Raw genomic sequence first — 43,390 nt, forward strand, 5'->3', positions numbered from 1 at the left:
TGATAAATTGTTAAAGAGCGGACTCGGTAACTAGCGTTAGACGCCTTGTTCCGTGTCAGTGGTTGCGCATTATAGGGAAATGATTTTATCCCGCAAGGGCTTTTATTAATTAATTTAAAAAAAAGCACTCAACCGAACAAATAACAAACAAACAGGGCGTTTAAAGTGATTTAAGTCACTTTAAACGCCCTATGGTTTATATTTACATTAACCACTCAACAGCGAACTGGCTTTCATGTGGTAAAAGTTTATCAATGATAGCTCGGTACTTTAATGGTACTGTTTCATGGGTCTTTACTGAGTCTTTAAGTAAGTTGAAAGGCTCAATCGAAGTTTTAAAACCATTTTTCCGGAAACAGAACTCATTTAAAACGGCAAGCAAGTAGGTAGCACTTGGTTTAATATCGCTATCTCGAAGTCGCTGTAAGGTTGTCGCTATCGTATTCGCTTTATCGATATCTAAACCTTTAACTCCTGACTTTAGCAATTTGGCTAAAAGCTTAACAAATTCTGCTCTGCTTCTATTGCTCTTTGAAAAGCTATGTAATGCCATAACATCCATTGCTTGTTGAGTATCCCCGACAAGTAATGCAAGCTCTGCCTCTTCTATATAAGCTTCGTCAATACTTTTAGATGTTAAAGAGTCTGCTGTGGTAACGATCTGTTCCACTACCGAATCAAAATCACCACTTTCCAAAGCTGCGGCAACATCTATCCATTGTTTGCGAATAAAGTGATAATTATTACCACCAGATGCTCCTACAATTAAACTGTTATCCAGTTTCAAGGGTACTATTTTCAAACCATGTTTTTTGGCAAGCTGAATTTCATTGGCGACTTCTTCAGAGCCCTCAAGTTTCAACTCTTTATTTCCGATAGCATGTTTAGAGGCTAACAACACAAACAGTTCGCTTTGCTCTATACCTTGCTCAATATTTTCAGCGTAATTATCTCCACCAAGTATTTTATCTGGTGCAAACCATACATCGTGGCCAGCAAGCTTAATACCTTCAACAATTTTATTTGCTGCATCATTATCTTTAGTGCTGTAACTAACAAATATTTTTTTCATCTGATTTTACTTCTTCTATTAATGATAATCTTGGTTAATTAAGCCACTCTAGCTTCACTTTTCTTAGCTTCAATTTGAGTTTTAATATTACTGTATGTTAAATCTGCAAGATTATCTTTTGAAATGTTAGATACACTTTCATCAGAGTTATAATTATCAACAACCACTTGTTGCTTTTGTACATAATTAACAAGTTGCTCTTGTGCCCTAGATAGTTGGTTAACTAATTCATCGTTTTTATCTTCTTTCGCAGTTTGAAGATCTATTTCAAACTGGGTATCTATCTCAGCTTCTTCCTGTTCTAGTAATGTTCGAACAAGCTCTAAAGAAGCTTCATCATCCACTTCTTCTATTACTTCGGCTTCATCTTCATTAGAGACCAATTCGCTGGATAGTGCATTTACACTTTCTTCTTTAAGAATGACTAAACTAATGTTCTTACCACTATTTAACGAAAGCGTAATTTCAGTATTTGATAGATCCTGTTTAAACAATTTACTTTCTACATTGGTGCGAATAACAGTACTGATGTCTGTATAGAAAAGAGATAAGCCAGTTTCCCCTTCTCTTATGAATTTATCTGCAATAAAATCATAATATGTATAAAAAACATTAACTTGTTCTTTTGTTAAAAAGATAAATTGAATAACTCTGACAGCACTAACTAAGTTTCCATGGCCATCAAAATGAACGCAAACTTCATTTTGTCTATTAATTTTCTTTGGCTTACCAGTTTGGATAATCGACCAATCCTGAAAAACAGCGCCTCCATCTCTATGAATAAGTTCACTTTCATCAAGTTTTAGTTTTTGTAATGCTATTTGTTGAATTTCATTATTTATTTTATTTTCTATCAAGGTGTGTACATCCGCGCTGGCAAACAAACGAGGGTTCTTATTCACAGGAACAGTTTCAAGCATACTAGTTCGATGATTTTTAATTGTGTTGATTAGCTTTTCAAAGTTTTCCATCATTACATTGATAAGCTGCAAGTTACCGGTATTCTCCAGCTGTTTTGCTTTTTGGCTTCTATTACGCCCAAACCAAGACAGTGTCATTAGTAATAAAAAGCCACTTATGCCCGCTAATGCAATTTGGATATGTTGTGCACTTTCACTAATATTCCCACTGTTTATTGTAAAAGTCCCAGCATCGTTTGGGGAAACCATACCTAGTATTGAGTTAACAGCAGAGTCAGTATGAGTAATTAACGTCGAAGGTTCGAGCATGGCATAACTGTAATAACTTATTAAGCCCATTAATATTGTAGGTATCGCAAAAAAGAATGCTGCAAACTTGGCAAACTTTCGTTTACTCGTGTGTTTTTTTATTTTTAATTCTGCCTGCTCTTTTTGCTTCGTTAGATTTTCTTCTGCGCTTCTTGCTGTATCAATTTGCTGTCGTAAAGCCATTTTTATACTGCGGATATTCGGGCGGAAAAAGAAGTCCCAAATAGTTCTTTGATCAGAACCCTGCTTTAATTTTAAGCCTTGCCTCTGCTGTTCGACAGTACCGCCTTTTTCTAATCTAGGAAAGCCGCTATTTTCATTTGGCTTATCTATTTTTTCTTTATCTGAATTTTCTTTATCTGGATCAATGTTGTACCAATTAAAGCTATTTGTTATTTGTGGATAATCATCACTTGAACGATGCTGATACAGCCAGACATTAGTTTCGAAATTAGCTACTGCAAGGTCATCAAAATGTTCAGCAATAACTTTATCACTTGCATGTTTTTCTACTAGTTCCCCTGACTGAGTCCAAATTTGCAAAACATTTGATTGGTCTTTAATTAGCAACTGGCCATTCTCAAGTTCAATAAATCCATTGCTTACTGAAAAATTAAATTTAAATTTACAAATCGGCTTGCCATCTGATGACCAAATAACTGGATTACCTTTCATTGGCCTTACTAGCCAATTACCAGATTTTAATTGACCATAGAATCGAATCTCTTCTTTAAGGCCTTTTAATTCAACGCGTAGATCACCTTTAAGCGACCAAAGCTGAGTATCATTACCAACATTTATAATTAATGTGTGCTCAATCCCTTTAAGAAATTTAATATCGTCAACTGATTTAATATGCACATCTAATGTCGCAATACACTTGTAGGTTTTTAAATCCCAATATTTTACGGTGCCATCATCACTCACACTCAATAAGTTACCATTGACAAGTTCAAGTAAACCAGTGATGCGACCTTCGTGGCCGTTAAGTTGTTTAATTAAACGTCCATCTCTGCTTTGGGCAATGTATATAGTATGTGCATCATCTACGGTTAGAAAGTGGGATACATTCTTTTGGTTAACCAACCCCATTAAGCCAATGATGCTACCAATATGGCTATTGATTTCTTTCTTTGCATCTTCTTCTTGGCAAAACCAAGTTAAATTACCTTCGCTATCCCACTCTAAATGATAACGACCAAAAGCTAATTTCACTTGTTTGTGTTTTTTTAATTCGTCTATTGTTCGGGTTTTATACTTTTGGATTTCTTGAGTCATTCTTCTTGTTCCCAATTGAATATATTCTTCTGTGTTATTTGTTTTGTATTATTTCTTTTGCTTTAAATCAGTACTTGATTCTGCATTTGACCAACTGACATGTTCAAACATTGCTTCTTTCGCTAAGTCTTGCAACATAACAGATTTCGCTTGAGACATTTGGCCAGTAAATAAAGACTGAGCTCGGCAATAAAGTTCGTATAAACTTTGATAGCCCTTGGCCGTTTCTTCATAACCACAAAGTTCATTCCATAAAGCAAATAAGCCACTTGTCATTAAACTGTATTGTAGAGTTAACATTAACCAGTTGTTTGATTCATTGAACAAATTTACTTTCAGTACTTGTTGACTAATCATTGATAATAAGAGCAGTGCTCCTAAAATAATTGATACTCTAAAACAGGTTTTTGCTGCCTGTGAAAATAACCTGCTGGCGTATAAAGGACGTTTATACAAAATGTCATTTAATGAGCTTGCGTTAAGCTGTAATTTAGAATTTAAAAACAGGCGCTGATCTTCTAACCAACCGACATTAATTTCATCCATAGTAGCGACTTCATTTTGGCGCCACCAATCCAGTTCAGCAACTGAAATAGCATGATTAAATAATGGATAAAAACTGCGAAAGCGTCTCGGAATAATTGAAGTTGCAGCCGGAGTTATATTAGAAAGATTTAAAAAGCCTCTGATCCTGATGCCTTCAGCGACTCCGCGAGCTAATTGATATTTCCATTTTAAGTTTCGTTTAGCTGCGAATGTTACAATTAGCGAACAAGCAACAATAGCCAATAATGTGACAGATATGATTGTTGAACCCGTAATTGAATTAACGAAATTACCCGCGATTTCATAACAAGCAAAACCAGGTATTGCGAATATAAAAAACCACTTAACGAGACTGCGATAACTCGTTTGAGCTTTAAGAGCGATGTTGTCGGCAGCTTCGAAGATTGGCTGAGACACAGATAAACCTGATTTATGTGGTGACTTATAGGTAGGTTCAGTTATTTCTGACAGTTTGTTAGCACTAAACTCATTAAAATACTTCAGCTCATTAACTAACGTATTGAATTCTTTTGAAATAAAGCAAGTCAACTCACTTTGCTGACCATTTTGTTCATAATGATAGGAATATAATTTACCAATGGGAGGTTCATAATTAATCAATACCTGATCATCTGCACTTAGGGTATCAATTATTACACTTTGATTTTCATTCTGAACGGAAGTGTTTTTTAAGCGTACTGTAGGCAAATGGTGCACAAGTCCGGCCGTCTGACCGTCAAACTCTGATATTGCTTGTAGTGCTGAGTGTTCCGTACCTGATGGCCATTGGATATCAAAGCCCAACTTGTATCGGACCACGTCAGCAGTACCGCCTGTGCCTTGTGCTTTTTTTCCATCCCACAATGCAACTAATACATTGCAATACTTTGCAATAAAAAGACCTTGATTAAGATATAAACTATTCCTAAGGCTACCATAGTTAACATCATTTACAGCCTGATGCATTTCGTCATCAGTTAAAGCATGTTTTACTTCTATCAGCTCGTTATAAGGCTGTCTTAACTCATTTACAAGAAAGTTGAATTGCTCAATCGATATTAAGCTATTATCAGACTCAAACTCGAAATCCTGTTTGAAATTTTCCAGCGGCATAGGTAAACAACCAATGACACGAATAGCATCATTACCTAGCTCAGTCTGTAGCTCTAAAGCTACTTCAATGGCGAGTAAGTCTGCGCCTTCCGCCAGTCCGGTTAAAATCCAGATTGGAGTAGTAATTTCATTTGAAGCGTTATGATGTGATGTTGGATTTAGATGATTAAACCAATGCAATATCACCGAGCGAACTTGTTCTTTTATATTTTTATTACAATCTATGGATTCATCCGCATGAAATATATCTCGATGCCCACTGAAGCCAATAATAAATGGTAAATTTGATAATAAATGGCGACGACTTAAAGCCATGCTAGTTCTCATATCCCTATTAAACATAGGAAGATGTTACACTTACACCATCAATATTTAAACCGCCCACTTCAAAAAAATCAACAAATCACCCAAAAAAAACACAAAGAAACAAGGGCTTTTACAAGTTGGTTTAAGTGTTATTTTGTATAAATGATGCTACATCCGCAATGCTATCTACAACTACTGTCGCAAGCTCAATTCCTGCTTCATCGACAACTTTGCCGCTTCGTACCAATATAGCGGTATTAATACCAGCAGCTTTTGCAGCGCGAATATCGTCAGCTTTATCACCAACCATAATAGAGTTAGCCATATCAATTTTTAAAAACTTTGCTGCATCTAATAACATGCCAGGTTTAGGCTTACGACAATCACAATCTTGTTTGTAATCCCCTATGCCTTTAACTGGATGATGTGGACAATAGTAGATACCATCTAAATCGACACCTTTATCTGCAAAGTTCCAATCCATCCATTCTGTTAAATGGTGAAAATCATCTTCTGAATACATTCCACGCGCAATACCAGACTGATTAGTGACAACAACGATCTTGTAGCCCATTTCTTTAAATGCTAAACAAGCTTCGAAAACGCCCTCTATATACTCAAAGTCATCGACAAGGTGAACATATCCCTTATCAACATTAATGACTCCGTCACGATCTAAAAAAACGGCTTTATCCACGATACCACTCCAAAATTCTTTATTATTGCGATTATCCCATTACTGAGAAAATTATGCACTTGTATTATAAAAGGAACATTTTTTACTGTTGTACTTTATAATGCGTGCAGTAAAGGTTACCCTTCCGTAGATATTTTGTGACACTTATATAAGAAGTAATGAGTCAAATAAAACCAATAATTCATAAAACACGCACTCAGGCGGTTGTTGAAGTACTTAGAGAACGCATTTTGTCTGGTTATATAAAAGCAGGCGAACCTCTAAGACAATCAGCTATTGCTGAGCAGCTCAATGTAAGCCGTATTCCGGTACGTGAAGCATTAGTTCAACTAGAAGCCGAGGGCTTAGTTAAATTTGAAGCGCATAAAGGTGCAACTGCGACTGAACTTTCTGTAGAGCAAGTCACAGAATTATTTGAATTAAGGGTTATGATTGAAACAGACTTACTTGCAAAGGCTATTCCTAACTTGCAAGAAGAAGACTTCGATAAAGCTAACAAAGTACTAGCTCAATTAGAGTCGGCATTAAAGTTACAAGACTCCGTGGCAACATGGAGCGAACTCAATACTCAGTTTCATACCTGTTTATACGAAGCCGCGAACAAACCACATACACTCGAAGTCGTCCATGGATTGAACACTAATTGCGATCGTTATATTCGTTTGCAGCTATTATTAACCGGTGGGATCCCAACTGCGGAAAAACAACACCGCGAATTATTCGAGTTATGCAAAAACAAAGATATCGATAAAGCGACCCAGCTTTTGCGAGAGCATATTTTACATGCCGCAAAAGCGATAAAAAAATTAGTTATTCAACAAATCGATGAATAACACTATTTTAGTGTCGTTTTAAAAACAATTTAATTTTTATTTGAGAGATAAACACATGCAGTATGCTCATATTACCGGGTGGGGAAAATGTGTCCCACCAGCAAAGTTGACCAATGACGACTTAGCCACCTTTATGGAAACGTCAGATGAGTGGATTAAAACTCGTACTGGCATCAGTGAAAGACATATCAGTCATGTGAACACATCTGAACTTGCCACTGTTGCTGCGCAAAATGCATTATTAGCTGCAGGCATTGATGGTAGTGAATTAGATTTAATCATTCTTGCTACTGCAAGTCCTGATACGCTTATTCCAAATATTGCTTCTACTGTCCAAGCTAATGTTGGCGCAACCTGTGGCGCATTTGATATCAATGCTGCATGTAGTGGTTTCTTATATGCCCTTGGTATGGGTAGCTCTATGATAAAAAGCGGCCAAAACAAGAAAATTTTGGTGATTGGCGCTGAACGCTTATCTTTTTATTTAGATTGGTCTCGACGTGAAACTGCAGTCTTATTTGGTGACGGCGCAGGCGCGGTTGTGATTGAAGCAAGTAATGAACCTGGTGGCGTATTAGGCTATGAGCTGAATAATGACCCAGCTGCACGTGACATTTTGTCTTCGGGTTTCGGTACTCAGATGGATCGATTTGACTCATCTTCTTTAGATTTCTTTATTAATTTAAATGGTCAAGAAGTCTTTAAGCGTGCTATTCACGGCATGGGCGGACTCAGTACTAAGGTGCTGGAAAACTGCAACATGAGCAAAGAAGATGTTGACCTTGTGATTCCACATCAAGCTAACGAACGTATTATTGATACCTTAATTAGCCGCATGAAAATTCCAAAAGAAAAAGCTTTTGTTAACATCGCTAATTATGGCAACACATCTGCAGCGACGATTCCAATCGCGATTTGTGATGCATTAGAACAAGGTCGAATGACCTCTGGTCAAACAATTTTATCTTGTGCATTTGGCGCTGGACTTACATCAGCTGCGTTACTACTAAAATGGGGCGATCGCACAACCCCAATCAATGCGCCAACAGCTGAGCTTCCACCATGTGAAGTGTCGGCATTAGAGTTGATTAAACCTGCTGTGGATTTCTTTACTAATCGTAAGTAGTCGCTACAGCGGTTTTCAATAATAAGAAACCAGCTTAATGCTGGTTTTTTTATACCCAAAAACCTTCAACTTCTTATTAGAAAATGCACTCATATTGATATAAATTCTGCAGCAGAAAGCGTATTAATGTCGCCAATGGAATTAACTTGTGCAACAAACAATTCAGCACAAGCCAATGCATCTGTCAGTGCATCATGTCCTGAATATGTCGGTAAACCATAGCGCTGCCTACAGGCATCTAAACGCAAACTCCCCTCTTTCAATACATCATGTTGACGCAGTAATCGCTGTTTCTCTAGTGCCAGCGTATCGATAAAAGGAAGCTTTATAGCTCTACCGTTGGTTTTATATAAATGGGATTGTAAAAAACCAATATCCATGGGCGCATGGTGTGCCACGAGTAAATGTCCTTTGGTTTTCTCAACAAACCATTCCATGGCTTGGGTTAATGTTAACGCGCTAGATAAATGATGATCAACAATACCGTGTACCGCAGCACTTTGACCGACACTGCCGTCAATATTAATCATGATCTGCTGCGCTTTGGCTAATGGAATCGATAATGGCATTGAGCTTGGCTCAATGGGAACGATACCAATACTGATGATTTGGTCTTGTTGAGGATCGAGTCCTGTCATTTCAAGATCGATAGCCATTAATGGTGCTGATGTTATTGGCTTATTAATCACACTCAAGTAAGCCTGTTGGTATTCAGATAACAGATCACTTTGGCCAAACATTTCATAATACAATCGCGCTTTTAGCCATAATTCGTTCACAGATTAATAGCTCCGCATAAATTTCATTCGCAAACCAGATTGCGCGTCATGAACCACTTTAAAGGCATCCCGTAGTTGGTGCCGTATAAGCGAAGACATCTGTTGAGGCTTTAAGTAATTCGTCACATCTTGCTGACTGGTATATTGTTCGCCCTGATTAGCAAGGCGCATATGTGCAATAAATTCATGCGCATCTGCAAGGTTTAACGCATCTTTACGATTAATAATATTCGCGTCCATCAAAGCCCGAATACGCTTTGGGGTATTCACTTCAGTTATCCCAGCGCTTAATGCATACACGCGAGCAATATCATTAATTAACGCTACGCCTTTATGCTTTAAGTCCATCCCTTTTACTTCACTACCATCACGCTCAAGTACGAATTTTCTAAAGAACCCTAATGGCGGCGATTCAACCAGAGAGTTACCCGCCATTCCAGCAAGGAAAATGTCATTATCTTTAGTGCGCTCAAGCACATGGTTTTGTAATTGCTCGAATAAGTTTTGAGGGCCATACACCGCACGCATATCAAAAAAGATACTTGCATGCATCAATGCCTTAGGCTCAGGTGCATTTAACCAACTTTCGAAATGACGCTGCCATTTATCAAGTGATAATCGCCATTTCGGATTTTGCGCCATAATATCGCCTGGGCAATAAATATAGCCACACTTATCAAGACCTTCACACACAGCATGGGATAAAGCATTGAAATAACCTTTAGCATGTTCATCGGGTTCATGAGCAAGCAGTAAACCATTATCTTGGTCGCTACATGCTGCTTGATCTTGTCTTCCTTGAGAACCAAAAGCTAACCAACAAAAAGCCATTGGCGCTGCTCCTAGTATTTGTTGATTTAGAATGATCAAACGTCGAGTTAACGCATCCGTTACCGACGTTAATACTCGGCCAACTTCTTCAGCCCTTGCATCCGCACTGATCAGGTTTTGCAGTAATACTGGGATTTGTTTACTGACATTAATCAAACTATCAATATCTTGCTGTCTTTCAATTTCCCCAATGAGCAATAAAGGTTGCGAGCTTTGGCCACGCAGAATATCGGTACTGGTCAGCATCCCAACTGCAGGCGCTTCAGTGTTATCATCAATGGGGGTTTCAGCCATGATAGGTAAATGGTGTATTCCATGCTCACTCATTAAAAGCATCGCTTCAAACACTAATGCGTTTGCCGATAGCCTTTTAGGATTAGTTGTCATTGCTTGATGCACTGCTAAACTGCCATCGAAACCTTCAGCTAATACACGGTTACGTAAATCTCTATCAGTTAAAATGCCAATTAATTTATGATTATCTATCACTAGTACTGATGACACTCTTGCCAGACGCATTTTTTTAGCCGCATCACTTACACTGGCATGGCAATCAATCGTTAAGGGATCAACTGACATCAGGCTATTAACCCGATTGGTAGTGGTTAAGTCTTTGGCTTTAAACCTCGCTTGGTGACGCATTCTTTTTGCAAATGCACGATTAAAAAACCGATCAAAGACTCTGCTTTCACTTCTTAAATAATTGAATGTGTCTGGATCAAGGTGATAAACAAGACTATCTTCTAGGATTTGCACCTGATTACTGACTTTTTCACCTGACAACAATGATGGAAAGCCAAAGTAATCACCTTCGCCTAACCTATCAAGCAATTCCCCCTGCTCATCTCTGACTTCAAACGCACCACTTCTGACAATGTATAATTGCGGGTGACTTTCATCTAAAGGTACGACTTTGCTCGTTTTACTGTAATAGCCGATGGTTAATTGCTGGCAACACCTGACTAAACTTGAATCGGAGAGTGAATCAAATGGCACTAATGCGGAAATAAACTGTTGTATTGGTTGAAGCTCGCTATCATCTTTCATATTAGCCTCATCAGAAAACTCAATTTGTCAGGGTATTGATAGACCTTGTTATATTGAACTATACGGAATTGTTTAATTGAGCACTATTCGACTTAAGGTTAGTGATAAGGTTAGAGATAACGAGTGCGATGTTATGAATAATCATCAAGTTTTCAAAAACAAAAAGAGCGCCGAGGCGCTCTTTTTAATGAGTGAGTATTATCAACTCATGCATCATGATTAATGATCTTGTGCTTCACCTGATCCTTTAGGGAAACGAATAGATTCAACCATTGCAACCACATCATCAGGAATTTTCTTAGTCACTTTAGTCACTGCAAATGCAACACCAAAGTTAATGAACATACCGACCAAACCAAAACCTTCTGGTGAGATACCTAAGAACCAGTTATCGCTAACGTTGGCACTTGGATTAACAAACTTAAAGTAAATAATATAAGCCGCGGTACAAAATAGACCAGACAACATACCGGCAATCGCGCCTTCTTTATTCACTGTTTTAGAGAAGATACCCATGATAATCGCTGGGAACAGTGATGATGCAGCAAGACCGAATGCAATCGCCACCACCGCAGCCACAAATCCTGGAGGATTAATCCCAAAATAACCCGCCATTACAACACCTAAACCTGCGGCAATACGGGCGTATTTCAGCTCCTCTTTATCAGAAATATCTGGCATTAAATTCTTCTTCAATAAATCATGTGAGACTGAAGTTGAAATAACCAATAACAAACCTGCTGAAGTTGAAAGTGCTGCCGCTAAACCACCCGCTGCAACCAGTGCAATAACCCATGCTGGTAAAGAGGCAATCTCAGGCGTCGCTAGTACCATGATATCGCGGTCAATCTTCATTTCATTGGCATCGCCATTGGTGTAATAGATGTTACCGTCACCGTTTTTATCATCCCAAGTAATTAAACCTGTTTTTTCCCAGTTCTTAATCCACTCAGGCGCAGCCTCATAAGATACACCTGTAGAGTCTGGTCCATTAATGGTTTCAATCATATTTACACGAGAGAAAGCCGCTAGAGCAGGAACAGTAGTATACATAATAGCAATAAAGACTAATGCCCAACCCGCTGATACACGTGCATCTTTCACACGAGGTACAGTAAAGAAGCGAACAATAACGTGAGGCAAACCAGCCGTACCAAACATTAATGCACCCGTGATAAAGAACACATCAATCATGCTCTTTGAGCCTTCGGTATACTGGGCAAATCCAAGCTCTGCCGACAATCCGTCGAGCTTATCAAGTAAGTACACCCCCGTGCCATTACCTGCGGCATCCACCATTTCAGCACCAAAGCCGATTTGTGGTAAAATATGACCTGTCATCATCACTGAGATGAAAATTGCTGGCACCATGAAGGCGAAAATCAACACACAATATTGAGCAACCTGCGTGTAGGTAATTCCTTTCATGCCGCCTAATACCGCATAGAAGAACACCACAGCCATACCAATATATACGCCGGTTTCTACATCTACCTCTAAGAAGCGGGAGAACACCACACCTACGCCACGCATTTGACCTGCAATATAAGTAAAACAGATAAAGATGGCACACATGACAGCAACTGTACGTGCAGCTTGTGAGTAGTAACGGTCACCGATAAAGTCTGGCACAGTAAACTTACCAAACTTACGAAGATAAGGAGCCATACATAGCGCTAGCAGAACATAACCCCCCGTCCAACCCATTAAATAAACTGAGCCGTCATAACCTGTAAAAGACACAATACCTGCAAGCGAGATAAATGATGCCGCTGACATCCAATCGGCTGCCGTTGCCATACCATTCATTACGGGTGGAACCCCACCACCAGCAACATAGAATTCTTTAGTTGAACCAGCACGAGACCAAATGGCAATACCGATATATAGGGCAAATGTGACCCCAACAATGAGATAAGTTAACGTTTGAACATCCATGATTTATTCCTTAGTCTTCGTGTACGTTATATTTTTTATCTAAAGCATTCGCTTTCGCTACATACACAAAAATTAGTGCAACAAACACGTACATGGCACCTTGTTGTGCAAACCAAAATCCTAATTTAAACCCCATAAAGGTAATTTCGTTTAGTACGTCCACTAATAAAATGCCGCACCCAAAAGATACAAACGCCCAAATTGCGAGTAGTTTTAAAACTAGTCGTAAGTTTTCGCTCCAATATCCATTTGCCTTGTCTTCATTTTCAAAAGCCATTGTGACTCCCCTGTGCTAATTATTTTTAAAGTCGATAGTTAATCTAGCAACTCAAAATGTGACGACAATCACGACCTTAGTCTATAGAGGCAAATACCACTTAAAACTGAATCCCACATAGTGCAATACATTCAACAGCTTACGCCAATTTAACCAATGATTTACAAATGTAATGACTTAGCTCGGTTTAGACCAAGGTCGAATTAGAAAAGTGATAAAAAGAAGATAAACAGCCAACTACTGGATGAATCAGATGCCCTGCCTAAACAGGTTTATAGCCTGAGGTCACTGTAAAGTAAGGTACGGAAATGGATGCTAGTAATAGGGTTATCATAGTTAAAGATGGGAAAGGAGTGTGTTAAGACATCACAACTGTGAGTTGGAAAATTTCAAATGAACGTAATAACTCGCTCATCATGATGTCTCTTTCAGCGATTAATAAGTGGGAGTAACCCATGTCACTCTCACTCATTTTGAGCTAAATTAAGAAAAGCATTCGTTAACCTAAGTGTTAACCTAAGCGTTTGCCTACGACTTAGTGAGTGGTCAGTCAGTGAAATAATCAGCGAGTTATTCGAATTCGAATTTCGCTGATTTCTTGTTTGAGTATGAGTATGAGACTCAATTTCCAGATACTCATTTTATATTCAATCTTAAATGCAATTTTTAGATACAAACTTTTAAGTATCTATGATTAAAAACCAGGCTTTATAGCTCGCTTATACATTCTCCTTTTTGGCTAAGCCTCTGCACTCGAACCCTTCTATTAGCCAGCGACGTTTCATACAATTGAAGCAACTTATTAGCTCATCATCAATCATCTCATCTTCATCATCTTCCATGAATTGAACGCAGTGCTTTGCGGCTTGTTGAGCGTGATGGTTATCTTCGTTGGTAAATCGAAATAGCCATTTTCCCTGCTGTTGATAAAACCAGTTTTCTTTATCCGAAAAGCCTTCCGCTTTTTCTGACATGACATTCTCACTGTTAATAGTTTTTCAATTGCTGTTTTAATGCATTGCGCCAACTCGGCTCGCCTGTCAATTCATCTCGGTGCTGATACACAAGCAGTGCAAACTGGTTATTTTGCAGCACAGCTTTAATTTTTCCGCTCACCAATACTGATTCTTCATCGTTTAACAAAAAACCATTAAGCTCAATGACCGCATCTAACCCTGTGAGTTTTTTGATTTGATGTACTGATAACATTAGCTCTTTGGTGGAATTTGTTAACCCCACATCAAGTTGGCCTTTTACCCGGCCATCTCGACCAGATAAACGTAGACCAATACCTGCAATAGCACCGATAACGCCTTGACCTGTTCCTCCGTGCTCCGATAAATCGATCCCTAGGTTAGCCGCTAATTCATAAGCATCAGATTTAGTTTTGACTTGCCTCTTTGTTTCAAAGCCAAAGGCCATCAAGCGTTGAATTGCACTCGTAGTTAATAAGCTTTTTTCTATAATAGCCAACCCAGGATCGGCAGCTAATGCAATTTCAGCTTTTAAATGAATAACACAAATATCTTTTATTTCTGCCAGTGTTAGCGAAGATAAGATTTCAAAACACATCGCACTATTATGAGATGTATAAGGAATATCTGGATGCACAAACAACTGATGACGAGTCACCCATGCTGATGATGAAGTTAACCTCACTTTACCTTCCACATGATCACCTAAGGCCTTTGAGTTCAGTAAATCCATTATTTCTTCAGCAATTTCACCCGTGCCTTTAGTACCAATATCATCGGTATCATCAATACAAATTAACCAAGACTTGATCATTTATGCGCCGCCTTATTCGTTGTTAATAAATCATGGGCATCTAGGCGATTAATAATAACTGGCACCAGCAAAGCACCTGCTATTGCAAATACACCGCCTTTAACACTACTTAACCCAAATTGAATAAATGCCACTTGCGGATCCATTCCAACCAGTAAATTTTGAATCCAAGATTTGCTCGCCCATGCAATGCTGCCGATAATGGCAAGTAAAATACATCGCCAGCGCAAAGTGAACATATTGGCCATAAAGATTAAAGCTAAATCCATTGCTAATGCTGGCAATGCAAACTTGAGTAATATAAAAGGCCCACCTTTTCCTACACCCAAAATCATCGCCAATATCCCTGTAAGTAAGCCGCATAAGGTCATGCTGCCGACTTTATTTGTCGCACCATAGCAAACGAGATAAAACAAGCTGATTAAGAACATTGAATGACCGGTTAACCCCAGCTTCATTCGCATCATGCTTTTTATGGCCACCAATAATGTGGCGCAAAAGCCTATGAATAATGCATTGTGTAACGTGAAGCCTTGCTTCATTGATTAATCCTCTTGAGTGGTAGTAATTAACTTAATGGCCAATGTGTGTGTTTACTGTGCTTATCAAAATGTCTTTGTTGTGCTGATTTAGCGATATGTTTTGACAAGCTCAGCAGTTGAATGAGTAAAGGAAATAACACGCAGCGAACTAGCTCAATCCAATTAATAGGGTTGATTAACTCTTTAGGCATGATTCGAGCGCCGCGTAAGCACTGAATATGATAAATATCTCTCACTTCTTGTGTGATAAACGGTAATAATTTAATCGATGTCGTGATAACAAATGCCCACTTACTGGGCAGGAATAAGCACAAAACTTGACTCATATGGTGCGCTGTTTGTGTACTCGCAAGCCACCAGCTTGGTAGCATGACAAGGATAATCCTTAGCACCACAATTAAGGCTTCAAGTACTCTTTCGCTGCCATAAAACAAAGCATACAAACTGACCGTGATGACAGATTGAATAGCAAATAATTTAACAAGGGGCTTTAATCGCGCTTTACAAATCCAAGCATGTATCATTAAGCCCAAATTAATCACAGCCAAATAACCCAGCTGCTCTGTGGTGACTAAAAAAGCGCTACTGGACAAAACAATACTGAAAATAATCGCAACGCCACAAAGCCAACGTTTTCTTTTAGACTCGGTTAATCTAGCCTTGTAGCTTGATGCATTAGGTGATGTATTAGTTGATACATTACTTAGTGTATTAATCGATTTTTTACCTAAATTCTTGTTCATTGTGATATCAAGGTTGTTGACATCAGAATCGTCGCTTTTAAGGCAAACCCGTTTACTCATAACAGTGCCTTTGTTGTTAATTGACCGTTCTTGATTTGCCAATATTGAGTCAATTGCGCCTCTAAAATCGGTCGATGGCTGGTAATTATGATTGTGCCACCGTGCCTAGCAAAAGCCGTTAACATGCTAATGATATTGGTAAAATATTGTTCATCTAGCCCTGCAAATGGATCATCGAGTAGCAATACTTTGGGCTTTACACACAGCACTGAAGCCAACGCCACTAAATGTTGCTGGCCATAAGAAAGTTTGTGCGGAGACTGAGTCGCTAAATGGCTTATTTCTAATTGTTCTAGTATTTCATTCACTCTCGATAGCGGAAGGTGAAAACGTTTTAAGCTGAACTCTAACTCTTGTCGAACCGTTACCTCAAACAACTGCCTTGATGGCCGCTGCATCAGTAAGCCCAAGTCTTTATTAAAACGGCCAAATTTAGCAGGCTTACCAAAGAGCAAAATATCCGCTTGATTGCTGTCATCAATGCCAGCAATCTGATTAAGCAGGCTCGACTTACCGCTTCCGTTTTCACCAAACAGACCAACTATATCTCCTGCATTTAGATGCAAGGTTTTTCTAATCTCTACCACTGGAGTTTGGTTTTCAAACTGAACTTTTAAGGGGAAAATACTTAACCTATTTTCAATTGCACATACTTCATCAGTAATTAAAGACTGAGTATTGGCAGCGGAGTTAGTATTTGGAACTGAAAAATCTAAGTCAGGTTCACAACATTGGTTCTTGAGAATTGAAGATGCGCTTACCGTATTAATTGAATCAGCTTCGACGTGAGTTAATTGACCTTGTGCTAATAGCCAATAAGTCTGAATGACTTCAGCAAAAGCATCAGCATGATGTTCTGTCATGATCACACTCACTCCTGAATCGACTAAACGCTGAAGCACCAGGTTCAACTCGCTAACCCCAGAGTTATCTAGTTGCGCCCAAGGTTCATCGAGCAAGAGTAAATTAGGATTAAGTACCAATTGCGAAGCCAACATCAAGCGATACTTTTGTCCTAAGGACAGATGACTAACTAAGGTATCTAATGGTAAATCAAGCCCAACAATGGCTAATGCATGTTCCACTAAGCTAAACATTTCATTGACTGAATATGCTAAGTTTTCTAATCCAAAAGCCACTTCAGCGCCAATAGATTCACGAATAAGCTGAATGTTGGGATCTTGCATCACCAAACCTAAACGAAGGTTTGGGTGATGGATGATTTGACCGTCAAAGTCGACATCATTTGGCATTGCTATTAACTGTAACAAGGTCGACTTACCCGCTCCGGTGACGCCCAAAATACAGTGGCACTCACCAGCAGCGACCGTAAGGTCTAGCTGGTTAAACAAGTCAATTGAGGATGAGTGGTGTCGATAACTCACCCCATGCAATGCCAATAGCGACATGAGCTACAGCTGCCAGTTAATACCAACAAAGATCTGTCTTCCTGCTTGAGGCAAGGCTTCACTTTGGTAGTAGTTCACATCGAGTAAGTTTGTCGCACGGATATACGCTTCTAAATTATCTACCATCAACGGTTGAACAATATTGATATCAACTAACGTGTAGTTATCAACTTCATTTCGTACGGATATGGTTTCGTCAGCGACCTTTTCACTGGTGTAGTAAATTTGATCTGCAATATACTCAACATTCAAATTTACATTTAAACCAAAATCAAATTGGTATGCGCCCTGAAATCTAAACTGATGTTTTGGTCGGTATTCTAATTCGCTCATGACATCATTATCTGAATCTTCTGAGTCTAAGTAGCTATAAGAGACCGTTAGATCTAGAACATCGAAGTATTCATTTTTAACTGAAAAATCCACCCCTTTAAAAGCGTAGTTACTGATGTTTTGATAAACGCCATCAGCATCTTTAGCAATGTAATTCTCAGCGTCAGTATAGTAACCGGTGATATCCATACTGGTGTTATAGGCAAAACCTTGATTTAGGCCTAATTCAAAATGGGCTGATTCTTCTGGTTCAAGGTCGCTATTACCAGATGATTGAGAATAGAGGTTTCTCAATGAAGCGAAACGTACTTTACGGGCAATACCTGCGTGTAATTTGCTATCTTCTGCTACTCGCCAATAACTAGAGATTTGGGCTGAGTAGTTGGTGTCGTCACCTTCGTCACGTTCCTGACTATGAGCAGCACCACCAATAGTCACACCATAGTGATCATTATGTTGATACTGATACTCAACAGCTAAAGTATTCAGCCAGCCATCTTTATTAAAGTCATCACTTGAGCCAGAACCTGAACCGCCACCAGAGCCACCTCCCGAACCCGAGCCTGAACCCGATCCTGAACCAGAACCACTAGATGCTGTATTAGTGTCGCTTTCAGCTTCAAAGTTTACCGACTCCCAGCTTTGTTTTTCACTGATAATTGAGCCTGTTAATAAACCCGCAGTGTCAAAATCGGCAATCAGTTGTAAATTACCACCTTGAACTGTGGATATGCCGTCTTGAGTTGAAGAAATATCGCTGTAATCACTGCTGATATATGCGGTTTCAAAGACCTGACTCTCATTGTGGTAGCCGTAGCCACGTAACGCTAAAGTATCCGAAAATTTATGGGCGAAACCTAACTGCATGATGGTGCTTTCAAAGTCATCAACACGTTCATATTTTGATTTATTCGTGCCAGAGCCATCGACACTCGGTTTGCCCCAGCTTCCAGATTTATAGTTTAGATTAGCGGTTAACATAGTATCGTCAGAGACAAAGTAGCTGCCTTGGGCATAGAAATTATCCAAGGTTTTATCTGAATTTAAGCGAGTATCACCAGATTGTTCATCTGTGTCTTCTAAATCTGATGACACAGGGAAACCATCTGTTTGCTGACGGTTGTAACTCATAAATCCTTGCCACTTTTCGCCGCTGCCCGCTAAATTGATGTTGCCATTAAAGGTGTCATTTTCAGCAAACTCAATATTGCCTGACACACTCGGCGCACTATCACCTTGTCTGGTGATAATGTTGATCACACCTCCTGCGCCACCAGGACCATACAAGACTGATGAAGGGCCGACTGAAACTTCAACAGACTCTATTTGTGAGGCAGGAATGACACTGGGATCAAACTGACCATCTTCAGCATCATTTGCAGGCACTCCGTTGATAAGATAAATAACATGACGCGCTTTAAATCCACGAATATCTACTCTCGGGGTGCCTTGACCGCCAACTCGTACGTATATTCCGGGTACATTAGCTAACAGCAAATCAAGACTTTGCACACCAGATGCTTCAATCTCTTCTCGGGAAATATTCCAGTGAGTCATAGATGCTTCAGCAGCTGTTGGTCCTTCTCCCTTCACAACAATCACTTCTTGGATTTTTAATAAAGGATCTCTTTCAAAGCTTTCAGCATGAAGGGTAAAGCTCGCTAAAACAGCTAGGGAAAGTATCGAAAAGTGCAGTGGTTTATGCGCAGACTTGATCATATTCATTGTGTAACAACGTCCTAATTGTGCAATCTCATTTGATTGCGAACATTGTTACGTCCACTCAGATAAAGCTCAACAAAGAGGCATTAAAACTACTACAGACACGACAAAAGCTAATAAAATGGAAATTAAAAAACAAAAAAAGGACAAAATGTCCTTTAATCATGTTCAAAAAATAACAAATGCTTAAATAAAGATAATGTAACCCAAACTAATGCATCACTTCATCAGTCCATTCCGTTATCTTTCTATCGATGGTTTTACGAGATATGTTTAAATGTTTTGCCGCAAGTTGTCTATTACCCTGGTAAAGTTTCATAACACGTAATATATGGGCTTTTTCTATTTGCTTAACGTCCCATTCAATAGGGAAAAAGTGTTGATTCCCATTATTCGGTCCATCACTGGCTTTAGCTTCTGTTTGCTGACAATCCGTTTGGGCGCTTTGCTTAAAATATTCATTGGGTAACAAATCCATCAATAAGCATTGTTCTACCGCATTCTTAAGTTGTTGAATGTTTCCCGGCCAGCCATATTCCGTCAGGCTTTGGAAATCTGTCACTCGCCAGCTTTGATAACGATTGAGTAAATCTACTCGACAACTTTCACGATTAGTCATCAATTGATTGGCAAATAACTTGACCAATAGGACAATATCTTCACTACGCTGGTGTAGTAATGGGATTTCTATGGTTAACCCTGCAAGTTTAAAATACAACTCTGATGAAAAGACACCATTTTGAACGCGCTTTAACAAGGAAGTACAGCTTAAACTCACCAATCTTACTTTGGATTGATTCAGCGGTATCGTGTCTAACCATTGCATCAAGGCAATTTGACCTTCAATTGAAATCTCGTCTAAATGGCCCAGTACAATGAAAGTAATCTCATTATTGTCGCAGATAAGTTCATTATTTAACTTATGTAATAACTCACCTCGACAATCTATATTCACTCGCCCGCTTGGGGTTTGAGATAATAACAATAGCTGCCTAACAGCCAATTTTTTACCTGTACCTGATTGACCTTCAATCAATAAAGGACTGCGACTTAAGCTTGCATGGTACAAGTTTGCCTTCAAATCTTGCGCCGCTTTGCTGTCACCGATGCATAAAGACAGTTCAACATTAGGCAGACTTGCGCTAGTTTGTTTCGAGGTAAAACAATCTGAATTTGATAAGGTATTAGGCTGAGTAAGCGCCCAACGTGATAACACACGCTCAAGTTGCGACGTCTGAACCGGTTTATTAATCCAATCTCTTGCACCAACCTGCATCATGGCCAGCAAGTTCTCTGCTTCAAATGTACGGCTTAACACCATGAAGTTTTGGGGATAGATAGGCTCTAGTTCGATAGGAGCTGGTTCTATAGACTTTGGTTCTATAAAATCTGGTTCGCTTAAATAAGCAACATATTGTGGTTGATGTCTACTTGCTAACACTTTGGCAAATGTGTCAACTTGCTTAATATCAATAATAGTTAAATGAAAATTAAATCGTCTATAACAGACTACCGCTAATTCTACCGTTCTAGCATGTTGAACTAAGCCAAAATACTGAGACAAGGTGGGGGCCATTTTTTGCCATACACTTAAATCCGGCTCTATCACTAAGACTGCTGCATCTAACTTTGCACTTATCACACCTGAAACATTAGCACCAAAGCTATGGTCAGTTAAGTTTGCCTTATTCATTAGCTGGTACCACAAGCATAAGTCATTAAATGAGATCTATTATCAAAAAAAGTTTATGCAAGTATCATCTCAAAGCATAGGCTAAATACAAGTAGCAAAAATCCAACATTGCCCACAAATATTAACTTTTGCTGATAAGTTCATTTGCAAGTTAAACGGCAATAATTACACTAACTTATGTCGACCCCATGCCTAACTTCCTAGGAATATTATGCCGATTGATTCCAACATCATTTATATGAGCACTAAGCAAGTTGCTGAATATTTGGATTTAAACGAGAAAAAAGTTTATTCGATGGCAAATCATCGTATTTTACCAGCGACAAAAGTCACTGGTAAGTGGTTATTTCCTAAAGTATTAATCGATAGATGGTTAATGGACTCATGCCATAGCGGTATGTTGTCAGATAGAATGCATATCACTGGCAGTGATGATCCTCTACTGTCGATGTTAGTTGCGCAGTTAATGTCTGAGGGCGACCACCAAGAAATCATCAGTTACAGCTCCACAGGTTCTAAATCAGGTTTAGAGTTACTTTCTCGCGGATATGCCGATGTGTGCAGTATTCATTGGGAAAGCCAACAGGGAAACCGAGACAGTTTATTCAAACTATTAAAAAGTTACCCAAATCATCAGCAATGGATACTCGTCAGTGGTTATGAAAGACATCAAGGTTTGATGGTTCGTAAAGAAATGGCATCACTTTTTGACAGCAATATTGCCGTGCCTGAGCAGCCACTTAGATGGGTTTCTCGTCAAAAAGGTGCTGGTAGTCAACGTCATTTAGAGCATTGGTTAACGCAGCAAAATGTGAATGTCGATACCTTGTTATATACCGCCACCGCGCAATCTGAACGTGAATTAGCGGGATATATTGCTCGAGAGAATGCCGATATCGGTTTTGGCTGTCAGGCTGTAGCAGCAGAAAGTGGTTTACACTTTATTCCCAAGCTCACTGAATCATTTGATTTTGTTATGTCGCAAAGCATCTTTTTTAGACGACAGCTACAAGCCTTGCTGGGATTACTAAACCAGCCACAAACTGCACAACTTGCAAATTTACTATCGGGTTATCAATTAAATAAAAGTGGCGAGCTGCTTTGGCGTGGTCAATAATCAATCGACAGCATCAGGTACATAAATAGCATCACAAACTAAATCATCCTCAAATACTTCAAAGGCTTGTACATGCTGAATAAGGCAGGTAATATTTTTTAGAATAATGAAAAGGATGACTCATTGAATAACAAAAGCCTCAACTCTCAACACCTCGTATTTGCACTTGTTTTAGGTGTGATTGGTTTTATTATCAATTGTTACCCCATTCCTATTTTTGCCAATGTCCAATTGGTGCTTGGTAACACCTTTACAATTATCTCTGCTGTAATTTTAGGTCCTGGATACGCCCTAATTACCGCACTCTTGAGTGCTTCAGGGTTAATGTTCATCTGGGACAGCCCGCACGTCTATTTAATTTTTGGTGTCGAAGCCCTGTTTATCGGCTATTCCCGCAGAAGAGGGGTATATCCATTATATGGTAGCGCTTTATATTGGCTGACCATTGGCATGCCATTGACATATCTTTATATGACAACCTTCAGTGACCTTCCCGACAGTCATATGTTGTTTGCCATAATCAAACAAAGTATTAATGGGCTCATCTACGCGAGTTTAGGTTCATTATTGATTGTGTTAATCCCTAAGCTTTGGTCAATTAACGGTCAAGGCACTCCCAAAGCACGTCGCTCTTTTAATGGCCAAGTCACCTACTTCATGACTTTGATGTTGACCTTATGTTTACTTATTTCTGCGTTAACCTTTAACTATTTATTTTTAGCAAAGCAGCAAACCTTATTGCAGCGTAACTTAACCGATACCACAGTGCATCTAAGCTCTGCTACCGAGCAGTATATTGAAAATCACAAGAAGGTCATTGAAAACGCGGCAAACTTCCTTAGTTTGGCTAATAGCAATGCCGACTCTTGGCAGCCAATGATAAGTAAGTTACACAGTAATTATCCGAGCTTTATCACCATGTTGATTGCAAATAATGATGCAAAGGTCGTTGCAGGCAGTCCAGGTGCGATGATGTTGGACGAAAATAACCAACTCAAAGATATGTCGATAAAGGATAGAGATTACTTTATTGAATCATTCCACAATCGTCGTTTGTTTGTCTCATCAGTTTTTCAAGGGCGCGGATTTGGTAACGATTCCATTGTCGCAATTAGCGCACCGTTTTATAGCGATAATAATAAAATCAATGTTACAGGTATTATCGAAGGCTCATTAGATTTACGTTTCTTTTCCAGTATTGATAATAAGAATACTTTTGGAGATAAAGAGATGCTGATATTGGTGGATGAAAATAATCACATTATTTATGCTACTCCAGAACTGGGATTAACAGAACATCAAGAGTTTCAGTATTCTGATGATAAAGGCAACTATCACACAGCCTTAGACGTGATAAAAATTAGTAATTTCGAATCGACATCACCCGATCATGTCTATGCTAAAAAGCAGTTAAATAATGGCTGGCAGCTCTATGTACTTCAACCTTTATCTCCACTGTTAAAAACAGCAGAAACCCAAATGCTGGGGACATTTATCCTGCTCATCATCTCAATTATATTAACTTCACTCATTTCGAGAAAGGTATGTAAGCTACTGACAGCCCCATTAGAAATCGTCGCCAATCAATTTGGTGAGATGAGTAATGAGGAATTAAAAAGCCAAGTTGTCGATGAGAACTCATCGAAAGAAGTGTTTAACTTATATCAACGCTTAACCTCAAGTAAACGAGCCTTGTTAAAGCATCAACTTGAGCTTGAAGAAACCGTTGCTATCCGCACTGATGAATTAGAACAAGCCAATCAAAAGTTACTCGCTTTAGTTGAGGAAGATCCACTAACAGGTTTGAAAAACCGCCGTTATGCTGAAGATAAATTTGATGCATTATTGGACTTTTGTTTACGCGGCGAGCATGCAATAACTATCGTTATTCTTGATTTAGACTTCTTCAAAAAAGTGAATGATACTTATGGTCACCTTGCTGGTGATGAGTGTTTACGTGTCGTCTCTACATTACTTAAAAATGAATTTAAGCGTGATACTGATATTGTATCCCGTTACGGTGGAGAAGAGTTTATGCTTATCTTGCCACTGTCTAACGCACTTAAAATTGAGCAACATTTAAATAATTTCAAACAAAAATTATCAGAGTTGGTTATTACCTCTCCTACAGATAATCAGCAATTTTCAGTCACGACCAGTATTGGTGCGATTACAGCTAATGCGAGTTTTTCCGCTGACATCGATGTCTGGATAAAAGTTGCCGATGACAACCTTTATGCAGCTAAAGAGCAAGGCAGGAATAAAGTAATCATTAATGTCGTGAATGATGACACTATTGAGCAGAAGGTTTAATAAACTGTTCCATTTGTTCAATCATATAAGGGTAAAAAGGGTTCCATTTTTGCCTTAACATTTCAGCTGCGGGGATCCCAAATAGGCCTCGCTCCCCCTTAAATATGGCTTGGCCAATTTGAATATGAGGGTTTTCCTTTTGATAATGTGGTCCATATAAAGGATCTAATTCAGGAAACGGCAAAGCCACATGTGATAATGAATAAACGCCTAATGGCCATGCTAAAGGCATCCCATTTTCAGCTTTAACTTCTCCTCCTACGAAGATCCGCTCCTGAACATAATGATCGCGTTCACGATCATTCTCAATCATATTCAGCTGATAATTCATCGGCAAATCAGCCCAAAGTGATGCCATTTCATTAAGTGGATCATTAGTGATTAACTGATGGTTATTGGGGTTACGGTTAATATCAAATACAACTAAACGATGTTTGTTTTCTGGCAGGTACTGATATAAATTCTGGATCACTGCAGCTGAAGAAACCGTATCATCAGCGATAGATTGAAAGGTCAATACAGGCGGGATATGTTGCTTCTGTTCTTGCGTTAGTAATTGGACAATATCAAGGTTACGCTGGGCTAATTGATAAACCACATCACCCGCATTAACTGCAAATGAAGTATATTTAAACGGGTCATATTCAACCGATATACTATTCCAAAATAGCTTTTCATAACCTAATACATTTCCAAGCAATGCTTGCCATTTTGCTCCAGCAGCAATTGGTGCAAGCCCTATCGCTGGCGAGATAAACACCATACCTTGGTAATCGGCTGACTTATTCGATGCAATGCGTTCGAGCTCTAGGTTTAACGCCAGCGCTGCTCCCGTTGAAAAGCCCACGACATATAAAGGTTTACCATTCAGTTTAGCCTTCATATGACTGGTTGCTAGTGCTACTGCGCTCACAAGATCTGGCCAAGTGATTTCAGCCAATCCAGCAGGAATAGTGCCATGTCCAGGCAAGCGTAAACCTAATACATGCGCAGATTGTTTAAACTCTTTTGCCAAATGCGATATAGCATAAGGTGAGTCAGACATACCGTGAATGAATAACACACCAAACTCGGCTTGTTCATTTTGCCATTCAAAAGAACGGTTCCAATTAATGTCCCAAATATTAGGATCTGACAAACTCCCCGACTCGTAACGATTAATTACTGAAGGTATCTCGGGAATATATTGTTGATAAATTTTGCTATCAAGCTCTGCAAAGAGTTTGTCTTCTAGAGTGAGGTACTCTGTAAAAGTGTTTATACCAGATTGCTGATGAAACTCTTGTGTTAAATGGGTGGTATGCCAAGGGTCTAATTCTGCGCGAGCATTCAGTAACCAAACGATGGCAACCAATAAAGCGATGACACTGCCTATAAAACCGTAAATAGCAAAAAATAATGCATGTTTTGTTGAGCCTATAACAATGGCTTTCATCAATCTGTCCTTGATACTATTTACAATTAAACAACTAAAAATTGAGCTTACTGATATGGCTAATAGTGAGTTATAGTCTAGCTTATATTAATGATAATCTAAGAAAATGATTGAATTAACAGACAATAATATGACATCAAACCTCTCGTTAGAAAATACCCAATCGACTTGTATCGGTAATAAAAATACTGACATCGCATTTTACTTACCTAACCCACCGACTCTACCAGCCAATATTCACTATGATAACCCGCACTTTATCAAACAAATTATTGAGCTAAACGGCAATCATTGGCGAAAAATTGTCACTATTATGGCTAAAATTATTGCCCACTCTGATTCTGCGGATGCGTGGCGAGAATGCCGAGAAGATCTATTTTTACCATCACCCCAAAAGTTAACCGTTAAATTATTAATCAACCACACCACGCTTAATCCCGATGCAAAGGTGCATATAATTTGTGGTCAGCAGGCGTTAGAGGAATTGCAACAGCACGCTTTGTCAAAGGCTGAGTCATTAAACAATTTCGATATAAACCAAGCTATATTGCACGCTAAGCCAATAGATGAAAAACAAAAAATAATGGCGCATAAGCAGGTACTTATTACGCCATATTTAGATTATCGTCAATTTTCGAATCAACAAATAAGTGTCGTCAGAGATTACATCAACAAGCTGCTTTAAAGGATACTCGTTTAGTCAGTCGCCACAAATGTTAATCATAAATCGTTGGGATCGGCTGACGTTTATGCTGAGTACGTTTATAGATGCCAATTAATTTGTCTTCTACGCTCGAATCAACCGACTTACCTTCTAAAAAGTCATCGATTTGATCATATGAAAGCCCAAGTGCGACTTCATCTTCAAGTTGCGGTTTATCATCTTCTAAATCCGCTGTTGGTGCTTTCTTAACAAGTACATCTGGCGCACCTAAAAAGCTCGCTAGCTGGCGTACTTGGCGTTTATTTAAACCAAATAATGGCGCTAAATCACAAGCGCCGTCACCAAATTTGGTGTAAAAACCAGTAATATTTTCAGCGCTATGATCGGTACCAACCACTAGACCACCAGTAAGGCCAGCAATATGATACTGAGCAATCATTCGCATACGGGCTTTAACGTTACCACGAACAAAATCGAGATTGTCATTTTCAGCTACCGCGATCCCAGCATCCTCAAGCCCGGATACTGTAGCGTTATGCACACCAACCACACCATCAGCAATATTGACGGTCACTTGCTTTGAAGGCTGGATAAATTGACACGCCAATTGCGCTTCATCTTCATCTTTTTGAACTTGATAAGGCAAGCGCACTGCTACGAATTGATAAACTTGCTCTGAATTTGATTCATTTAAGCTATCAACCGCTAATTGACATAATCTTCCCGTGACAGATGAGTCAACACCACCACTGATACCTAACACTAAACAGCGAGCGTGCGCTTCAACTAATTTAGTTTTAAGAAAAGCCACTCGGCGCTCAACTTCATAAGCTGGTTCAATAGCCTTAAGTACTTTCATCTCTCTTAAGATTTGTCCCTTCACAATGCTCTCCAATTAGCTTTTAGAATTTGATTTAGTTGCCATTTTTATTAGCAGTTGTTCACTGGCCAATAATTCTACTTACAACGAGGTAGTTGCCAGTTACCTCAACATCCTACTTAATTTTATCTCATCAACCAAGTACATCTTGTGCTTATTTACTTATTATCAATGCCAATAAAAAAGGCGACCATACTGCTATGGTCGCCTTTTAAACAAATTTAAAAACGTTGTAAAACTACAGAAATATTATCTTTCCCAGTATGACTCTTCTAAGCTATCTTCTCGTTCTGGAAGACCGCGAGACAATCTTGGGCTATGTTGTGCTAATACTTCATAAGCCACACGGTTAGCGTATTTACATACTTGCGAGAATGACGAATAACACAAACCATCACGCTGATGTTTACTTGAACCAGGTACATTGGTTTTATGGAAGGTATTCGCCGATAAATCATGCAGTAATGCAGCTAATGCGCCATCGCCTGCACCATTGGTATTTCTGATTAATTCAGGTCCGCCCATATAAGGAGAAATATGCGCAAATACTTTTATCGGCGTTTCACAATCTGCTTTTAATTTAGGACGAGAAAACTCAAAACGGTTAAATTCTGGAATGGCGCCCGGCAATAAAGTATGGCTCGTTGCACGTTTTTCAGAATCTTCAGTATAACCTGCAGTGTATAAGCCTAACGGACCTGCTGTACAAAGTACCATATCAGCCCACTCTAGTGCTGCATCGCTCGCTAGTAACGGGTCACTAAAGCCTGTTAACGCTTCGCCTTCATCTTCATTCATCGCCAAAATAGTCACATTGTCACGAATGAAATCCTGCCACCATTTTGGATCTTCTTGAATTAAAAAGCGCGTACCTAATGTAAGCACTACTGGCACATCAGCCGCTTTAGCATACTCGATCGCTTGCATCGCAGCTGATGTCATGCCATCGCCTTCACTTGCACGCATTAAATACGCCGTGATCACTAAAGCTGAACTGTTTTGTACCACTTCCTTATCGATATACTCAGGGGTGAGTTTATCCATTGAACCTTTACTAATCGCAAATGTTCTTTCGCCATCTTCAGAGATAAGGGTAAAACAACGGCCAATAGGGCCATCAACGGGTTGCAGGTAGTTCAAATCAACTTTCGAAGAGGTATTACATAGGTAACGGTATGCATAGCTACCAACCATGATATTTTGGCTCATCACACCGAACAGTACTGAACGATCATCAGCCAATATGGAGTAGTTGTGAACTGTATTGCCAATGGTGCCACCAGCAAACTCGTCACTGATCATCTCATTGTTTTTTAGCTCATGATAAAGCTCATGGGCTTGTTGGTCATCAATCAGGGTTGAATTCCCTTTTGGCAGACCATAACGGCTTAATAGCTCGTCTTCTACTTTAGCTTCAATATCTACCAAGGTTTGGTCGATACCGCAAATATAAGTCGATACTGACTGCTCTTGTTGGGTTAACTGAGCCAGTAACGGATCTCTGTTATTTACCGGAAAATAATGCTTAGATTTGCGTTGACCAGGAAACTTCATCTTAAACTCTCTGAGTAGGCATCCGTGCTATAAAGGATAATGGATTGAAACGGCATTTTGCTTATTACCAAACGCTAATTTTAACACAAAAACAATCAACACCAAGATAGATATCTATCTTTGTTATATTTTGTGATGTTGATTTTATTTATGCCATAAAAAAGCCTGCAATGCAGGCTTTTTTATGAACAACAGCAATTGGATACCGTTGTTTAACACATAACGTAGGCGATTAACCTAGTAACTGTTTAACTTGCTCGCTTACAGCGGCAACAGTTTGTGTTCCATCATACTTAGTGTACTGAGTATTACCTTCAGCAGCCACTTTACCGTAGTACTCTACTAACGGTTTAGTTTGCTCGTGGTAAATACCTAAACGCTTACGTACTGTGGTTTCTTCATCATCAGGACGGATAGCTAAATCATCACCCGTCACATCATCTTTACCTTCCACTTTTGGTGGGTTGTAAACGAGGTGATAAACACGACCAGAACCAGAGTGAACACGACGGCCACTCATACGTTTAACGATTTCTTCGTCTGGTACATCAATTTCGATAACGTGATCAATTTCGATACCATTAGCAACCATCGCATCTGCTTGAGGAATTGTGCGTGGGAAACCGTCTAATAAGAAACCTTTAACACAATCATCTTGTGCAATGCGTTCTTTAACTAAACCAATAATTAGATCATCTGATACTAACTGGCCCGCATCCATCACTGATTTGGCTTCTAAGCCTAATGCTGTGCCAGCTTTAATTGCTGCACGAAGCATGTCACCAGTTGAGATCTGTGGGATACCGTACTGCTCCATAATAAACTGAGCTTGTGTACCTTTACCGGCACCAGGGGCACCCAATAGTATAATGCGCATCTCAAAAGTCCTCTTTATTGCTTTCATATTTTTAGGCCGCGATTCTCGCACATTTAACCTCTGTTTAGAAGGTTAAAAGCGAAAGAGTTAGACCAATATCTAATACGTCATGACGTACATAAAAGGGTTGCGTTTAATACAGTAAGCTATATAAACGACGGCGATACTGATTCGCTAAGGTGTTGCCTTGGCCTAACGCTGTAAGTATTTCCATAAACACTTGTTTAACTTTGCCATCAGCTGCCGACAAATCTTTTTGTAAAATCACAAATAAACTGTCTAGTGCTTCTTCACCGCGATTAGCTTGATTAAGCGCTTTGGCTAAATCAATTGAAAGGTTAGCATTGTCCGGTTGCTGCTCAAGGGCTTGTTGTAACTGACGAATTTCTGGAGTGTCAGCGGCATCTTCTGCCAAAGTCAGCTTAGCTTTAAGATTTTGATAATAACTGTCTTGATCGGCAAGGCCTATGGTTGCTAGCAGGGTTTTGGCTTCAGCTAATCCCCCCAGTTGTAAATAGGTATCAACAAGATATAACCCAACCTCAGCTTTTTCACCTGAATCGGCGTAACCGCTTTTTAGTAGTGCTAACGCTTCTTCTAACTTTTCTTTAGTGACATTTTCGTCAGCTAAAATGGCTTTAGCGGCGTTCACATCTTGAACCCATAGTGCGGGTAAATGCTTATTCAATAGCTCATTAACTTGCTCGGCACTTTGAGTACCAGCAAAACCATCTATCGGCTGGCCTTTATTTAACACAAGGTGCGTCGGTAAACTTTGAATTTGAAAGTAGTTGGCAATTTCTAACTCAGCTTCGCAGTTCACTTTAGCGAGAATAAAGCGACCCGCTTGCTCGTTGGCAATTTGCTCCATCAGCTGCAGCATTTGCACACTTTCAGGCTGTTGCTGCGCCCAAAAAGACATAACAACAAAGTTATCCATTGAGGCATCAACAACCTGCTGAATGTTCTCTTTGGTTAAATTAATAATATGTTCCATCGTGGATCCTTGTTAGCCATCCTTCAAACCAGTATCACACTGGCTATAAATGAATGCTAATAAAAAGCGGACACTCGGTCCGCTTTTTTATAATGAAGAATGTTTACTTCAAGCTAGCAACTAGCATTTCATTGGTTAGCTTAATGAATGCAGATGGATCCGCTAAGCTGCCTTTTTCAGAAAGTTGTGCTTGCTGAAGCAACAAGTCAGCCCAGTTAGCAAATAACTGCTCATCTTGCTCATTGTTCAAACGCTCAACAAGAGGATGATGCGGGTTAATTTCAAACGTTGGCTTAGACTCAGGTACTGGCTGACCAGCTGATTGCATCAACTTGATCATTTGCGATGACATTTCACCTTCACCAGCAACAACACACGCAGGCGTATCAGTTAAACGAGACGTCACTTTAACGTCTGCAACTTTAGCGCCCAATGCTGTTTTCATACGCTCGACTAGCCCTTCAGCTTCACCAGCTAATTTTTCTTGAGCTTCTTTTTCAGCTGCATCTTCAAGTTCGCCAAGTTCTAAATCACCACGGGTTACTGAATGCAGTTTCTTATCTTTAAATTCAGTTAAATGGTTAATTAACCACTCATCGATGCGCTCTGACATTAACAGAACTTCAATGTCTTTCTTACGCAGTAATTCAAGGTGTGGGCTGTTTGCAGCCGCTTCATGGCTGTCTGCCACGATGTAATAAATCTTGTCTTGACCTTCTTTCATACGGCTAATGTAGTCATCTAGCGATACGTCAGTGGCTGCAGTGTCATTGTGAGTTGAAGCAAAGCGAAGTAAACCAGAGATGCGTTCGCGGTTAGCGAAATCTTCTGCTGGTCCTTCTTTTAATACTTGACCAAATTCAGCCCAAAATGTTTGATACTTCTCAGCATCATTTTTAGCCATTTTTTCAAGCATGCCTAATACACGCTTAGTCACGCCACCACGAAGTGCTTTGGTTACGCTGTTGTCTTGTAAAATTTCACGAGACACGTTTAATGGTAAATCGTTTGAGTCGATTAACCCTTTAACGAAACGTAAATAAGTCGGCATGAATTGTTCTGCGTCATCCATGATGAATACACGTTGAACAAATAATTTAAGGCCGTTTTTCGCATCACGGTTAAACATATCCCACGGCGCTTTGCTCGGGATATACAGTAGACTTGTGTACTCTTGCTTACCTTCAACGCGGTTATGAGACCAACTAGCAGCATCACCATAATCGTGCGAAATATGCTTGTAGAATTCTTGATACTCTTCATCAGAAATGTCTGACTTGCTACGAGTCCAAAGCGCAGTGGCTTTGTTCATTGGCTTCCACTGACCTTCAGTAGCAGGAATCGCTTCACCGCCCTCTTCAGTCGCTTCAACCGCAGGTGTGCCTTCTTCAAACATTTCTACTGGTACTGAGATATGATCAGAGTACTTAGTAATGATTGAACGTAAACGTGTATCGTCTGCGTATTCTTTTTCTTCATCACGTAAATGTAGAGTGATTTCAGTACCACGGCTGTTTTTAGTAATGGTATCGACAGTAAAGTCGCCTTCACCTTCTGATTCCCACACAACACCTTGGTTAACATCGGCGCCAGCAGCACGAGTACGAACCGTTACTTTGTCTGCAACGATAAATGCAGAGTAGAAACCTACACCGAACTGACCAATAAGTTGTGAATCTTTTGATTCTTCACCAGACAAGTTTTTGAAGAAATCAGCCGTACCTGATTTTGCAATCGTACCTAAATGTTCAATCACACCATCACGTGTCATACCGATACCATTATCTTCAATCGTAACGGTGCCTTTTTCTTTATCGGTACTGATACGAACACGCAGTTCAGTATCGTCTTCAAATAAGGTGTTGTCGGTTAATGCAAGGTAACGCAACTTATCAGCCGCATCGGCCGCATTTGAAACTAGTTCACGTAAGAAAATTTCTTTATTTGAATATAAAGAATGGATCATCAGATGAAGAAGTTGTTTTACTTCGGTTTGAAAGCCATGTGTTTCTTGTTGAGACATGAAAATTTCCCTTGGTTTAACGTTAATACTGCAATTGCACTGAAACCGGTTAAGCTTTCAATACAATTAAAATTCTTTGTTACCTAGGAAATGGGGCGTGAAAATGAGTTTTCAAGGGGATTTTTTTCTGATGCCTAAAAAAAACGCAAAAAGGGCTAAATTAGCCCTTTAATATTCAATTTTGACACGAAGCTGATAATTAGACCGTTCTTTAGGTAAGAATTAACTCTAGATTCAGGACATATTCACAGTTTTGAATTCAAACAATCAGCTTAGAAGTGTTAAATCAAAAGCATCAGTTTATAACGGAATACGACCATTAAATGATAAAGCCAGTGTGGTACTGTCGACATACTCAAGCTCTCCACCCACAGGAACACCATGGGCAATGCGGCTAATTACCACATTATGACGACGAGCAATATCAGCGATAAAGTGCGCAGTTGCGTCGCCTTCGACTGTTGGGTTAGTCGCTAAAATAAGTTCGGTCACATCTTCTGATGATAAATGCTTTTCAAGTAAAGCCAGACCTAACTCTTCTGGTCCGACGCCATCAAGGGGCGACAAATGGCCTAACAGGACAAAGTAACGCCCCATAAAGTGGCCGCCAGCTTCGATAGCCAACACATCAGCAGGGGTTTCTACCACACAAATGGTTCCTGCAGTACCGCGTTTAGGGCTACTGCAAATAGGACATAAATCTTGTTCAGTAAAGGTTCTACAAGCCTGACAATGGCCAACTTCACTCATCGAACGCTCTAGCGCAGTGGCAAGCTTTTGCCCAGCTTTGCGGTTACGCTCTAATAATTGAAACGCCATACGTTGAGCAGACTTAGGCCCAACACCAGGTAAACAACGTAACGATTCAATTAACTCATCGACAAGAGGACTAAATTTCATAACCTAAAAACTGCCTTAGCAGTGCAAGTGCACTAAAAAATGGTATCAGCATCGATAATAAACATCGGCTGAAGAATGGGTGAATTATTATCGTAAGCGTTAAAGATTGCAAAGAGTATCTTGGCTATTGGCTTTAGAATTCGCCTTTATAAGACTCATTAATAAACTCACAGCCAGTTAATCAGCGGTTGAGCGATACCGAAAAACCTCCTCTAAGGGCAAATTAAATACCTCTGCAATTTTAAAGGCGACTTCCAGCGTGGGTGAATACTTATTTGACTCTATGGCCATCACGGTTTGTCTTGTAACACCAATTAATTCAGCTAATTGTTTCTGTGTCATTTCATCATGTAAAAAGCGTAAGGTGCGAATAGAGTTAGATATCCCTACCCCTGCATCATTTTTACCCATAAATATCACCCGTACGCCCTTTATATAATTGTACGCCATAATGAGCGAGTTCTGCGGTTAAAAAAGCCACCAGTAAGATATGCAGCGGCAAATGAGGAATCGTTTCAAACAGTATCGTCTCAGCCTGTTGTTCAATACCATATTGTACCATTGCCAGTACAACACCAACTTGTAAGATCATCGCAGAGTATTTATAACCGACTAAATTAATTTGCTTTTCACGTACATCCATAGGTTGATTAAGTTCATCATCGCTCACAAACGCTAAGGCGATATAACTGATGACCATCAGTACAACCGAATAAATGATCACCTCCAATAACACTCCAGAAATCCATACGGTTGAGGCCAATTCTTCAGCTGATGCATAATACATTCTGCTTAAGTAAATATAAAAAATATAACCCGTCACAATTAAATCCACTGACAGCGTCACTTCTCTAAAACTGGTTTCTTGCAACCACTGATGTACCTTTTGCAAATTACTCATGTTAACTATACCCCACTCCATGTAAAAAATATTTAACCTATATATAATTTATGCTTACTTTTTAGTCGTGTCAAATATTTTTAACCTGAGGTACAGTATTGAATACTTAAGTTGGACCTCATATGACCTCATATGACCTCAGTAGCCTGCCATACCTCAATTAGATTCCATCGGTAAATCACATAGTAAACCATTAAATTTTAAGAAAAATATCTTAAAAATATAATGTAAAACAAATAAAACAGATGGGTAAAAACGAATAAAGGGAATGATGGTGAGTAAATCTTATTGAGTGGCGAGATGGCTTACGTCACAGAAGACAGAGAACCCAGATGGCAAAATCACAGGGGCTAAAACCACTGGGGCTAAAACCACAGAGCATATTAAGCAGAGAGTCCCGCTGCAGGGGCTCTCTGCTTCAAGCTTTTAATAAAATCAGTTAAACGAGTTATATGAGTGAAATGAATTACGCTAGTGCGGCATTACTCGTAGATTGGGGCATCATACTCATAGCCTTCATCGGTGTATGCAGTAACGATAGCATCGTCAACCAACCCCGTTTCAGCCTTAACTTGGGTTTCAAAGAAATGTTGAATTTGCTTCCTACGACCATGTGCGGACCATGAATCTGCATTATCCCAAATTTCATTAAAAACGATTGGGTATTCATTTCGACTTGCACTTGAATGATCGATTTGTCGAGTAAGCATGTATTGAATACAACCTTCTTCACGATATGAGTCAGGCTCAAGCGCTTTCAGTATTTCAAATAATTCAGCTTCCTTACCCGCTTTCGGCTTAAACTGAGCCAATACATATACACGACTTGTCATTATATTCCCCTACTTTCCAATTGGTTACTTCCGATGCTAGTACAGTACCTTACAATGCATTATTAACACAACTCGCTATAAGTCATCGCACACTAGCACATATAAAAAATGTATATAAAAGTACAATGATATTTGTGGAGATTTATACATATAACCGACCCCTGCACACCTCGAAGACAACCAGCGGTTTCTTTATTTTATAAATTTAATCGTCTGCTATGTTTTAACTTTAGTTGTTAAACCAAACTTCAATGGGCAACGTATTAGAAATAAACAATGAATCATCAGGTGAACCACATGTTGTCAATATTCAAACGTGACCCATTAAAGAAGCTCAATAAAGCCTATGAAATCAAGCTTGAACAAGCGATGCATGCCCAAAGGAAGGGAGATATTAAATCCTATTCAATGATCACAGCTGAAGCTGAATTAATTGCAGATAAAATACAGGCGCTTGAGAACACATCGAACACTTAACGCCGCTTTAAGTGAAAATGCCCAAGTTATTATCCTTTTATCTAAACACCTATTATCTAAACACTTATTATCTATAACTTATTAAAATGGGCAACCATTATGCTGGCGCTCAACGTCCGCTGGGGGCATTGTAAAAGATGGTTGAAATCAGTTTCTAACAAAAAGCCCAAGTCGATGACTTGGGCTTTTAATTGATTCAACAATCGAGCTTAGCTAAATGCTTAGCCAGTAATTTGTTGTCTTAGAATGGCATTTTCATTCCTGGCGGTAATTGCATACCACCGGTGACTTCTGCCATTTTAGTCTTTTGATTTTCTTCGATGCGACGTGCTGCGTCGTTGAATGCTGCAGCAATAAGGTCTTCCAACATCTCTTTGTCATCTTCCATCAAGCTTGGATCGATATCCACTTTACGGATGTTGTGTGCACCTGTCATAGTGACTTTAACTAAACCTGCACCCGCTTCACCAGTCATTTCTGATTGAGCGATCTCTTCTTGCATTTTAGCCATTTTGTCTTGCATCTGTTGGGCTTGTTTCATTAAGTTGCCCATACCGCCTTTTCCAAACATAGTCTTTTCTCTTAATTAGGTTATTAGCAAGCAGCCAAAGTGGGGCTAATCTTACTGAAAAAAAATAAATTGGCAATAAATCTCAGTTTATTGCTATCAAACTTTTGAAGCTGCTACCGCTTTAGCCCATTTATTGTGCAACTAAAGCTGGAATTTGTTGACCAATGGCCTGTAATTTCTCTGCGGGATACACCAAGGTATCCGGATTTAACTGCGCAGCCAATCGTGTGAACATCCATTGTACTTTGTCATCATTAATTAAAGCGTAATTTGCATTAGCTAATAATTCACGATGGAATCTTTTTCTTAATTCTAGGGGCGTTTCATGTTTTCTGTCTAAACCGACTGTCACTTCAACAGTTGTTGACTCACCAAAATGCTCTGTTAACGCAATCTGTAATTGGTCAATAGCCACATCTGCTGCTAGATGCTTCTGATCAGGCTTTAACAATAACGGAATGGGATTATCTAAGCGCTGACAAACAGAATTGACCGCTAATTGTCTTACACGACCGCCAATACTCAGCGATGCCATCACTTTATACCAATGTAAGTCTAGCTCATCACCAGATATATCGTGCTCACCGTTTATCGCCAGTGCCGTTGAAGGCTGTGTATCCTTCGTTGCAGTTGGTACTAATGATTGAGGTGCTAATGATTGAGGTGCTAATGACTGAGGTGCTGCAGTCGTTGCAGAAACAGTCTCAGATTGACCATGTCCTACCGGTTCGAGGTGATTCGTAGCAGAATGTGCCTCACCACTCGAACTTGTATCACTATTAAGGGCAACTTGCTCAGTATCTTGAGCATTTTCAGTGATGCTTTCTTTTGTTAATAAGGCTTGAGCCATAGGCGGCTCAATCGCCCCTTCTGGTTTAACCCACGGCGCTTTATCGTTTTCATTATTAACAGAGTCAACAGCACTATCAACCGACGTTTTTGCCTGATTGCTGTCACCTATATCAGATGACTCAATTGTTGCATTTCCTTCTGCGGCATTTTTACTGCGTGGTGCGGGTACCTTTATACTAGGACTCGCTGCCGCCTGTTGCTTTTTTGCTTGCTCACCTTCCGTTGCCAGTGAGTTTACGTCAGCTTTTAATGAATCATTGGTGGCCAACACGGCATCAAGCAAAGCATCTAAATCTGCCGTTTCTTCCGCCGTTGGCTCTGGTGTAGGGTTTGGTGCTGCTTCAGATGCTGTTTCTGAAATAACGGCCGCGTTAGTTTCAACAGCTCGCGTTTGTTGCGAGTTCGCTGCTAATTGAGCATCGGTATACTGACTGTCAGAGAAAGCACTCATATCATCATGCTGATAATCATCCATTGAGCCTTCAGCGCTTGCTTGCGCAAATTGCTCATAAGTATCCATCGGCATGCCATCATGGTCATTTGATGGTAACTGAGGCTGCGACTCTGGTGTTTGCACCTCTTGTACCGGTACTTGATTTGTTACTTGTTCAGTCTTCGACTCTACTTCTTGCTCGGGCTTTTGCTCAAGCTTTTGTTGAGTGACTGCTTGTTGCTCAAAGCCTAAACTGCTGGCTTGGCTTAACAATATGGCTTGTTCAGCCGCAAGCGCTGCATCAGACTTATCTTCTGTTGCAGGAGCATCAGCTGATTGAGCCATTAACTCAGGTTCATGTTTAAGCTCTGGTTTAAGTTCTGGTTTTGGTGTTAGTTCTGGTTCTGACTCTGGTTTCAGTTCAGGCTTAACTTCCGCTGTCGCAACTGATTTAATCGCTGATGCAGCAATTGTTTCGGCGCTAGGTGCTGCAGGCAAACTTATTTGCGCGGCATCATCTGTGTACCAACGCTTTACTGGTTTTTCAGGTACAAAGGCAATTGCTCGCAACAATGCCATTTCTAACCCTGATTTAGGATCAGGTGCAAACGCCAGTTCTTTGCGGCCAGTTAACAATAATTGATAGTAGAGCTGAACTTGCTCAGGCGTTAATTGCTCAGCAAAAGCTAAAATATGTTCGCTGTATAATGATTGCTGCGCTGCAGCGGGGGCGAACTGGCTCAAGGTTATCTGATGCAATAGCTCTAATAAGCTGCGTAACACTTCGTCGGCATCTGCGCCAAAACTTAGAACCTGTTGAATGGTCTGCATCAAATTGGCGACATCTGCATCACACAGCGCTTTTAATAGTGCCAGCACTTGCTGCGCATCAATACTGCCCAACATAGATTGAACTTGTTGATGCATTACTTGGCCACTGCCAAATGCGATTGCTTGATCCGTTAGGCTTAATGCATCTCGCATACTGCCGTTCGCAGCTTTAGCCAGTAAGTCTAGTGCTTGAGGTTCGTACTCTAATTGCTCTTGAGTCAATATGAAGTCTAATTGCTTAGCAATTTCATCTTGAGAAAGGCTTTTTAAATTAAACTGCAAACAGCGAGATAATACCGTAACTGGTAGTTTTTGCGGGTCAGTTGTAGCAAGCAGGAATTTAACATGCTCAGGCGGCTCTTCAAGCGTTTTAAGCAAGGCATTAAAACTACTTCGAGATAGCATGTGCACTTCATCGATAAGGTACACTTTAAAGCGACCACGTGATGGCTTGTACTGTACATTGTCCAGTAATTCACGGGTGTCATCCACTTTGGTACGCGACGCCGCATCGACTTCAATTAAGTCGACAAAACGCCCTTGGGCAATTTCAACACAACTAGAACATACACCACAAGGCGTTGATGTTACGCCTTGTTCACAGTTTAATCCTTTAGCAAATAGCCGAGCTAAACTGGTTTTACCGACACCTCGAGTGCCGGTAAATAAGTATGCGTGATGTAAGCGCTGCTGAGTTAATGCATTTGTTAGAGCTAATAAGACGTGTGATTGTCCTACCATTTCTTCAAATTTTGCAGGGCGCCACTTACGGGCTAACACCTGATAAGACATGGAATTCCCCAAGCTTTAATAAAACGGGATGATTACGATTAATTTTACCCGAAAATAAAAATAACAATAACATGCAAGTGATTCTGGCGCTATTGATACACTATTTGCTGGGTGGGTTTGGCGAAGTATTATACCAATTCCATCAAATCGAATCGGAACCTTGAACAGCGTGATGGGTTTAATCTGAAGAGTTTCAACTTATTCGTTAATCGTTGCGATAGTCAATGCCATAACCGATGTAACAAATAGAGCAAGCAGAGCAATGTTCAACACTGCCCTGCCCAGTAGAGTGCTAAAGAGGTTTACTCGCCCTCAAACTCACATAAGGTTAGGATATCGATACCTAACGCTTCGATACGCTTCTCGCCGCCAATATCAGGCAATGAGATAACAAATGCAGCATGAGCAACATCGCCACCGAGTTCACGAATTAACTTTACAGTAGCTTCGATAGTGCCGCCAGTTGCAAGCAAATCATCAACTACAAGTACTTTATCACCTGGTTTGATGGCATCAACGTGGATTTCTAATGTGTCTTTGCCGTATTCAAGATCATAGGTTTGCGAAATCGTCTTTCTTGGTAGTTTGCCTGGCTTACGTACAGGAACGAAGCCAATACCCAGTTCCAATGCTAATGGTGCACCAAATAAGAAGCCACGCGCTTCAGTGCCAACCACTTTGGTAAATCCAAGCGACTTATAGTGTTCAACAAATAATGCGATGGTCGCTTTATAAGCCTCTGCATCTTCTAATAAGCTGGTGACATCGCGAAACATAATGCCTGGAATTGGATAATCAGGAATGGCTTTAATGCTGTCTTTGATTAACGCTAAGCTGGTTGGATTCATAGTCATATTGATTCGTCTATTTAAAAAGGAATGGATTAATAGCCATGGTGCAATTCTGATTAAACTGAATTTGCAAATATAGTATCTGGCATATCACTCGATTTGGCTGATAGTAAGCATGTTTGAGAAGAGTTGCAACTAACGAGCAAAATACCAGCAACTTTTAATCTAACTCTGGGATCTGCCACATAAAAAGCAATAGCACACATAACATACAAACCAACATGATTTGTACCCACAATAATGGCACGATAGCAATACTGACGACGAAACTTAACGTTGTCATAATCATGGCTTTGCGCTTTAACTTTTTATTTATTGATCGTTTGTTTTGCCAGTCATTCAAACCTTGAGAAAACCATGGATGGGTCATTAACCAATGATGAAGTCTGTCACTTGAGCGTGCAAAACAATATGCCGCAAGCAAGATAAAAGGCACTGTGGGTAGCAATGGCACGACAATACCAATTGTACCTAGCGTTACGCTGGTTAAACCAACAATCACAAAAAAGCCGCGCTTTAACGACATATCTCTCCAGGGCCAAATCAAAAAAACCATTCAATAGAATGGTTTTTGGGTAACCGATACTATCAAAAATAGTCCGGTATAATAACTGAGATTGGCAGTTAAATTAAGCCTGCAAGTCTCAAAGCTGAAATAGAAGCTGGTAATGTTGGTAATAGCAAAACAAGGATAAAACCAATAAAATACAAAATGTTAAATGGGTCTTTAAACGGCTGACTCATGTTATTAGATTCCTAAGAGTATTGTTAACCACCTTCTGGCAGCGTGAACTGGATCACAAAATTCGCGCTATTGTAAGTAAAAAGGTCGTCAATAAAAACCATAAAATAACTGTGCCATTTATTCTGCTTTATCTAGATTATTTATCGTGCAAATAATGCCCTTCTCTGCCAATTGCTGCAGCATCTGCAAGCAACCATTTGATAAGGCTTCACTGCTCATTTGCGGGTAGGAAGTTTGTAACCAACCAATAATATCACTCAAGTAGCAATTATCGGTTTGACTGATAAAACCGAGGACTTGGGCCGTAAGCGGGTTTAATTGTAAAAACACCACTTCATCATCAACATCTCGATATACGCAAAAACTGTATGCTTGTTCACTAGGCTCTGTTGGTTGATAATCAACACTAATATGCTGCACTTCATAGTGATACTGAGTCACAGTAGCCTTAGAAGATAAGCTTAGGGGCAACTCCGTTATCATTTCAGCTGATAGAGGCTGTTCGTTTTCATTATCAAATACGGTGGCAATGTATAACTCTAACCATTCATAATGCGCCAACTCCACCATAAAAGCTGGATCGTAATCTACCGTTTGATAACAGGTTTGTAGGAACGCAATAAACTCTTGAGATATTTCGATGAATATCGGTGTTTTACAATCAAAACTAACAAAAAATGCCTGTATAAGCTTACGCCATGCGTCATCAGTATAAAGTGACTTTAAAACTGGAAACGCACCAGAGACAAAGCCATCAACATTATTGAAAAAAAGTTCTCTGTATACTGTCATCCGCTCTAACGTCAACCCATCTGGTAATGGGTTACTAGGGTCGCGAATGTAATCCATAAAGGATTGTTGAGTGTCAATAAAGTTCATTAAGCACTCCTGATCTTTGTTGCAGTTAACGCTTGCTGCTGATATTGATGGATTTGATTAATCTCAAGCAATAACTCTGGTGTTTTAGGAATGTTAAAGTCTCGCTCTAATAATGTCGGAAATACCCCATGCAACTGGTAACTTTGTTGTAAAAGGGCCCATACAGGATCGATAACATCTGCGCCGTGAGTATCTACCATCAATTCAGGTGTTTCTTCATAATGACCTGCAATGTGCATGTATTCGATACGATCAGTTGGCATTGACGCTAAAAATTGTGCAGCGTCATATTGGTGATTAATGGAGTTCACATAGATGTTATTGACATCGAGTAGTAATTTACAGTCCGCCTCAGTAAGGACAGCATTAACAAATTGTTGTTCATTCATCTGCGCCCCAGGCGCTGCGTAAAAAGAAACATTTTCAAGAATAAAAGGCCGTTCTAAAATATCTTCAACTTGCTTAATTCTTTTGGCTACGTAACTGACCGCTTCTTCTGTAAACGGGATTGGCATCAAGTCATACATATGGCCCGTACCAGAACAGTAGCTAAGATGTTCTGAGTAAATATTGATTTGATGTAAGTCGAGAAAGGCTTTGATGTTTTTAACGAAATCAGTATCAAGCTTTTCAGGGCTACCAATTGATAAAGAAAGTCCATGACAAAAAAACTCGTGCTGTTCAGTTAACTGCCTAAACTGTTTGCCAAATTTGCCACCCAGAGTCATCCAATTTTCAGGTGCGACTTCAAAGAAGTCGATTTCATCAGGTACTTGCTGACAAAACTCATCAAGCATCTCTCGGCGTAAACCCAGCCCCACTGTTGCTTGCTTTGCCATTACAACACTCCATTTATGACTTTTTATCAATTAAAAAGGCCTGCATAACAGGCCTTATCATGACGTACTTTACGCTGACAATAAACACTCTATGGGGTAAAAAAATGTTTATCCGCTAAAGTAAATAAATAAGCAAACTAATTACTTAGCACCGCCACATTTACCTTCACCACACTTACCTTCTTTAGCTTTACCTTCAGCAGCTTTTTTCATATCGCCGCCGCATTTACCTTCACCACATTTGCCTTCTTTGGCTTTTTTCAT

Annotated in this window: 37 protein-coding genes; 6 read left to right on the plus strand and 31 right to left on the minus strand. The window is 39.7% G+C overall.

Annotated features, from left to right (window positions below; translation table 11 throughout):
• Positions 1-202: 202 nt before the first annotated feature.
• The 4 genes from BCU84_RS12340 to gmhB form a co-directional block, all read right to left on the minus strand.
• A complete protein-coding gene (locus tag BCU84_RS12340) occupies positions 203-1,072 on the minus strand; it encodes a toll/interleukin-1 receptor domain-containing protein (protein ID WP_102528390.1) in 870 nt (289 codons plus the stop codon).
• A gap of 38 nt (positions 1,073-1,110) precedes the next feature.
• Positions 1,111-3,579, minus strand: a complete 2,469-nt coding sequence (locus BCU84_RS12345) for a hypothetical protein (protein ID WP_102528391.1) — start codon at positions 3,577-3,579, stop codon at positions 1,111-1,113.
• A gap of 48 nt (positions 3,580-3,627) precedes the next feature.
• Positions 3,628-5,553: a hypothetical protein gene (locus tag BCU84_RS12350; protein WP_102528392.1), complete on the minus strand. Its 1,926-nt coding sequence runs from the start codon at positions 5,551-5,553 to the stop codon at positions 3,628-3,630.
• Between the two features lie 133 nt (positions 5,554-5,686).
• Positions 5,687-6,241 (minus strand): D-glycero-beta-D-manno-heptose 1,7-bisphosphate 7-phosphatase, encoded by a 555-nt coding sequence (gmhB, locus tag BCU84_RS12355; RefSeq protein WP_102528393.1) that lies wholly within the window; start codon positions 6,239-6,241, stop codon positions 5,687-5,689.
• Positions 6,242-6,399: 158 nt separating this feature from the next.
• On the opposite strand from gmhB, the gene BCU84_RS12360 reads away from it, so the two are divergent.
• Both BCU84_RS12360 and BCU84_RS12365 read left to right on the plus strand, forming a co-directional pair.
• The gene (locus tag BCU84_RS12360; protein WP_102528394.1) at positions 6,400-7,074 is read left to right on the plus strand and encodes a GntR family transcriptional regulator; all 675 of its coding nucleotides are present in this window, start codon (positions 6,400-6,402) and stop codon (positions 7,072-7,074) included.
• Between the two features lie 55 nt (positions 7,075-7,129).
• Positions 7,130-8,200, plus strand: a complete 1,071-nt coding sequence (locus BCU84_RS12365; protein WP_102528395.1) for a ketoacyl-ACP synthase III — start codon at positions 7,130-7,132, stop codon at positions 8,198-8,200.
• 89 nt (positions 8,201-8,289) lie between these two features.
• On the opposite strand, the gene BCU84_RS12370 is transcribed toward BCU84_RS12365, so the two are convergent.
• From BCU84_RS12370 to BCU84_RS12420, 11 genes are all read right to left on the minus strand, one after another.
• Positions 8,290-8,940, minus strand: coding sequence for a 3'-5' exonuclease (locus BCU84_RS12370; protein WP_102528423.1), 651 nt, complete (start codon positions 8,938-8,940; stop codon positions 8,290-8,292).
• Between the two features lie 42 nt (positions 8,941-8,982).
• Positions 8,983-10,857, minus strand: a complete 1,875-nt coding sequence (locus tag BCU84_RS12375; RefSeq protein WP_102528396.1) for a DUF294 nucleotidyltransferase-like domain-containing protein — start codon at positions 10,855-10,857, stop codon at positions 8,983-8,985.
• A gap of 219 nt (positions 10,858-11,076) precedes the next feature.
• Positions 11,077-12,795 (minus strand): sodium:solute symporter family protein, encoded by a 1,719-nt coding sequence (locus BCU84_RS12380; RefSeq protein ID WP_102528397.1) that lies wholly within the window; start codon positions 12,793-12,795, stop codon positions 11,077-11,079.
• A gap of 10 nt (positions 12,796-12,805) precedes the next feature.
• Positions 12,806-13,072, minus strand: coding sequence for a DUF4212 domain-containing protein (locus BCU84_RS12385; RefSeq protein ID WP_102528398.1), 267 nt, complete (start codon positions 13,070-13,072; stop codon positions 12,806-12,808).
• 719 nt (positions 13,073-13,791) lie between these two features.
• Complete coding sequence (locus BCU84_RS12390; protein ID WP_102528399.1) at positions 13,792-14,046, minus strand: hypothetical protein; 255 nt, start codon at positions 14,044-14,046, stop codon at positions 13,792-13,794.
• Between the two features lie 13 nt (positions 14,047-14,059).
• A complete protein-coding gene (locus BCU84_RS12395; protein ID WP_102528424.1) occupies positions 14,060-14,857 on the minus strand; it encodes a DNA-binding protein in 798 nt (265 codons plus the stop codon).
• Positions 14,857-15,402, minus strand: a complete 546-nt coding sequence (locus tag BCU84_RS12400) for a core component of ECF transporter (RefSeq protein WP_102528400.1) — start codon at positions 15,400-15,402, stop codon at positions 14,857-14,859. The genes BCU84_RS12395 and BCU84_RS12400 overlap by 1 nt, the downstream gene beginning before the upstream one ends.
• A gap of 26 nt (positions 15,403-15,428) precedes the next feature.
• Positions 15,429-16,205 carry an energy-coupling factor transporter transmembrane component T gene (locus BCU84_RS12405; protein WP_241906424.1) on the minus strand — a complete coding sequence of 259 codons (777 nt, stop codon included), beginning with the start codon at positions 16,203-16,205 and terminating at the stop codon, positions 15,429-15,431.
• A complete protein-coding gene (locus BCU84_RS12410) occupies positions 16,202-17,614 on the minus strand; it encodes an ABC transporter ATP-binding protein (protein WP_102528401.1) in 1,413 nt (470 codons plus the stop codon). The genes BCU84_RS12405 and BCU84_RS12410 overlap by 4 nt, the downstream gene beginning before the upstream one ends.
• A 3-nt stretch (positions 17,615-17,617) precedes the next feature.
• Entirely contained in the window at positions 17,618-19,672 is a 2,055-nt protein-coding gene (locus BCU84_RS12415; protein ID WP_241906425.1) for a TonB-dependent receptor, read from the minus strand.
• Between the two features lie 208 nt (positions 19,673-19,880).
• Entirely contained in the window at positions 19,881-21,362 is a 1,482-nt protein-coding gene (locus BCU84_RS12420; protein WP_102528402.1) for a helix-turn-helix domain-containing protein, read from the minus strand.
• A gap of 211 nt (positions 21,363-21,573) precedes the next feature.
• Between BCU84_RS12420 and BCU84_RS12425 the strand changes: the two genes are divergently transcribed.
• Together BCU84_RS12425 and BCU84_RS12430 are read left to right on the plus strand one after the other, a co-directional pair.
• On the plus strand, positions 21,574-22,479 hold the full coding sequence (locus BCU84_RS12425) for a helix-turn-helix transcriptional regulator (RefSeq protein ID WP_102528403.1): 906 nt from the start codon (positions 21,574-21,576) through the stop codon (positions 22,477-22,479).
• A 123-nt stretch (positions 22,480-22,602) separates the two neighbouring features.
• Positions 22,603-24,792 (plus strand): diguanylate cyclase, encoded by a 2,190-nt coding sequence (locus BCU84_RS12430; protein WP_102528404.1) that lies wholly within the window; start codon positions 22,603-22,605, stop codon positions 24,790-24,792.
• Here the strand turns inward: BCU84_RS12430 and BCU84_RS12435 are convergent.
• Entirely contained in the window at positions 24,773-26,227 is a 1,455-nt protein-coding gene (locus BCU84_RS12435) for an alpha/beta fold hydrolase (protein WP_102528405.1), read from the minus strand. The genes BCU84_RS12430 and BCU84_RS12435 overlap by 20 nt on opposite strands.
• A gap of 106 nt (positions 26,228-26,333) precedes the next feature.
• Between BCU84_RS12435 and BCU84_RS12440 the strand changes: the two genes are divergently transcribed.
• The gene (locus tag BCU84_RS12440) at positions 26,334-26,912 is read left to right on the plus strand and encodes a hypothetical protein (protein ID WP_102528406.1); all 579 of its coding nucleotides are present in this window, start codon (positions 26,334-26,336) and stop codon (positions 26,910-26,912) included.
• A 31-nt stretch (positions 26,913-26,943) separates the two neighbouring features.
• Here BCU84_RS12440 and nadE read toward each other — a convergent pair whose 3' ends face one another.
• The 9 genes from nadE to BCU84_RS12485 all read right to left on the minus strand — a co-directional run bounded on the left by nadE (position 26,944) and on the right by BCU84_RS12485 (position 35,856).
• Entirely contained in the window at positions 26,944-27,774 is an 831-nt protein-coding gene (gene nadE, locus BCU84_RS12445) for an ammonia-dependent NAD(+) synthetase (protein ID WP_102528407.1), read from the minus strand.
• Positions 27,775-28,020: 246 nt separating this feature from the next.
• Positions 28,021-29,325, minus strand: coding sequence for an inosine/guanosine kinase (locus BCU84_RS12450; protein WP_102528408.1), 1,305 nt, complete (start codon positions 29,323-29,325; stop codon positions 28,021-28,023).
• A 232-nt stretch (positions 29,326-29,557) separates the two neighbouring features.
• Positions 29,558-30,202: an adenylate kinase gene (adk, locus tag BCU84_RS12455; RefSeq protein WP_102528409.1), complete on the minus strand. Its 645-nt coding sequence runs from the start codon at positions 30,200-30,202 to the stop codon at positions 29,558-29,560.
• Between the two features lie 133 nt (positions 30,203-30,335).
• A complete protein-coding gene (locus tag BCU84_RS12460) occupies positions 30,336-31,199 on the minus strand; it encodes a tetratricopeptide repeat protein (RefSeq protein ID WP_102528410.1) in 864 nt (287 codons plus the stop codon).
• A gap of 103 nt (positions 31,200-31,302) precedes the next feature.
• Positions 31,303-33,222, minus strand: coding sequence for a molecular chaperone HtpG (htpG, locus tag BCU84_RS12465; protein ID WP_102528411.1), 1,920 nt, complete (start codon positions 33,220-33,222; stop codon positions 31,303-31,305).
• A gap of 300 nt (positions 33,223-33,522) precedes the next feature.
• Positions 33,523-34,122, minus strand: coding sequence for a recombination mediator RecR (recR, locus tag BCU84_RS12470; RefSeq protein ID WP_102528412.1), 600 nt, complete (start codon positions 34,120-34,122; stop codon positions 33,523-33,525).
• Between the two features lie 177 nt (positions 34,123-34,299).
• Positions 34,300-34,533, minus strand: coding sequence for a helix-turn-helix transcriptional regulator (locus tag BCU84_RS12475; protein WP_102528413.1), 234 nt, complete (start codon positions 34,531-34,533; stop codon positions 34,300-34,302).
• Positions 34,526-35,023 (minus strand): hypothetical protein, encoded by a 498-nt coding sequence (locus BCU84_RS12480; RefSeq protein ID WP_102528414.1) that lies wholly within the window; start codon positions 35,021-35,023, stop codon positions 34,526-34,528. The genes BCU84_RS12475 and BCU84_RS12480 overlap by 8 nt, the downstream gene beginning before the upstream one ends.
• A gap of 482 nt (positions 35,024-35,505) precedes the next feature.
• Entirely contained in the window at positions 35,506-35,856 is a 351-nt protein-coding gene (locus tag BCU84_RS12485) for an antibiotic biosynthesis monooxygenase (RefSeq protein WP_102528415.1), read from the minus strand.
• A 297-nt stretch (positions 35,857-36,153) separates the two neighbouring features.
• On the opposite strand from BCU84_RS12485, the gene BCU84_RS12490 reads away from it, so the two are divergent.
• Positions 36,154-36,333 (plus strand): DUF6435 family protein, encoded by a 180-nt coding sequence (locus tag BCU84_RS12490; RefSeq protein ID WP_102528416.1) that lies wholly within the window; start codon positions 36,154-36,156, stop codon positions 36,331-36,333.
• 241 nt (positions 36,334-36,574) lie between these two features.
• Here the strand turns inward: BCU84_RS12490 and BCU84_RS12495 are convergent, their stop codons facing one another.
• The 6 genes from BCU84_RS12495 to BCU84_RS12525 all read right to left on the minus strand — a co-directional run bounded on the left by BCU84_RS12495 (position 36,575) and on the right by BCU84_RS12525 (position 43,126).
• On the minus strand, positions 36,575-36,904 hold the full coding sequence (locus BCU84_RS12495) for a YbaB/EbfC family nucleoid-associated protein (protein WP_102528417.1): 330 nt from the start codon (positions 36,902-36,904) through the stop codon (positions 36,575-36,577).
• 130 nt (positions 36,905-37,034) lie between these two features.
• On the minus strand, positions 37,035-39,812 hold the full coding sequence (gene dnaX / locus BCU84_RS12500) for a DNA polymerase III subunit gamma/tau (RefSeq protein ID WP_102528418.1): 2,778 nt from the start codon (positions 39,810-39,812) through the stop codon (positions 37,035-37,037).
• A gap of 302 nt (positions 39,813-40,114) precedes the next feature.
• Positions 40,115-40,666: an adenine phosphoribosyltransferase gene (gene apt, locus BCU84_RS12505; RefSeq protein WP_198589576.1), complete on the minus strand. Its 552-nt coding sequence runs from the start codon at positions 40,664-40,666 to the stop codon at positions 40,115-40,117.
• A 157-nt stretch (positions 40,667-40,823) separates the two neighbouring features.
• Positions 40,824-41,189 carry a YbaN family protein gene (locus BCU84_RS12510; RefSeq protein WP_102528419.1) on the minus strand — a complete coding sequence of 122 codons (366 nt, stop codon included), beginning with the start codon at positions 41,187-41,189 and terminating at the stop codon, positions 40,824-40,826.
• 336 nt (positions 41,190-41,525) lie between these two features.
• Entirely contained in the window at positions 41,526-42,287 is a 762-nt protein-coding gene (locus BCU84_RS12520) for a putative DNA-binding domain-containing protein (protein ID WP_102528421.1), read from the minus strand.
• On the minus strand, positions 42,287-43,126 hold the full coding sequence (locus BCU84_RS12525) for a DUF692 domain-containing protein (RefSeq protein ID WP_102528422.1): 840 nt from the start codon (positions 43,124-43,126) through the stop codon (positions 42,287-42,289). The genes BCU84_RS12520 and BCU84_RS12525 overlap by 1 nt, the downstream gene beginning before the upstream one ends.
• Positions 43,127-43,390: the final 264 nt, after the last annotated feature.

It is taken from the genome of Shewanella sp. 10N.286.51.B7 (assembly GCF_002873615.1).
GTDB classification, from domain to species: Bacteria; Pseudomonadota; Gammaproteobacteria; order Enterobacterales; family Shewanellaceae; genus Shewanella; species Shewanella electrodiphila.

Excerpts from the sequence above, each read along its gene's own strand:
- htpG (WP_102528411.1), bottom strand. The coding sequence starts at position 33,222 with ATGTCTCAACAAGAAACACATGGCTTTCAAACCGAAGTAAAACAACTT.
- BCU84_RS12420 (WP_102528402.1), bottom strand. The coding sequence starts at position 21,362 with ATGAATAAGGCAAACTTAACTGACCATAGCTTTGGTGCTAATGTTTCA.
- BCU84_RS12460 (WP_102528410.1), bottom strand. The coding sequence starts at position 31,199 with ATGGAACATATTATTAATTTAACCAAAGAGAACATTCAGCAGGTTGTT.
- BCU84_RS12385 (WP_102528398.1), bottom strand. The coding sequence starts at position 13,072 with ATGGCTTTTGAAAATGAAGACAAGGCAAATGGATATTGGAGCGAAAAC.
- BCU84_RS12340 (WP_102528390.1), bottom strand. The coding sequence starts at position 1,072 with ATGAAAAAAATATTTGTTAGTTACAGCACTAAAGATAATGATGCAGCA.
- BCU84_RS12450 (WP_102528408.1), bottom strand. The coding sequence starts at position 29,325 with ATGAAGTTTCCTGGTCAACGCAAATCTAAGCATTATTTTCCGGTAAAT.
- BCU84_RS12525 (WP_102528422.1), bottom strand. The coding sequence starts at position 43,126 with ATGGCAAAGCAAGCAACAGTGGGGCTGGGTTTACGCCGAGAGATGCTT.
- BCU84_RS12370 (WP_102528423.1), bottom strand. The coding sequence starts at position 8,940 with ATGTTTGGCCAAAGTGATCTGTTATCTGAATACCAACAGGCTTACTTG.
- BCU84_RS12485 (WP_102528415.1), bottom strand. The coding sequence starts at position 35,856 with ATGACAAGTCGTGTATATGTATTGGCTCAGTTTAAGCCGAAAGCGGGT.
- BCU84_RS12360 (WP_102528394.1), top strand. The coding sequence starts at position 6,400 with ATGAGTCAAATAAAACCAATAATTCATAAAACACGCACTCAGGCGGTT.
- BCU84_RS12495 (WP_102528417.1), bottom strand. The coding sequence starts at position 36,904 with ATGTTTGGAAAAGGCGGTATGGGCAACTTAATGAAACAAGCCCAACAG.
- apt (WP_198589576.1), bottom strand. The coding sequence starts at position 40,666 with ATGACTATGAATCCAACCAGCTTAGCGTTAATCAAAGACAGCATTAAA.
- BCU84_RS12345 (WP_102528391.1), bottom strand. The coding sequence starts at position 3,579 with ATGACTCAAGAAATCCAAAAGTATAAAACCCGAACAATAGACGAATTA.
- BCU84_RS12375 (WP_102528396.1), bottom strand. The coding sequence starts at position 10,857 with ATGAAAGATGATAGCGAGCTTCAACCAATACAACAGTTTATTTCCGCA.
- BCU84_RS12480 (WP_102528414.1), bottom strand. The coding sequence starts at position 35,023 with ATGAGTAATTTGCAAAAGGTACATCAGTGGTTGCAAGAAACCAGTTTT.
- BCU84_RS12425 (WP_102528403.1), top strand. The coding sequence starts at position 21,574 with ATGCCGATTGATTCCAACATCATTTATATGAGCACTAAGCAAGTTGCT.
- BCU84_RS12350 (WP_102528392.1), bottom strand. The coding sequence starts at position 5,553 with ATGGCTTTAAGTCGTCGCCATTTATTATCAAATTTACCATTTATTATT.
- BCU84_RS12415 (WP_241906425.1), bottom strand. The coding sequence starts at position 19,672 with ATGAATATGATCAAGTCTGCGCATAAACCACTGCACTTTTCGATACTT.
- BCU84_RS12440 (WP_102528406.1), top strand. The coding sequence starts at position 26,334 with ATGATTGAATTAACAGACAATAATATGACATCAAACCTCTCGTTAGAA.
- BCU84_RS12380 (WP_102528397.1), bottom strand. The coding sequence starts at position 12,795 with ATGGATGTTCAAACGTTAACTTATCTCATTGTTGGGGTCACATTTGCC.
- BCU84_RS12400 (WP_102528400.1), bottom strand. The coding sequence starts at position 15,402 with ATGAAGCAAGGCTTCACGTTACACAATGCATTATTCATAGGCTTTTGC.
- dnaX (WP_102528418.1), bottom strand. The coding sequence starts at position 39,812 with ATGTCTTATCAGGTGTTAGCCCGTAAGTGGCGCCCTGCAAAATTTGAA.
- BCU84_RS12405 (WP_241906424.1), bottom strand. The coding sequence starts at position 16,205 with ATGAGTAAACGGGTTTGCCTTAAAAGCGACGATTCTGATGTCAACAAC.
- adk (WP_102528409.1), bottom strand. The coding sequence starts at position 30,202 with ATGCGCATTATACTATTGGGTGCCCCTGGTGCCGGTAAAGGTACACAA.
- recR (WP_102528412.1), bottom strand. The coding sequence starts at position 34,122 with ATGAAATTTAGTCCTCTTGTCGATGAGTTAATTGAATCGTTACGTTGT.
- BCU84_RS12510 (WP_102528419.1), bottom strand. The coding sequence starts at position 41,189 with ATGTCGTTAAAGCGCGGCTTTTTTGTGATTGTTGGTTTAACCAGCGTA.
- BCU84_RS12520 (WP_102528421.1), bottom strand. The coding sequence starts at position 42,287 with ATGAACTTTATTGACACTCAACAATCCTTTATGGATTACATTCGCGAC.
- BCU84_RS12365 (WP_102528395.1), top strand. The coding sequence starts at position 7,130 with ATGCAGTATGCTCATATTACCGGGTGGGGAAAATGTGTCCCACCAGCA.
- BCU84_RS12475 (WP_102528413.1), bottom strand. The coding sequence starts at position 34,533 with ATGGGTAAAAATGATGCAGGGGTAGGGATATCTAACTCTATTCGCACC.
- BCU84_RS12410 (WP_102528401.1), bottom strand. The coding sequence starts at position 17,614 with ATGTCGCTATTGGCATTGCATGGGGTGAGTTATCGACACCACTCATCC.
- BCU84_RS12390 (WP_102528399.1), bottom strand. The coding sequence starts at position 14,046 with ATGTCAGAAAAAGCGGAAGGCTTTTCGGATAAAGAAAACTGGTTTTAT.
- BCU84_RS12490 (WP_102528416.1), top strand. The coding sequence starts at position 36,154 with ATGTTGTCAATATTCAAACGTGACCCATTAAAGAAGCTCAATAAAGCC.
- BCU84_RS12435 (WP_102528405.1), bottom strand. The coding sequence starts at position 26,227 with ATGAAAGCCATTGTTATAGGCTCAACAAAACATGCATTATTTTTTGCT.